The following is a 52,278-nucleotide window of genomic DNA, read 5'->3' as shown; positions in this document are numbered from 1 at the left end:
CGGTTGCTCCCGTTATTCCAGTTGGGCCTGTTGCTCCGGTTGCTCCCGTTATTCCAGTTGGGCCTGTTGCTCCGGTTGCTCCCGTTATTCCAGTTGGGCCTGTTGCTCCGGTTGGAATATAAATTGGTGGAAGAATCGGAAATGTAGGTCCAATATTTTCTGGTCCTATCATCCCCTTATTCAATGATAATTTGTCATTGCGTTTCAAGTTAATACCTCATTCCACATGTTTTTTAACCCATACATATCATTTAGAACTTATCATTAAAGAATAACTTTATAACTATTCTCTTTTCTTCTCATAATAATTATTACATGTATTAAACATTTTACCGTTGCTATAGCCACTATTATTAATATAATAAATTGATCATTCTATTTAAAAAGTAGTAAATCTATAACATTCTTATTTAAAAAGATGAGGTGATTTATATTCAAGATAATAATGAAATTAGAAAAAAGGAACTAATGTCAATGGCTCTTGACATTATTTTCCCTTACAGGCTTACGGGGCCTACCGGAAGTACTGGACCTACCGGAAGTACTGGGCCTACCGGAAGTACTGGACCTACCGGGAGTACTGGACCTACCGGGAGTACTGGACCTACCGGGAGTACTGGGCCTACCGGAAGTACTGGACCTACCGGGAGTACTGGACCTACCGGGAGTACTGGTTCAATCGTTACAACAAACTCTATGTTCGCTAATAATACATCAGGTGGTTCTGTTTCAGTCGTATTAGGAGGAACAAACATTCCACTTGCAAATAACCAAAGTCTCGGTAATTTTACAGTTAACGCTTCAAATGACGTATTTACAATTCCTGTAACTGGAAGATATCATTTAACCTATCAAGTTAATACGACAACCGCTCTACTTGCTGGAACTAGACTACTATTAAACGCTTCTACGCCAATTCCTGGCTCTATTTTTTCTCCCACTTTATCCACTTCAAATTATAGTAATAACTTAATTACTAATTTAAATGCTGGTAATACAATCTCACTACAATTATTTGGTATATTATCCGTCGTGAATTTAGTTGGAGGCGGATCAACAGGTGCCTCTCTTACAATTATACGAATTGATTAAAAAAATGATTCATTCTTTTTATAATAAACAATCTAAATACTCAATTGATAAATATTACGATAGTGATTAAGTAATAAAAATAAATTTTACTATATCCATAGTAGAAAACATCTATACTAAATTTTCCGTATATATATTATCAATTTACACTTCACCCATGTCGATGTTACATTAAAGATGAAGATTGTTTCTTCTTTACAGACCATCTCAATATGTATTTGAGGAACATCTCCAATCCTATACGCGAGAGCAATACTATATTGACACTCAATTGAGTGTCTTTTTTTATATTCAAAAAATAAAACCATCTCTTATAGATGGTTTTAACAATACATATTTACTTTTACTCTTTATATTATTGCCAGCTTATAAAGCTGGATAATAAATAGTCATACTTAACCGAGTTAATGTTCTTCCTGAATTAGTATAAGTATGCGGTCTATCCGCCTTAAAGCGAATTGAGTCTCCATTATTTAACGTATATTGACAATCATTTATGTCAATTGTCAATTTCCCTTCAAATACCGTTATAAACTCTTCTGTTCCTTCTTTATGCGCTTCTGAACTTAATTTCCCTTCTGTATCAATTTCAACCATATAGATTTCAAAATTCCTATCATCTTGGAAAGGAAATGAGGGATACACCTTATATCTCCCATTGTCTTCAGACAATACTTGAACATCATTTCGTAAAACTACTTTCGTATCAGGCTGTGGATTATTAATTAAAGAGGTAAATGATACTTTCAAACCATTAGCAATTTTCCATATTGTTGTTAGTGTCGGGCTTGAATCTCCTCTTTCTATCTGTCCAATCATTGTTTTACTTACACCTGTTAATTGAGAGACCTTTTCTAAACTTAATTTTTCTTTTTCACGTATTGATTTTAAATTTTTTGCCAGAATAAGTTGAATTTCTTCCATAAAAAACACTCCTACACTGTATACAATATAACGACCGTTATGTATAATAAAAAGCACACGTTATATTGTTCTTTTTGGTCATTATAACACACAAAAAATAGGGGGTTTTGAAATGCCTATATTTTCTTTTTTGTTATTTGTATTTATAAGTAGCTTCACACCTGGTCCCAACAATTTCTTAGCTATGACATACGCAAATCAACATGGATTAAAGAGAAGCATAAACTTTTGCTTCGGAGTAGCTTTTGGTTTTTTCATCCTCACTTCTTTATGTAGTTTTTTTAATATTGTATTAATTAATATTATCCCTTTAATTGAATTTCCTTTAAAAATTTTAGGTGTCGCGTATATGCTATATTTAGCCTTTAAAATAATTACTAGTAAAGGCGGTGCAGATCACAATGAAAAAAATAATAAAAACTTATTTACAGTGGGTATTTTCATTCAATTTGTTAATCCAAAAGGAATATTATTCGGACTCACAGTAGTCTCTACTTTTATACTCCCCTACTACAATTCATATTCAAGTTTTCTGCTTTTCTCATTATTTCTAGGTATAGTCGGTTTACTGAGTACATTTAGTTGGAGTTTATTTGGTTCAATATTCCAAAAATTATTAGTAAAACATAACCAATTATTCAACATGATTATGGCTGTTTTATTAGTTTTCAGTGCCGTTTCAATCGTTATACACTAATTCGATGCTCATTTTAGATTTTGTACTTTTTAATACCACTCTTTATCAATCAGACTACTTTATATACTAATCCATCCACATACCCTATGTGGTTTAAAACTTTTAAGAGGAAACCTTCTAACAATAGGTTTCCTTCCATATCATATTAAATAAGAAGCAGGTTAAATACGGAGGTGATTTTGATTAAGACTACTTTAATTTCTCATTTTTACAATGAAGAATATTTACTTCCATGGTGGTTAATGCACCATACAAAGCTATTTGATCATGGCATTCTTATTAATCGTGGATCCACTGATCGTTCAGTTGAAATCTGTAAAACATTCGCTCCTAATTGGGAAATACGAAACTCAAAATCACTCGAATTTGATGCTTATTTAGTTGATCAAGAAGTTATGGAAATTGAAAGAGAAATTCCAGGATGGAAAATGGTATTGAATACGACAGAATTCCTGTGCTGTTATAATAAAGAACAATTTTTTAAATCACTTAGCACTATGGGCGGCAATATGTTTTCAATAAGAATGATTATGATGATTGATGAACCGACTTATGGCTACACTAATCCAAGATATAGTTCTCCGCTTGTTAAACAACGTTATCACGGCATAATAATTCAACCTAATCCAAATCAACTATATCTTAACGGTAGATTAATTCACAATAATTCGCACGGGAACTATAGAGTCGGGAGACATGGTTCGCATTATCCTTATAGCATTTACATGGAACCTGCTTTTATTTTTAAATTTTTTTACAGTCCATGGAACGATCCAATGAAAAAACGAAAATTACAAATTGGGCCGACTCTTTCTCAACATAGTGTACGACGTGGATTAGGTTCTCATCACTTAACAACAATTGAAAAATTAGAAAAAAAATACAAATACTATGCAACCTTAACTACGGATCTCCGGTTATTCCCAGAATACCAAATTATATTTCCTGATCTTTGTCCTTAATGTCATGAATATTTAGTTTCGACATCTATCCGTTTTTTATTAACATACCAACTCCAACTAAATACTTTTCTCTAGTAGAAATCTGAGCTAGAACTCTTGCAGCACGCAAATTCCTCTTATTTAATCTCGTATCACTAGCCTATAATCTTTCATACCATTTCATTAAGCACTTGATGTTGGATCAGAAATAAAAAATGGTAATTCATTTGGAAAATTTTCAAATTCAGATTATATACCTTCTAAAACAAAGAATTCAAACAATAGAACCTAAACTAATGTTTTAAGTTATGGCTTTATTTTTTTATTATTCACTTTAAAATCTTTTTATAATAATATTGAAAAATACGGTATAATATAAATTACTGTGCTTTAGGAGGATTACAATGGCTGATAAGTATAAATTTTTCATTCTCATTGTTACCGCATTTTTTTCATTCTTTTCTTTAATAAAAGATTTTCGCAACACTTCAAAAAGTTTCTTTTGGGGTAGTTTTATCATTCTTACAAGCTTCATGATACTATTAATACATGCTCTAGATTTAACTCAAATACTTTTTTATCCAAAGCAAATTGCGCTTGAATTTATTACAATACCACGGAAATTATTTTTACCATCTGTCACTGAGGCCGCCAGTCTCCCTCCAACACTAAGATAATAATTTGATTAAGAGCTCTTTCTAAAAGCGCTCTCTTTTTTTTACATAAACATACCATATACAAAATCCAACCTTAACCACTTAATTACTTATAAGAACCTAACTTATAAAACGCATAATAATTATACTTATTTACTAGTATACAAGCCGTATCTCTTAGTAGAAGCACAGCATATTATACGATACAGGACAAAACTTTCAAAACACTTGTCCGAGTTAATTTTCAAAAAGGGGTGAACATAAATGCCTATCGTTAAACCTTTTATAGCTGGAAGACGATTTGTAAGTACAGCCGCAACAGGAACTGCTGCTGGTGCAGATTTAACTTTTGCTAACACAGACTTCACTGATGACACTGGTGCTGTAACAACATTCCCTGCTTCTTATGCCTTTTTAACACTTTATATTAATGGTGTTATTCAAACAGGTGATACTATTACTGGTGTAACTACTACAGCTGCTACTATTGTAGGAGGAGCAGTCCTAGATGGAGGCACTCCTATCGCAATTGAATTTACTATAACGTAAATTTAGTTTTCTTTTTAGAGGTTTCATTGAAAGAAACCTCTAATTTTAAAAATTCACATCAATTTTAGTAGCAACTACATAATACAGTGCACATACTAGATAGAATGATAGAATTTTATACTCACTCTCAAAAAGAGCACTTATCTATAGCGATCTTTTATATAGCGCAATAATTTTTCGCCTATTTGCTCTTGGAGAACCGACTAAGCAGTTAGTTAAATTAGCTAACTGCTTTTTCCATATAGTATTTATTATTATTCATAGCTTTATCCGTAATAGTAATGCTTGTGCACTATCTACTATAAATTTTCATATATTGTATTATGCTTGTCCAAAATGTGAAGTTAATACTCACGAAATCTAAATACAAGAAAGGAGTGAAAATATGCGCTCATCCATTTGTAAATTCGCTAATTTTAATTGTGAAGCACAAGCACCTAGTTCACTACCTGCCCTAGGTTTTGCCTTCAATGCTACTTCACCTCAATTTGCAACATTATTTACACCACTACTATTACCTAGTACAGGCCCAAATCCTAACATTACTGTCCCTGTAATTAATGATACAATTAGTACTGGAACTGGTATTAAAATTCAGGTAGCTGGTATTTATCAAATTAGCTATACATTAACGATTAGCCTTGATAACGTTCCATTAGCCCCGGAAGCAGCTCGCTTTTTCTTGACATTAAATTCATCGACTAATATTATTGCAGGATCCGGATCCGCAGTCCGTTCTAATATTATTGGAACTGGTGAAGTCGATGTATCAAGTGGGGTCATTCTAATTAACTTAAACCCTGGTGATTTAATTCAAATTGTCCCCGTTGAAGTAATAGGTACAGTAGATATTCGTTCTGCAGCGTTAACAGTTGTGCAAATTCGTTAATAAAGTGAAACTTTAATCAGCCCTCACCTAACTTCTTTGCTTCCGCTGAATTTTAAGGTGGGGGTCTTACTGTCCGGCAAATAGCAGGATAAAAACAAAAGACTTAGCTAATTAACATTTATTGTTCCTTATACACAATATCTTTTTATAGATTTGACACACATTTATATTAAACAAGCATATTTTATTGTATGACTATATAGTCATACAAATCTAAAGCGTTCATAAAAGCACACTTATATGTGTGCTTTATTTTTAATTAAAACCTACAACATTCTCACACAATATCCATATATTATCTTGATTCCTCTCTAAATGTATGGTTTGTCTCAGAGCGCTTTTAACAGCGCTCTTTTTATTTAAACTCCGATTTTTAAAGTTCGATTTTATGATTTACGTTATTATACACATGCCACGCTACTTTTGAAACAAGGTATACATCCAAAGACTGTAAGTGAACACTTCAGTTATAAAGATATGTTCATAACATTAAATCGCTATTCACATGTTTTGCCTGGAATGCAGGTGGATGCTGTTAAAATATGTAGTGAAAGACCATTTGGATAGTAATATTTGTAAATATAAAAAATGCGGTTTCTCCTCTCAAGAGAAACCGCAACATATCAATGCTTTTACTATATTTTAAACTGACTCGTATACAAATCAAAATAAAACCCTCTATCTTCCATGAGAGATTCATGATTCCCTCTTTCTAAAATATTTCCATCTTTTATAACAAGAATTTGATCTGCTTTTTCAATTGTTTTAAGTCGATGAGCGATCACAAAACTTGTGCGACCTCTCATTAAATTATTTAGTCCTGCTTGTATTTGTAATTCTGTTCTTGTATCAATATTTGATGTCGCTTCATCGAGAATTAATATATCTGCATCTGCTAAAATTGCTCGTGCAATCGCTAGAAGTTGTTTTTGCCCTTGACTTAAATTCGATCCTTCTGAAGCAATTTCTGTTTCATATTGATTTGGCAAATGCTTAATAAAAGAATGTGCAGATGCTGCCTTAGCTGCAGTGATAACTTCTTCATCAGTAGCATCTAAGCGTCCATAACGGATATTATCCATAATCGAACCAGCAAATAAATACGTATCCTGTAAAACTACTCCTATTTTACTTCGTAAAGAATTAATATCATAATCTTTTATATCTTTTCCATCAATATGAATTTGTCCTTGCTGTATATCGTAAAAGCGAGTTAACAAATTAATGATTGTTGTTTTCCCTGATCCAGTCGGACCAACTAAAGCAATTGTCTCTCCTGGCTGCGCTTTAAGACTCACTTCTTTTAAAATCGTTTTATTTTCTGCGTAGCCAAATGAAACATTCTCAAGTGCAACATGCCCTTGTAAATTTTGTACAACGAATGCGTCTTTTTTATTTTGAATTTCTGGTACCTCATCCATAATTTCAAAAACACGTTCTCCACCAGCAACTGCCGCTTGAATTGTATTCATTAAAGTCGCAAATTGACTTAGCGGTCTTGAGAATTGACGAGAATAATTAATAAAAGCCGCAATAACTCCTACTGTTGTCATTCCGTTTAAGACCATAACTGATCCAGTCCCAATGACAAGGCCCATACCTAAATTATTAATAAAGTTCATACTTGGAAAAATAAAAGCTGAAAATGTATCAGCCTTCGTAGCTGAAACTCTTAGCTGTTCATTAATTTTATTGAAATTTTGTACAGTTTCTTTTTCTTTTCCGTACAACGTTGTAACATCCGCACCTGTAATTGCTTCCTCAATAAATCCATTTAATTCACCTAAATCTTTTTGACGCTTCGCAAAGTTTTTACCACTATATGCAACTAGTTTTTTTGTAACGTAAAACATAATAGGTACTGTAATTAAAGTTACAATTGCTAAAATCCAATTTAAGGCGAACATTGCAATCGTTACACCTATAAAAGTTAATGCTGATGAAATAATTTGTACAACGCTTTGTGTCAAAGCTTGATTCAAATTATCTATATCATTTGTCACACGGCTCATTAAATCACCTTGAGAACGCACATCAAAGAACCGTAAAGAAAGCGTTTGGATTTTCTCAAAAATATCTTGTCGTATTTTTTGAATTGTTTTTAATGCAACGTTAATCATGACAAACGTTTGTAACCATGTTAAAAGTACAGTTACACCATAAATCGCGATAAGTAACATACACATTCTTGCTGTACCACTTAAATCTTTCGGTACAATATATTGATCTATAATGACTCCCATAAAATAGGGACCTAATAATCCAAGTAATGTAGTAACAACGACTAGAAATATAACAAACATAAGAGCAGCTTTTTGATAGCCCATATAGTTCCATACCCGCATTACAGTTCCTTGAGCATTTTTAGCTTTTCCCATCTTTGGGGTGTTTCGTCCACCTTTATTAGCAAATTGTCCTTGAAAATTACGCATGTTCTTCCCCACCTTCTTTATCTAAATTACCACCTTGGGAAAGATAAATTTCCTGATAAACCTCACTTTGTTCTAACAATTGTTCATGTGTACCATTGCCAACTAATTCACCATTATCTAATACAAGTATTTTATCCGCATCCATTATGGAAGAAATTTTAGACGCAATTAATAAAGTTGTTGTGCCTGTATATTTTGTTTTTAAAGCTATTTGAATAGTAGCCTCTGATTTTGCATCAACTGCTGATGTAGAATCATCTAATATGAGAATCGGTGGCTTTCTCACAAGTGCCCTTGCAATTGATACACGTTGTTTTTGTCCACCTGATAGATTTGTCGCGCCTTGTGTTAAATTATATTGATAAGATTCTTCCAGCTTATTGATAAACTCAGTCGCACAAGCTGATGCAGCTGCTACTTCCAGCTCGTCATGTGTTGCATCTTCTTTACCATAACGTAAATTTTCTTCTATACTGCCTGAGAACAACAACGCCTTCTGAGGTACAAACCCTATTGAAGCACGGAGTTTTTGCAAATCATATTTTTTAACATCTATTCCATCTATACATATTTCACCATGATCCACATCATATAGACGTGGTAACAGTTTCGCTAAGGTAGATTTACCACTTCCAGTTGATCCAATAATCCCTACTTTTTCACCTTTTTGTATGCTAAACGAAATATCTTTTAAAACGTATTCATTATTTTTCGTATAGCTATAACTAACATTTTTAAATTCGATATTTCCTTCAATTTTCTCAGGTTCGATCGCATACGCTTCGCTTATAATATCAACCTCGGTATTTAACACTTGCTGTACACGATCCGCAGATGGAAAAGCTCGCGCAATTTGAATAAATACCATGCTAATCGACATAAGTGACATTAAAATGATATTCAAGTAATTAATAAATGCCAAAATCGCTCCTACTTGAAGCGTTCCATCGAATACTTTTTCTCCACCAATCCATAATGTTGCGACAATCCCGCCACTTACAACTAGCATAATGATTGGCATCATTAAAGAAATAAGTTGCACAGCTCGAATATTTATCTTCGTTAAATTTGTATTTACATTTCCAAATTGAGCGATTTCGTATTTTTGTCTTACATACGCTTTTATAACACGCACACCAGATAAATTTTCTTGTAGCTTTGTATTCACTTTGTCTAATGCCTCTTGCACCTTTTTAAATGTACCACTTGCTTTACTTGCAATTAAAATAATCGCAAGTAATAAAATCGGAACAACTACAAGTAATATTGGAAATAACTCTCGCGCTGTTACAAAAACAATAATTATACTTCCGATAAATAACAGTGGACCACGAACGAGAACACGTAATGTCATCGTCATTGCCGATTGAATGGAAGTGATATCATTTGTCACGATCGTTAATAATTTACCTGTTCCAAATGAGTCCCGATTATTACTAGAAAATGTTTCTATTTTCGCAAACACATCTTTTCGTATGTCTGTAGCGAAATTAACAGCTGCTTTTGTAGAATACATCATACACCCAAGCCCTCCAACTAAACCGAGTGCTGCTGCTCCTATCATAAGAAGCCCCATTTTTATTACATAATTTAAATCCCGATTTGCAATCCCAACATCAATGATATGTTGCATAATAGTCGGTTGAATTAAGTCCATCGCAACCTCAAGTACCATAAATAGCGGCCCAATAATAGCGAAGAACATGTATGGTTTTAAATACTGTAATAACTTACGAAATGATTTCATACATAATCTCCTTTTCCCATGAAATTACCACTGAATAATTCATATCCCTCCTTATTTAAGCTATATATTTTGTAATTTCTTTATTACTTCTATTATATTATGTAAATTAATATTTAACATTATTAAATGATAAGTATTAATGACTTTGTAGTCAATAAATGTGCTTTATATTATATAAATACAAAAACCGTATTCTTAATGAAAAGAATACGGTTTTTCATCTATATTTCTTCAATTGTAAAATGTAAAAACTCAGTCTCAAATCCCTTATTTTTAGAAGGACTACACGTGTAAAAACCTATTTTAACAGGCTCCTTCCCTATATCCTCCATTAAATGAGCGATTCTTATTTGTTCCCATTGATGGCCCTTTTTCACATATATTGTGTAATCACCGCTTTTTCGAATAATTCGAAAACGAAGTTGTTGCTTAGCTGCTTCAGTTGGATAATTTTGCGTTGACCAGTCAGAATATCCATTATTCGTTACGACAGCACCTAAGTGAGATGGCCCTTCAGGGATATATTCTAAAGATGTTTTTAGCCAACAGTTCTCCGAAATCATAACAAAAAGACCTGCTTGATCGAATTTTGAATTTGGATTCATACGTAACTGAACTTCAGCTTGAAAGTCTGTCATCATCTCATTATAAAATACATGACCATTCATTACTTCAAAACCATAATGTGTTTTAAGCCAAAAATCAGTTTCTGCTTTCGAACGGACAATAAACGCATGATTATCATTAATTTTATAGTATTCAGGTACATTCATTATAGTGAGTTGCTCAATATGTTCTGGTATATACGATATATTCATAGCTCCTCCATAATAAAGCATTTATATAGACATTTAAAACTCCGCTAATACTGGGAATTTATAACCTTTAAAATCTAACTCTTTATCACTTCGAACCATTAAATACTTGCTAGACTGTACTTCTGTAAACTGTACATCCTCAACCCCTAATTGATCCGGAGAAAAATAAAATTCGATTTCCGTAAACCTTTCATTGATTTCTCCACATAATTCATCTAAAACCGGAAGTACTGGCGCAAATACTCCAAATAATTTCAACTTTTCATTTTCTACTTCATAAACGATTAGAGCATCTAGTTTCTCTGAATAATACAATTTCTCATTCCATTCCGAATCATACATATTCAAATAAAATGAAGGATGGAAGTTTAAAGTTGAAAAACTATTTGAAAGTCTTTGGCTACTATCAATAGTTTCATGTATTAACTGTCTATTCTCTATATTATAGTAATCTAACTTTTTAAGTAGTGAATCGTTATTATTAATATTTTTATCATATGGTATAGTCATCAAATATTCCTGCACAACTTTAAATCCAAATGCTGTATATAGTTCAGGGTTTTCCGTAAACAATAATGCACATTCACATTTCTTATCGATTTCTTCTATCATTTTATCCATTAATTGTGTCATTAACCCTTGTCTACGGAAATTAGGGTGTGTCATTACTGATTGAATACCCGCCGCATTTATTTTTTCACCATTAATTAATAATGGGAGTGAAAATGCCGCAACATTTGCAATCACTTTATCTTCTTGTAAAAACGATAAAGCTTTATATGTATCATCCCAATATCCTTTATCCGAAAAATCATTCAATGTTTGAGTTTTAATTCCAAACACTTCTTCAAATAAAGGAAATAACTGCTCTCTTTTCGGTTCTTCTATTAGAATACTTGCCAATTTTTCAACATTCCCCATGTTGTACCTCCAAATGTTAAATTCCATTAAATTAGATATACTTATATGACCTACTCTTAAAAATAGAGGTCTTACCAATCAATATACTATCATAAAACATAAAAAAAAAGTCTAATTAATTTTATGTTTTGACTATTTGAAAATAAGTCGAATAAAACAATATTAAGATTTCTGGATATTAATTAGTTTATTATATAAAAATAGCGCCTTCTAATTAGCTTTTACTAATAGAAATACACTATTTATAATAAAATATTTTTATTCTTTTATCCCTTCAAGTCTTTCCTTCGTATTAATTTCTTCTCCACTTATACGCTTTTCAAAAGACTTTCTCCAACTACTTGAAAGTGCATTTACTTCTAATATTCTTTTTACCCCTTCAATATTTTGTTTTTCCTTATGCATGATACGATTAGCAAACGCTATTGAAACACCTTTCGGATCAGACTGTAGACTTTTTAATGTATCGACTGATGATACCCATCCTTCTTTTAATACACGAAAATAAAATCCTGTATATCCTGTTTCTTGAAAATATAGTGGTAACTTTGGAATATTATATTTTTTTGCTAATTTAAAACAAGGTTGCCTTGGTTGTGTTACCTGTACGATTGCCTCTCCGAGCTCAAACGTATCACCAATACAAACATCCTCTTCGCGCATACCACTAACTGTTATATTTTCTCCGAAAGCCCCATATACAAGATCTTGATTCAATTCTTTTTCCCAGTATGGATAGTGATCACCAGTATAAACACAAACTGCTTTATCTACTCCTCCATGATGAACTAAGTCCGCCTGTCCATCTCCATTAAATTTTACAAAGGATAAATATACCGGTTCCTTTACTTGTTTCTTATTTATGCCTGTATGAATTACTTTTCCGCCGTATATAACCTCTTTTGGTAATCCTATATTTAAAGATAATAATTGATATTCATTAGCCATTCTATTTCCTCCTTTAAAGGTGTTACATGTATTTTCTCTCGATTAATTTTTACAACCCTCTCTGTTACATAAAGATGATTATAAAACCTCTAAAATCATTGTTCAATTCAATTATTTATATAATAATGATAGGTATAACCTATCATTATACTTGAGGTGATTCCAATCGAATTACGACAACTTGAATACTTTTTAGCTGTTTCAAAAGAATTACATTTCACAAAAGCAGCTGAAAAATTAAATATTTCACAGCCTTCACTAAGTCAACAAATACGTGCATTAGAGCATGAAGTAGGAATGCCACTTTTCGATCGAATTGGTAAAAAAATATCATTAACTGAAGCAGGGAAGATTTTATTATCACATAGTAAAACCATTTTTCATGAAGTCGAACAAGCTCGTTCAGCTATTCAAGACCTAAACGGATTACAGCAAGGTTCCTTAACAATAGGGGCTTTGTTAACCGTCGTAAATTATTTACTACCAACAGCTATTTTAAATTTTAATAATTTATATCCTAATATAGAGCTTTCTGTATTAGGGCTTCGTACAGGAGATATTCGTGAAAAATTATTACAAAACGAACTAGATATTGGAATTACATTTCTCCCGGTGCAAGATAAAGAGATTATCTCCATCCCTCTATACAAAAGCAATCTTACATTGGTCGTGCCCACTGGTCATCGATTAGCTGAACGTAATCATGTATCTATTGCTGAATTACAGAACTACCCTTTAATTCTTTTACCTAAAAATTTCTTTTTAACCGAACTAATTACATCTCATTGTCAAAAGTTAAACTTTAAACCAAGGCCAATTTTAGAAATTAGTACGATGGAATCTTTAATCCAAATGGTTTCCAAAGGAATGGGAATTACAGTGTTACCCAAACCATATATAGACTTTTTACAAAATAAAAACATTCAAGCTATTAAAATAGAAAACCCTACTCCAATAATTGAAATAGGGCTAATTTATAGAAAAGATAAATATATGTGTGCTGCAACTCGAGAATTTATTGAGCAACTAAAAATCACAGTACGTTCTTTCCAAAACTAAACAAAAGAGATTATCCTATGAAACCGTTTCACAACAATTTAGTAGAATAATCTCTTTTCAAAACAAAGTAAACATTATATTTAACTCTTATAAACTTTAATGTACCTTTTTAGATATTGGAATATATTTAGTAAAATATGCACCAACTAGCAATAATACAATTGAAAATAACCAAGTAAAAGCACCGCCAAAATGAAACCAATATGCAAACATATTTAAGATTGCAAGTGAAAAGAAGCAAATAGAAGTTACCGCACTTTTCAATCCTTTTATCCCAGACTTTTTTCTCTTTTGATAAGCAATATACATCGCAATGACAAGAAAAAAGATAAGAACAAATGGTAACATAACTTTTAGTATTGATAATCCCTCCAGTATAAATGCACTCTTTACATCACCATCTTATCCCATTTATCTTTTAGGTATCAATTCATTCTTATCTTCCTTCCAAAAGTCAGTATAAGTTTTATTTTTAAAGTTCACGTTCACCTCAGAAAACGGCATACTTCCTCCAACTTTCAATGAATACCAGTCGTTTAAAAGTGGTGATCCGAAACAAATCTTCATTGTACGATCATGTAAATCGAATAATACAGAATGTAAAGTTCCAAACCATTCTTCATAGTTATGCACAGTAAGTCCAGCAGGATATTCTTCTTCTACTAACTTTTTTAAAGACTCTATGCTTACTTGTTCACATCTATTTAAATGCTCATGTAAAAGGTGATATCTCTTTGTTGATTGTTCTAATTTCCTATTATTTAATTTCTGAATTGATGAACTAACTGCATGGTTTGTTGATACAATAAAAGCTTGTTTTTCACCATCAATCGTTATTGTGGATTTATGACCGTCAAATATTTCAATATATGCTGCATTTAAAGGATCAGCTATTATTAAATTAATATTACTAGCAATTGGGATTTCTTCTATTAGTAACTTAGCTTCCTGCACATTTTTACATTTCTCCAACAACAATCGAATTACCGCAAAACATTGTAAACCACTCACCATTGGCTTTCTTAAACCTGCAATATTTCCTACTGGTTGACCACATGATGAAAATGTAACAGCTAATCCATGCTCGTTTATCCCTTCCGTTCGGCCAAAATATTGAGTAGAAAAGCCACTATGTGCATACGCACCTTCAACATGAGTTGAACAAAAACGCATATCATCTATTACTGGTGACAAATCATAATTCCTTAATACATATGTGTGCTCTAAATCGGTCTTTTTAGGTAATACTGCACAATGACTACAACCTGCTTTCAATAGTGTTTGATAGTAATACATCATATTTTTTGAAGGGATTTTTAACACTTCACAAAACCCCTCAATTTCTTCATTTATGCCTGGACAATGTTTGTTTAGTATATTTCTCGATTCTGTCCAATGGTTATTAGATATTACATTTTCTTCGTGTATAAATTGCGGGATGAGATACGGATTTTGTTTCACGAATTCCCCTTGTTGCTTTCCAATCTCATAATAACTTCCTTTTAATGATGAAAAATACCCCTTTACTTGATACATCAAACTCCCCCTCACATTGGATATATCCATATCGTACCAAATGAATTTCATTCATCCTTGATGTTTTTTACTATCTTTCTTTAACACCATCCCATTTTAATATCTCCACTAATAATTATTTACTAGACAATTAAAGTTTTGTTAATATTGCTGTAATAGCTTTATTTCAAAATAAAGTAGTTTGGATATCAAATGAGCAAAATACTTTGTTAAACCCACTTATAAGCAATCATCTAATTCATGAAATCAAAAAACTTATTTATCAAAATAAAAGGAGAATTTATGTATGAGTAGTTGCAAACCAATTGATAAATTAACTATTGAGGACCTAAAACAAAACCCCATTTGGGAATGGGCAATAGATGAAGAGGAAAACGAAGAACATGACGAAACATGGGTAAAACCAGCGGCAACTACTAATTTTACAGAAGAATTAAACGGTTCAATCGTACTAGGCGAATTATTCTTACATAATGGTAAAAAATTCCCTATGATGTGTGAAATTGATATTGAAGGTGACGAGGCCGTAATTCGTTCTGTTGTTTATTATAAGGAAGCAAAAAATGAGTATATTGCTATAGAAGATATTGTGAAAACGGTCGAAATGCCGTTATCGATTATTATTAATCTTACAATTCATGCAGAATCCAAAACCTTACGCTTCACTGCACATAAAGTAGATATTTATAAAAATTCAATAACGACTAATTTTAATTAAAGTCGGCCGAAATAAAGAAAACAATTATGAAATACAAACTGGGGAGTCATTAACGATTCCCCAGTTTTTTAAACTATATTAAAGTATCCCCTTTTCCACTAAAGTCTCTGCGATTTGAACTGAATTCCAAGCCGCACCTTTTAATAGGTTATCGGAAACAATCCAGAGGTGGAATCCGTTTGGCGTATCAGGATCTTTACGTATTCTTCCGACAAATGTATCTATTTTCCCTTCTGCATATAATGGCATTGGATACAGCTGTTCACTAGGGTTATCCTGCAAAATAACACCTGGTGCATCCATTAGTATTCCCTTGATTTCCGCAACGCTTGCTTCTTTTTCCAGTTCTATATAAACCGATTCTGAATGCCCCGATACAACTGGAACACGTACACAAGTAGCTGCCATTTTCAAGTTTTCATCTTCTAATATTTTCTTCGTTTCTTGAATCATTTTGACTTCTTCAAAAGTAAAATCATTGTCTGTAAATATATCTACTTGAGGCAGTACATTAAATGCTATTGGATAATGTTTTTTATCTTTTTTCACCGGTAATATATCACTCTTCACTTCTTCACCTGCAAGTATAGACTTAGCCTGCTCTTGTAATTCATGAATCGCATGAATGCCAGAACCCGATACAGCTTGATATGTTGAAACGATAATTCTTTCTAAACCAAATGATTTTCGAATCGGCTGAAGTGCTGTTACCATCTGTAATGCTGAACAATTTGGAACTGCAATGATACCTTTATGCTGTTTTAAAGTGTGCGCATTCACTTCCGGAACAACGAGCGGTACACCTTGTGCCATTCGGTACTCACTTGTGTTATCAATTACAATCGCACCACTAGAAACTGCATGAGTTACAAATTGTCTAGATACTTCTCCCCCAGCGCTAAAAAAGGCAATATCTACACCTTCAAAGCTAGTTGTTTTTGCCTCTTGTATAATTATCTCTCGTCCTTTGAATCTTACTTTCTTACCAGCGGATCGTTTTGACGAAAGCAATGTAACTTCAACTATATTAAACTTCATTTCATTCTCTAACAGTTCAATAATTTTTTGCCCTACCGCACCTGTAGCCCCAACAACAGCTACATGATAGCCCTTTTTGATCATCTTTTCTCCTCCAATATCACCTGAATGAATATTTCTACAATTTCATTTTATACAGAATTTAATCATTTGGAAAATTAAAATACATGATATAATCATTCACAAATCATGATAATAAAAGAGGGATCGCTTATGGAAATGAGACATGTTAAAACATTTTGCGCCATTGTGAAGTATGGTAATTTTTCTAAAGCTGCGCACGCGCTAGGTTATGCGCAATCTACTGTTACAGCACATATGAAAGCTTTAGAGAACGATTTACATATTCCTCTTTTCGATCGGTTAGGGAAAAAAGTGCCACTTACAAAAGCAGGTCATCAATTTCATCCTTATGCATTAGAATTACTTTCAATATATGAAAAAGCGCAAGAAATCCCCCAAAATACAGATTATTTAGAAGGTACATTAAGTATTACATCTAATGAATCATTAGCGGTATACCGATTACCACAATTATTACGTACTTACAAACAGAAAAATCCGAAAGTAAATATCGTACTTGAAACAAACACAAATGAACAAGCATTACAAAAATTACGTGAAGGAGAAACAGACGTTGTCTTCATAATTGGAGAAAGTATAGAACATAATGATTTTATTACGCGTACTTTTAGTAATGAAACATTTGGATGGATTTTACCACCTTATTCCGCTGCACATACAAATCCATTCCAGTTATTACAGGAAACTCAGTTCATTTTTACAGAACAAAGTTGCGGCTATAGGACAATGGTAGATCGTTTTTTACGTCAAAGCGGAAATATTCCAGCTAAAACATTTGAAACTTCCAATGTTGAAGTCATTAAACAATCCGTCATGTGTGAGTTAGGCATTTCAATTCTTCCTTATATCGTTGTACAGGAAAGTTGTCAAAAAGAACAACTATGTTTTCAGCCTATCGAAACTCCATCCGTTATTCAAAGTCATGTAATCTATCATAAATCCAGATGGATTTCCCCGGTGTTACAGTCGTTTCTTTCCTTACTTGAACGAGATTAAGATATTAAGAAGTACATATAAAAAGAGTAATTGCCTAATAAGCAATTACTCTCTTACATTAATTAGTATATTATTTATTAGTCTGTCCGCCACCTGCAATTAATTTACTCCCTGAATATGTACCTTTGTTCATAAACACTTGATTAATTAATTCTTTTTGCTCAGCTTCCGACATTACTCCTTTTCCTTCTCCTAAATTCCCACTTTGTAATTTCCAAATCTTATTGTGATCCCCATCAACCTTTTCATATTTCCCTTGTTTCCATCGTTCTAAAATTTCTACATATGTACTTCCCTGTACAAGATCATTACTCTTTACAATATCAATTAAGCTTTCAATCCGCTCTTGTGTAATAAAAATATAACCCCACTTTTGATCAGCTTTCGCTTTTTGATGTGCCATTTCATGTAATGCTGTCTGTATGTTCTCATCTGTCCATTTAAAATTTTTATTAAAACCACTATTCGGCAATGAATAATTGCCATTTTCTAAAAGCTTTGCATCTTCTGCTTTTACGTTACTATCAGCTAGTACTTCTACTGCTGGAGCAGCTGGTGATGCCTTTTTCGCAGCTGGTTTACTATTATTTAAATAATGCAGCATACCATATGTTAAACCTACTCCGATTACCGCCATACCAGCTAGAATACCGATTATTTTAAATAGTATTTTCATCGCGCTTGTTTCCTCCCAAATATCTCTGTTCTGACTACCTAATTATTTTTTATATAAAAACTGTTACTTCATTTAAAATATCGCATCCCATCCCCTATCATATTATTTATATATACTTTCTCATATTGTATTTCTTTTTCTTTAAAATTGAAAGATTATTCTGTTAAATATTGAAAGTATTCTACAAATTTTTCCTTTATATTTATAAAAAAGCAAAAAAAACAACGAGCGCGTTCTACAACACTCGTTGTTTTTACTTTATGCACGATTTTCTTTTAACCACTTCGTAATAGCATCTAACCTCGAAACATCAAAACGTCTTTCTTCACACACGTTCAAATTTTTTGAGTTTCTCACTATTTCTAATTCATTATTTCTTACACTTTTCGCCTCAATTAATTTACAATACCCATCTGTAACAGTATTTAAATTTTCATAATAACGCTGAAACGATTTTGATATATGTAAATGTTTTTCAAAGTTTCTCCTTCTTTTCGTTTCATCATATACTTTCCGCTTTCTAAGTTCTTCATCGTTCGTATATAAATAAAAATATTGATCCGGAAAACCAATTTCCCTATTTAACATCTTTTCTTTATAAAAATTTTCTATTAAAGATAATGGCTGATTAAATATATCAAAATGAAAACACCAATTATAACTAAGTGGCTGAAATATATCACCATCGAGTATTACTAATTCATATTGCTCTGACTTCTGAACAGCTATATTCCAGCGCTCAACTTGTTTTTCAAAATACCATGTTCTATGTTCATTTTTTGGCCTTTCAAATAAAGAATTCACTTCAGGTATTATATAAGCACCATAATTCTTTTCTAATTCACGGCACGTGGTACTTTTACCAACAGCGCTTGCTCCCTCAAATGCTATTATCCCCATAGTTTCTCCCTCTTTCATTAACTAAAATTTCGTTGTTTCACTTTTCTTCCCCATAACTTTCTCCATAAAACAATTGAAGCAATAGCGAGCATGATTGTTGTAATGATACTACCTTCAATTCCAAACGTGCCTCCATGAAGGAATACGGGGCCATTTGTTGCAGGTTTAAATAACGGCGTTGAATATATGGTCATCCCGCTAACTGCAAAACCGTAGACGTTATATTGTGCCCAATTCCAAATGGAATGCCATGCGCAAATCCCCCACAGACTACTGTCTTTTAAAACGTAAAAAGCTGCAAATACACCAACTAATATTATATTCGATATTGAAAGAATTATAATACCTGGATTAAGTAAATGAAGAAAACCAAATAAGAAAGACGTCACAACAATCCCAACCCATATACGACTTCTAACAGAAAGAACCGGGAATAACCAACCTCGTACAATAATTTCTTCTGTTGCCCCTTGTATTAAAAATGCGACTAAAGAACCTACAATACCCAATATAGCGGTTACTGTAATTTTTTGTATTTGTAATGTTACAACTCCTGCTAATAGGAGTAAAATTACTGGTATTGAAATGAAAACAAATCCTATTAATGCACCTCTCAAATATTTTCTTATCCATTGATTCCCCCAAAAACCAATGGATGAAAATGATCTTTTCTCTACAAATCTAATCCATAAAAACACAAAAAATATTGCGCCGCCAAACGTTAATATCATCTCAATGTCGCTATAAATCGCCTTCATAAAAGTTGTTTCTGCTTTCGGTAAAATCAGCATAAACAACATAAATAATTCACCTAAAGTTAAAAATATAATCGCGAGTATGACAGCAAAAACAGGATGAAATTTTCTTCTTCCTTCTTTTGCTGCTTCAATTATTTTAAATTGTTTATTTTGCAATATTCTATCCTCCTAATTATGGTACTCATCAGCAATATTAAAATAATATTTAGCCTTTTATTTAAACTTATTTTTTCATATAAATGATTTTTGTTTGGAATAAATTCAAATTAGGAATAATATATAAATAAAAGAGATGCCTTTGTGCCTTTACTATTATCACCCAGATTAGTCAGTGGTATTACCAGCACTTGCTATTTCCCACCATTTGTTGTAAGATAGTAATTAAGGTCAATTTAACACTATATTTTCTTTGCATATTATCAAGTATCAATCAGGGACATTTTGTACTCCTTATGGGTTTTTGATAATATGTGAACTTTTATTTTCATTCAAATAAGGCCGATCATATTGTAATTTTTCTACTTTTAGGAGGCATTACCATGACATTAACAGGTAAAGTAAAATGGTTTAACAGCGAAAAAGGTTTCGGTTTCATCGAAGTTGCAGACGGTAACGACGTATTCGTTCACTTCTCAGCTATCACTGGCGACGGCTTCAAGTCTCTTGACGAAGGTCAAGAAGTTAGCTTCGAAGTTGAAGAAGGTAACCGCGGACCTCAAGCTAAAAACGTTGTAAAGCTATAATTCAAACAATAAAAAGGTTGTTACCAGCAAGGTTAACAACCTTTTTAATATATAACTAAAATTTTTTACATAAAAGGAGTGGTTACATGTATCGCAATCGAAAGAACGATGTAGCAGAAGTACCACCAGAACAAACCCCTGTTTGGGAATGTGAATCAGAGGATTGTTTAGGATGGATGAGAAAGAACTTTTCATTTGAAGAAGAGCCTAAATGCCCTTTATGTAAAAGTAGCATGAAAAGCGGAGAACGTTTATTACCTAAATTAGGTTAATTTATAATAAAAAAAACCTCTTTTAATTAAGAGGTTTTTTTTATTATAAATTTATGTCCTCAATATCAGTTCGCACTATAGAATACAATAATGCATCGTGTTGCTTATTTCCTTGATGAATATATCCGCGCAATAGACCTTCTTTTTGAAAGCCGATTTTAGATAACATTCTACAAGAAGTAACATTTTCAGGATATGTAATAGCTCCAATTCTAAACAAACCCAAATCTTTAAACCCATAATCAATAATTTCTCGAGCCGCTTCTGACGCATAACCATTTCCCCAATAACGAGGATGCAGGTCATATCCAATCTCAGATCGTTTACTCCATAATTGTAAATTGTTTAGTCCAATTGTTCCTATTAAAACGTTCGTTTCTTTTAACACAATTCCCCATCGTATTGCCTTTTTCTCAAAGTAATTTTTCGAAAAAGATTCGATCATACGTGAAGCTTGTCCAAACTCCGTAAAAGAATTCATACCGTAATAACACGTTACTTCATCCAATGAAAAGATTTCATATATTTTTTGACAATAAGATTGTTCTATTTCAACTAAACGTAAGCGTTCTGTTTCTAATATAGGAAATGCCATAGGATCACTCCTTTCTCTCTACTCATTCATTATATCAGAAAAAATATTTATAATTACTAAAGTCCTTATTGTTCCATAAATCAAACATTTCTAATGACGCATTCCCTCTTTATTCTATATACACGAATTGGATACCTTCTGATTACTACTCAAACATTACGCTATAATTTCCATAAATCGAATTTCAAATTATCAAGAACTGTAAAAAAATTGTTTCTTCATTTTCTCCTTCCAAACAACCACCCTACCCCATACATTTATGGTAAAATATAGTTAATATATTATTTTATTGTGGAGGTGTAAATTTCCTATGTATATATTCATCGGCTTATCCCTCTTACTCATATTACTTATTTTTTTATTCGCAAAAAAATTCACACCAAACTCTTTCATGATGACTAACTTTAAAGGCAATAGCTTTAAGACATTTTCAATCGGTATTTTAATCGCTGCCATACTCTCACTTTCATATGGAACTTATCATGCAGTAACATATCAACCTAGTTATTTAGATATTAAATTAAAAAATCAAAACTACACTGTTTTCGGTAATGTAGGCGAATTCGGTTATTTCTCCGAAGAATTATTAAAAAAAGATACAGAAGTTCAACTATATTTCGTCTCTTGGAAAAAAATGCAGTTAAAAAATCCGGTAATACTTATAGAATATCCTTCAGGAAAACAAGAAACATGGAAGCCAAATATCGTATTAATACCGATAAGTAAATTACAAGAAAAACATGATATAAAAGATATTTATCAACTATCACCGTATTCATTTAAAGAATCTGGAGAAATAACATTAACAATAAAAGAAAACAATGTAAAAAACAATAAAATTTCCATTCAAATAAAATAAATAAAAACTGTTCCTTCATTTTGCTGAAGGAACAGTTTTTATTTATTCTACAGTATTATTTATTTAATGTAGCCATTATTTCATTGGCAATATTCTTTCCATTTCCAATACACGCACCAATTCCAACACCGTAATATGAGGCACCAGCTAAATATACATTTGGATAAAGATTTGTCATTTTTTCTTGCAATGCTTGAACCGCTTGATTATGTTCTAAATGATATTTCGGCATTAAATCTTTCCAATTTGTAACTTCAACTACTTCTGGTTCACCTTTAATTCCGAGACTCTTTTCAATATCATATAAAGCTACTCGTACTAATTCTTCTTCACTGTAATCCTTGATTGTTTCATATACCGGATTGGTACTCTTATAAAACATTCTAACTAATAATTTTTGTTTACCCGATGTATGTTTCCACTTTCGACTTGTCCATGTACAAGCATCACAATGTAAATCACTGTTTTCCGTTACAATAAACCCCGTACCGTCAGCTGGTAGTTGTTCATCTAGTATGTCAAATCCTAAATAAATACTAATAAGAGATGAGTTTTTAAATGTATTAAACTGCTCATTTAACTCATTAGACTGTAATAAAGTTTGCGCTATATCATGTGGAGCTGCTAAAACAACATAATCTGCTTGTATTGTTTCATGATTTGCAAAAGAAATCTCATATCGATCTTCTTGTTTACTTACAGCCGTCGTTATAGCACCTTTTTTTACGACAGTTTCAGTCAGCACTTCTTCTAAGCGATTAATTATCGTAGATAGTCCACCTTTAAATGATACGAATTTTTTATTTCCTGCTGATTGAAATTGTTTTTTATTCTCTTCAAAACCTTTAATAATACTTCCATACTTATTTTTATAATCCAGTAAATACGGTAATGTAGATGCCATTGTAAGCTCATTCAATTTACCAGAATATACGCCTGAAAGCACAGGAGCAATTTGTCTTTCCACTAACTCTTTCCCTAAAAAGCTTTCTAAAAATAGAGCAAGTGATGTATCTTTCGTAAACTCTTTATTTTTCGTTATGAAATCTTTTAAAGCTACGATTTTCCCCTTCGTTGAGACTAGCGTACTGCTAAACAACGACCGGGCACTCATCGGTATCCCAAATATAGTATCAGAAGGAATTGGATGTAACATGTTTTCAGAATATATGTAAGAAATACCCGTTTCATTATATACCATTTCATTTTCTAAATTTAAATCTTTTACAAGTGGCATAACGTGTTCATTACGAGCAACGATTGAATCCGCCCCTGACTCCATAATGAAATCCTTTTCTTCCACACTATGGATTTTACCACCTAAATACTCTTCTTTCTCAATAAGAATTAAATTTAAATCGATATTATAATCCTTTTTTAATTTTTCTAAATAAAACATAGTAGAAAGTCCCGTTATACCTCCACCGATAACAACAACTGTTTTCATATGTGCTGCGCTCCTAACCGATACAATTAATAATTCCTTTTTATTATAACCAAAAGTCCTTATATTCGACTAGCAAGTTGCGCATTCTGTAAGAAATTAGACAATATATTTTAATATATTTTCAAATTACCTAATAAAAAAGAACTATAACATTTACAAACCCCGTCATAGTTCTCTTTATTTTAAAAACATAAAGTAATTGATTAATTTGTCTAGTTCTTGACTCAATGCCAATACTTTTTCATGTTGAATTCCATAATCCGATACTAAATATAAAAGTTCTTCTTTTTTTATTTCAATTACTTTTTCCAATTTCGCTAGTTCCATGTCGTTTTACATCTCTCCAAAAATAAAATGTATGTATTTCAGTATAGCCTACTTACATAATTAGTAAAAGTAAAATACGCATGTAAAATCTTACATATTTGAAAAAATAATATACTACTAACAAAAAAGAAACTAGATTAAACTTCCTTTTACAGATCATTAACGTTCATTAAGAATTAATAACATAACGGAATTTTTCTAATGTGATATCTTTATAATTTGGAGCTCTCTGTATATGATTAAAATAACTATATGAGAATTTAAATACATGACCAAAATCCCAATCGAATTCACTATAGTCTTTTATCCAAAATATATTTTCAGTTGGTAAAATATTTGCACGTTTAGATTGAATTAAAGGTAATCGATCTATAGGTGAGTGTAAAGTTATTTCCGTATTCAGCTTGAGCTTTTGGCTAGCTCTTAGTACGTATACTAGTTTTAACAGCGGACGTATCCCTCGTTGAAATATATCTATATGTCCTAAATCGTACATTATATTAATTGCGTGGGAGTATGTAAGCAAATGCCCAATTAAATCATGATGTGATTCCGCTCGATAAATACTATTAAATTTCGATAACTCATTTAAAATGAACTGAGATACTTGTGTTGGATTACTCAATTCACTTTGTATCTCATCTTCAAAACTTAATTGTTTTACTTCTTTCGTCGTATAACCAATCCACGATCTACCTGGAATTGTTTTTCGAAATGATAAAATAAGAGTAGTAATCCCTTCAATTGCTTGATTATCACCCCATTTTTGTAGCTCTTTCATAGCTAATAAACTCAATGACGCATAAATGACGTTATGCCCCACCCAATGAAGCTCATCAATCGTTTGTTCTAAAGATTTTATAATCATATTCTCCGCAATTTGAAAATTCATTTCTTTTTTATCATCAATCATCTCACCAATTTTTTTCTTGTTCAGCATCATCCTTGTTTGCGAATACATATTACGAGCTGTTTCTTCATCAATATTATTATCTTTCATAAAAAAATAACTAGCAATTGCAGCTGCTCCAAAATGCGCATGCCAAATATCATTTGTTTCTTTTTTACATTGAGAAATAATTGAAAGGCCGCCTTTTAAAATACTTTTGTTTTCCATTTTCTATCTCCCCTAATAAAGTGAAACTTTAATCAGTGGGGGTTTTGTTCATCCCCCCACTGATTATTAGTTGAACCAATCAGGCATTTACGGGCAGTTAATCCCCCACCTAACTTCTTTGCTTTCACTGAATTTCGAGGGAGGTCTTACTGCCTGTTAATGCGGGATAAAAATCACTATATTTTCATCCTAAAGATGGTGTCAGGACAAATAAAATGTGATTCGATTCATCACTTTTATTCAAAAATCGATGCTTCACATTCGGTGGAATACGTACAACATCGCCTTCTTCTAAAAAATATTCTTTTCCCTCCAATTCCACATACACTTCCCCTTTCATAATAACAGCAATCTCTTCCTTATCTTCATGGGAATAATGGCTTTCTGTTGTGTTTGCTTGTTTATTTAAATCCATCATTAGCATTTCAATACGTGCTTTCATAAAATCAGGTGTTAATACATCATATACAATGTGATCATTGTTTTCCCGATATACTTTTTTTCGATCTTTTTTCTTAGAAATGAGTGAATCTGTATCAATATCGTTAATAAAAAGTGTAAACAGCGGTACATTTAATGCTTTTGCAATTAATTCCAAAACATTTAAAGAAGGATTAGCATGTCCTCTTTCAATTTGGCTAATTAACGACGTACTAATCCCTGCATAATCAGCGAATTCACGAATTGTCATATTATTTTTCTTACGATAACTTAATACCGTTTGTCCAAGCCTATCATGTATCACAGTAAAACTTCCTTTCGTCCATCATAATGCATGTTTCGTTGTCTTTGTGCTGACATACTAAACAAAGGCAAATAACCCTTCCCTATTATCTCCGGGACTTATATACTTACTTTTGTACATTATATCGTATTAAGTTTATTATAATAAACATTCTATCGGAGGGACAAACTTTGAAATCACCTATTCTTTCATATTGCATCTTATTTTTTGGTGTATTCGCCTTATCAACTTCAGCTATTTTTGTAAAATTGGCAGATGCTCCTGCGACAATCATTGCTTTTTACCGATTATTCTTTGCCACACTAATTCTGTTACCGTTATTACTATTTAATAAAAATAGTCGAAATGAGCTAAAAACTTTAACGAAAAAACAATGGGCACTTGGATTCGTATCTGGGCTATTTTTAGCTGCACATTATGTACTATGGTTTGAATCATTACAATATACTTCTGTAGCAAGCTCTACAGTTATCGTAACGTTACAACCTTTGTTCTCAATGATTGGTGGTTATTTTTTATTTAAGGAGAGATTTACGAAAGGAGCAGTTATTGGTTGCCTCATCGCTATTTCAGGTAGTATCATCATTGGCTGGCAAGATTTCCAAATTAGTGGAGAAGCTTTATATGGAGATATTTTAGCACTTATCGCTGCCGGTATCATTACTGCTTATTTTTTCATTAGCCAACACGTTCGTAAAGATTTGTCACTTATACCATATTCGGTAATTAGTTATGGAAGTAGTGCTGGCTTTCTTGGCATATTTGCTTTCACTCAACAAGAATCTTTCATCCATTACTCTACACAAACTTGGTTGTGCTTTATTGGATTAGCTTTCATCGCTACAATTTTAGGACAAACCATTTTTAATTGGTTATTAAAATGGATAAGTGCTACTGTAATTTCAATGAGTATTTTAGGTGAAACAATTGGCACTTGTATACTAGCGTACTTTATATTACATGAGACCATTTCTTTACAACAAGGACTAGGAATTACCGTTATTTTTATTGGTTTAGTATTATTTTTAATACAGCCAAATTCTAATAAAAAAGCATGACAGTATACTGTCATGCTTTTAACTACTAATTATGTACAATTAAACCATCCGGTCTAAAACGACTCATCATAATTTCATTAATAAACTTTCCGTGAGCTTTCAAATTCCCTATCTTTACTCCCTCTTCTACAAATCCAAATTTTTCATATAAAGCTTTTCCTTTTGGATTCGTTTCTAACACACCTAGTTCTACTCTCTCTAACATTAACCAATTATCAGCCAAATCAAGCATCTTCGTAAGAAGTGCTTTCCCAATTCCTTTATTATGATATTCACTATCAACCCCAATGAATAAATCGCCTGAATGAGATCTTCGGCCCGGACTTTGTGTTAAACCTACAAATCCAACAATTTCTCCATCATATTCTGCAACAAATTCAAATTGATTTGGTGCTAAATTTCGAATTCTATTTTCCATAGCTTCTACACGCATGCTAGGTAAGAAAACCATATACGGTAAAACGTCATCCTGCATACATATACGATGAATTGCTCTAGCATCTTGTATTTCTACTGCTCTAACATTGATCTCCATCTTTCTCTCCTCCATATAAATAACAATATATTTGTGTGTATTCTAGAAACGTTCATGAATGACCTTCTCGTCCGTATTTCTTTATGTCATTTTTACATAATTATTTCGATATAATACTTAATTTCCAAAAAGATTATAATAACTATATCTATATGGTTAACTTTTCACTTTATTATATAAATTAAGCAAATTTTCGATCAGAATACCATTTAGTTTCATGCCGACTATATCACAATTTTCTATTTCAATATTTTTCAGATTACTATTACTTATGGTGCTACCTTCCAAATCACATTTATCGAATAAAATAGGTTCCTTCTCATCTCCGAGACTTGTATTTTTAAATTGCACTCCACCTAAAGTCACCAAATTAAATTTACTACCAGAAAGATTTAAATCTGCATATGATGACCATCTAAAATTTATATTTCTAAACTTTGATTGACTTACATTACAATTACTCATATTCGTATTCATTATATTGCTACCAACAAATGAACTGTTTTTTAAATTCACTTGATAATACTCTGTATTTGCTAAATTACAGTTTTCGTATTGACTATTTTTCATATCTTTATTTGTAACTACACTCTCTTTATTTGAGCTTGTTTTTATTCTTTTCACGTAACAATACTCATCTTCCGATTCAAAAATCATTTGGTAGCCCATCTTTTTATAAAAGTGATGATTATTAATTTGTCTACTAGATGTTTCGAGATCCCAAATCTTTATGTTTGGATATTCCTTTTCTATTAATTTCATAACATGTGATCCAATGCCTTTTCCTTGATAAACAGGATTTACAAAAATACGATCAATTCGACCGTACGACTTACCAGAAATCGTAACTATTATCCCTCCGATTATTTCTTTATCCATTACAACTTTGAAAGAATCCAATTCTTCAATGGAATATTCCATCATTTCAACTGAAGAATATCCTGGCGGTTGAATGTTATAATCAATGACATCATCTTGGCCGTATAGCCATTGTTTTGCTTCTGCATCAAATGTTCTTTTCATTATTTCTGTTAATTTCTCAGCATCTAAAATTGTAGCTTTTTCTATAGATATCATTGTTGTTTTCCCCTTCATTATTACAAACCAATAATTTTTGTGAATGCCATAATTATCAATTCACTTTTGTTTTTAATGCTTTTCCCATTATTACATATGGAACATCATTTTTACTTGGATGAAATGGCTCCAATACATTTATCCAATCTAATCTTTCATATAACGAACGTGCTTTTTCATTGTTTATTTGTGTTGTTAAAACACTCGTTCTATTTGAAACTCCTTCTAGTAATTTATTATGTAATTTCGTTCCAAGACCTTTATTTTGATATTGTGGGTGAACTGCTAACTCTACAAATTCAAAACAATCTTGCAACCATTCGTCTACTTGCTCTAGATGTAACGCTTCTCTCATTAATTGATTATAGTACTGTCCCTCCATTGAGCGATAACCATAAGTAAAACCAACTACTTCATTTTCATCATTTATTGCTACTATACCTTTAAAACCTGTATATTCTATATGCCTATTCATTCGCTTGATCATTTCATTGAAATTTGTTTTCTCAAATACTTTACAATACAAATTTGCCATATTCCCAATTAGGATCTCCTCTTTTACAATGCTTACAAATTTCACTTTACTCCCCCCTATTAAAACATTTATATCCTTTTTAAAAACTAAGAAAATTAACACTAATCACTCTCTTTACTATTAAACTACAAATCACCCTATATTTTCCACAGTTACTTAGTATTAATGAATAATAAAAAGAGACCATGTAATATAAACATGTTCTCTTCTTTTATTCATTTTTAATTTTATCCCGCTATTTGCCTGGCAGTAAGACCCCCACCTCAAAATTCAGCGAAAGCAAAGAAGTTAGGTGGGGGATCAATTGCCCGTAAAATCCCGATTGGTGAGGGCTGAACCCCCCCACTGATTAAAGTTTCACTTTATATAATTAAAAATTAGATATTACTTAAGCCACTCGTTGCAAGTATTACTTAACTGCTGTAAATCTTCTATAAATTTACTCGCATCATATCCATCACAAACCGAATGATGTACTTGCAATGAAACTGGTAGCATAACCTTGTTTCCTTCGTTAAAATATTTCCCACAAGTTATAATTGGCAATAGAAAATTTTCATCATTATTAATATTAAGATTAAATCCAGTAAAACTAGTCCAAGGTATGCTAGAAATCGGAAATACATTAGGCGGAATATTTTCTTTCGTGAAAAGACCATGAACACTAGCATAGTATCTCATATCATCTTCATACTTTTTATAGAAAGTGCGGAAATCACTTGAATAATCCGTCCATATACTTGAAAAAGACTTATCATCTTTATGAAAGATTGTATAACTCGGTATCATTTCCTCCCAATAGCCTAAAACTCCTTCATCGTTAAAACATGTTCGAAATTTTTTATGATTATTTACTACTCTAGAAATTAAATATATAAAAACGGGATAAAATTTTATTCCCTTTTGATATACTTCCTCTAATAACATCGTGATATCAACATTCACAGTCATACTAAATGTACATTTCAACTTTAAATAATGCTCAAAATACCGCTCTCTATTCCAATCTTCTCTATCAATTACATGAAACTTCATTCTAATAGCCTCCTAAAATTTTCTTTTTATTTTAGAAGGCTAATTCCCTTGCTCTCACCATACTTGTTCACTCCTAACAGTTTACAATTCACCCTAATTATTCATTTAATTATATAACATATGTAAGAATCAATTCACATATTTCTGGAAATCCATCCACATACTATAGATAAATCAAATGAAATTTGGAGGATACATACATGAATAACAAAAATATGAATAAAAAAGAACATGTTACTGAAAACACTACATCTATTCAAAATAATAATACTGCAAATCTTACTATCGAAGAACAAGCAATGAACGGCTTATATGGAATGCCCGAAACAACAATTGAAGATGCTGATCACGCTGCAGCTGATGATTTGACTTCAAAAAATTAATTAACTACATTGAAAAAAGCCAAGGAAAATATCCTTGGCTTTTTTAACTATGCATCCACCTTTTGTATTTCTTCACTCTTTCTTGAAAGTTTACCTGGCCAAAAAGCAAATCGGCCTAAAACTACTGTAATCGCGGGTACAAGTAACGGTCTTACGATAAACGTATCTAGTAATACGCCAATTGCAGTTACAATACCAAATTGAACTAATACTTGAATTGGAAGTGTACCTAACACTGCAAAAGTTCCTGCTAAAATTAAACCAGCCGATGTAATAACACTACCTGTTTGTATTACACCATTTTTTACTGCATCCAAGTGATTTTGTGTCTTTCTGTTTTTCCATATTTCTGAAACCATAAAGATATTATAATCTTCACCTAAAGCAACTAAAAATACGAATGCGTACAACGGTATCGCACCTTGAATGGCCGGCGCACCCATACCGTAATGAAGTAATATCCATCCTGCTCCTAACGCTGAGAAGAATGATAAAACGACAGTTACAATTAAATAAATCATCGCAACAACCGATCGTAAGTAGACAAGTAATAGTAAAGCGATAATGCTAATCATTACTGGAATAATTACTGATTCATCACGTTCCGTAATTTGCTTTGTATCATATAATGAAGCTGTTTCCCCACCAATCCATAATTGATCTTTAGCATTACTAATCCCAGCATCTTTTAATACTTTTTCTATACTACTTTTCAATTTAGGAATTTGATCTAACGCTTCAATTGAGTATGGATTTTCCGCTAAAGAAACTTCATACATTTGTATTTGCTTATTTTCTTTTCCCTCTTTTGGCTCTTTCACTGTATTTACGAAAGAAAATTTCTCTAGTTCTTGTTTAATAGGAAGCTCTTTGCCTTTCGTATCAACAACAACTTTTATTGGTGCTAGTTCACCAGCTGAGAAATGATCACTAATTAACGTAAACCCTTCACGAGAAGGCATATCCTTTGGAAACGACTCTAATAAGTCATATGTGTATTGAATACGTGGTACGAATGAAGCCAATCCGCCTAATACAAATACAGTTAGCATAATTATTGTCCACGGTCTTCGTACTACAATATCTCCAAGTTTTTTACTAAAGGAGCCTTTTGATTTTTCAACTTTTACAGCCCTCTTTTTCTTTCTTGCAAACTCCTCATTCATTGAAGTTGTTCTCGGTATAAACGGGAAAAATGCAATCCTACCGAATATTAATAATAGTGCTGGTAAAATCGTTAAAGCAGCGATTCCCATTATAAATACAGCAACACTAAATGGTACTGCAAATCGATGAAAGGCTCCATAATGAGCAAGTAGTAATGTTCCTAATCCAAGTACAACAGTTAATGCACTCATTATAATTGCACCGCCAGAAGCTTTAATCGCAAGTTGTAATGCTTTATATTTACTTTCTTCTTCTAACAAGTACTCTCTATATCTCGAAATTAAAAATAGACAATAGTCCGTTCCAGCGCCAAACAATAATACTGTCATAATTGATATCGCTTGGGCATCTACTTTAATCCATCCGTGATCAGCTAAAAAACCGAGTGTAGGACTAATAATACCGTATGCAAAGCCAACAACAAGTATAGGTAAAATCGCTAAAATTGGTGAACGATACAGTAAAATTAACAAAACTAACACTAGTAGTACAGTAGCCACTAACAATTTCACATCTGCTTGACTAAATAAACTAACTGCATCCGTTTGAATACCTACAGGTCCTGATAATCGAACATGTAAACCAGATTCACTTATTTTTTGTTTAAATGGATCTTCATCCACCTTACTATTCACTATTTTTCTAAACTCTTCAAGATTTCCTTTTAATATATCTGTACCAGCAGATTTATTAAAAAATACCGGTGTAACAAATGATGTACCATCTTTTGATGCACTTTTTGATAATACTTGCTCTGGGATTGTATCAAATGGTGGTAACGTTGATTGTTCTTTTAAAGGACTAGCTTTTAACTCCTTATAAACATCTTGTATGAGTTTATAATCCTGTGACTGTAATCCACCATCTCTATACCATACTACTAACAACGGATTCCCTGCATTATTCGGAAACTCTTTTTTCATAAGCGCTTCCGCTTGCTGTGACATAGCTGTTTCAGGTAAATTTTTCGGATTCGGTTCTTTCGTACTGTTTACTTGTGGTAACGTAAATGAAAGTAATAATGTAATAAGAATCCACACCGATAAAGTGATCCACTGCGTATTTCTCCCTGCTACAAGCCTCCCTAACATATGTAACGGGTGCTTTTTCATAAAAACCCACCTTCCTTTTTTTCTCCATTATTAATTATATATACTGGTCGGTTAATTAATCAAGAATGATTGAAAATTATGTTATAATTATCTCAATCATAAATGTCAGGAGCGAATGTATTTGGAACAAAAACAACGTCCTCTCGGAAGGCCGCGTCAAAATAAAAATACAAAATCTACAAAAGAAACCATTTTAGAAGTAGCAACCCGCTTATTTCTTACACAAAATTATCAAGTCGTTTCTATGGATGAGGTCGCAAAAGTTTGTGGTGTTACGAAAGCAACTGTCTACTATTACTATTCAACAAAAGCCGATTTATTTACCGCTACTATGATCGAAATGATGGTACGTATACGTGAGAATATGTCTCAAATACTCTCTACAAACAAAACGTTAGAAGAAAGATTATTAGACTTCGCTAAAGTTTACTTACACGCAACGATGGATATTGATATGAAAAATTTTATGAAAGATGCAAAACTGTCGTTATCTGAAGAACAATTGAAAGAATTAAAAAATGCTGAAGATAATATGTATGAAGTACTAGAAAAAGCACTCGATAATGCGATGCACATCGGAGAAATCCCGAAAGGAAACGCTAAATTTGCGGCTCATGCTTTCGTATCTTTATTATCAATTGGGAATTTTAAAGATGAAAATCACAATCCTATTCTTGCAAATATAGATGAATTATCACAAGAAATCGTTTCTTTTTATTGGAGCGGATTAGGTCATACATATTAAACTGATTTGCTTTAATAAAAGAGCATGTTTGAATTTTTTCAAACATGCTCTTTTATCATTTAAGTGTCTTATTTATATACCTTTAGCATCCATTATTAAAAAATTATTATCTTTACCTTTTACAAATTTTGAAGTTGAATCTTTATATTCCGCTTACTAAATCCCCCATGGTAACAAACTACAGATTCAATATGTAAATTTAAATACTTCTTCAAAGACTGCCGTGCTTCCATAATATTTAAAGTTGTTGGGGCATGAATTCCTCCTAACACTCCATTCACACTATACATCGAGTCTCCAGCGACAAGAATTTTACTTTGTTTCAAATATAAACTAATATGACCCGGAGTATGCCCTGGAGTATGAAGAATTAGTATTCCACCGCAATATGGAAGTTCTTGCCCGTCAATCACAGTATCACTCACTTTTCCTTTTGGTCGGTTCTCTATATTTCCGTCCTTCAATAAAGGTAAATCCCCCTCGATATATGGCTTATCTAGTTCGTGCGCATAAACTTTAATATTACTTCGACAGCGCTGCAACAATTCCGGAAGACTACCTATATGATCAATATCCTGATGCGTCAAAATCACGACTTTTAACTTATCAAATGATACCCCAACCTTTTCCATCTCTACTTGTATATCTTCAATTTGTCCTGGGAAACCCGTATCTATTAATACTGCCATTTCATCATCCCATAAAAGAATTGGATGAATAACAAATTCTTGAAATTCAAGTTGTAACATTTCTATCCCTTTAGCGATCTCCATACAGCCATTCTCCTTTATATTAAAGTTTAAAAATATGTACGAGTAAACTGAAAATATAAAGTGAAACTTTACTCAGTGGGGGTTTTACTGCCCGGCAAATAGCGTGATAAAGCTCCTCTATCTTATAATATGTTTTGTCATACCAATAGAGAATGCCTCAAACCCTATAGATTCATAGTAAGATTGCAATTTTTCTACACACATAAGTTGTGGAATAACCTTGTTTTGTTCACAGTGCTGGATTAATCGTTCCACTATTTCTTTTCCGATGCCACTAGACTGATATTTTGGCAATACACCAACTCCACAAATAATGCCTGTTATGACTCCATCTGATATGACACGCCCCATCCCTACTAACCTCTTATCATCAAAAACATAAATTGCATACCAACTTTGCTTACACATTCGTTCTAACTCGTTAACCGTTAATTTAAGAGAATTCCATCCTAAAGATTCGTATAAGGATAATAATCCATTAAAATCTGTAGGATGTTCACTTGTGTAGCGTATACTATTTTCCATGTAAATACTCCCTATTCTCTGGCTTGTTTATATTTCATAAAATTCCCTTTACACAAATCTGATTGATGTAAAAATAACTAGAACAAACTTCAATAAGAAAGATAGAATTCCTTCTCAATATAAAGTAAAAAGAAGTTATCTCACTTAAGATAACTTCTTTTATATAAGACTCTCATTATATTATCAACCAAAAAATATACAACTGCATACGATTAGCACAAACAAAACTAATAAACCATTTGAGAAATAACCCATAGAATACTACCCCTTTATTTCATTATGTAAAAGATTTTATCATAAAATTATTTACAACATAATAACCGAAAAAGACATTGTATTCATTAGTTATATATGTTAAGTAATATTTTATTTTCGGGTATATTCTGCTTAACTTAAACCACTTCCCATTCCCTTATACTTAAGTTCTGGTAACTTCAGAACAATACATAAAGAAGACCTCAACTTATTGACGTCTTCTTTTCAACTACACTAATAGCTAATTCACGTTTTTTTTCGAATATATATAGACCCTTCACTAACAGAGACATATATGAAATGTATTCCCACTACATAAACATCTATAATCTGATTATCAACATCCTTATAACCTTTAAATCTCATCCTCGGTTATTCTAATAGCTCTCTTGTTCGAAAAGATATTTTTAAAAATTCCTACTCCCACAATTAATAAACCTATACCAACTAATTTATTTATTTGTAATGGAATGCTCTCCATTCCAAATAATCCAAATGTATCAATACATAACGCAACGACCAATTGAGTAATAAGACTAATTAGCACCGTATATGCTGGACCTAAACTCTTTATTGCACCCATTATACAAATAATTAACCCGATGCCAAACAGTCCACTTACATAAAACAAATAATTTGCAGTATACACTTTAATGCTAATACTGTTTTCTGTAATGATATAAAATAGAATAGAACTAATGAGACCTATTCCAAGGACACATGTAGTCGTTAACCACTGTCCTACATTTTCATTTACTTTTGCATTAAAAACAGATTGTAAGCTAATTAATATTCCTGCTAATATAGCTAAACTAAATCCAATCAAAATCTTCCTCTCCCTTTCATTGCTCATATATATTATCTTTAGCGACTTCCTTCATTCTAGAAAAATCTTTAATGACAATAACTCCATTACTTTTTTCAATTAATTTTTCATTATAAAATCTTTGTAATACCCGAATTACGTGCCTATAACTTACCCCTATAAAGCCTGCAATACTCGTTACCGATGTCGTATCCAAATCCCCTTTGTACATATTTCCGTTACTATCTGTTGAAATTGAAAGTAAATAACTAGCTACACGTACTTCTACAGGATAAAGTAAATTAAGAGCAGTAAAACGAGTCGATATTTTTAACGTGTTCGCAATGTTTTCAAGTAAGAATTTCATAAATATAGGATCATGTAATAACTTGTTTCTAATAACCGTATTAGAAATGGAAATCGCTACAACATCTGAACAAGCTTCAACGACATTATGTGCTTTGCTATTTTGAATTAATTCAATATCACCAACAATTGCGAATGGATTAATAAAGCGAAGGATTAGTTTCTTCCCTTCAGGTGTAATCGTATCAACTTTTACTTTACCTTTAACAACAAAATATAAACGATTCATTTCGTCATCTATATTGCAAATAAGCTCGCCTTTTTCAAAATGATTTAATTGAAAATATGCTGTATCTATTTCGGAAAAAAACTCGAGCATTTTATTGATTTTCAAATAATGCGTAATTAAACTTGATCTATTCTCCATATTCATTTCCTCCTTTCATTTACATATTAAATACAACAATACCTATAATCATTACTATTGTTCCCACAATATGATATCTCTCCATCTGTATCTTTTTTATATGAAACAGTCCTTTCATTTCAATAACTGTTGCCGTTAACAATTGAGCAACCATTAGTGTGCCAGCTGTCAATGTAACTCCTAGTGAATATATCGCCATAGTTTCTGCACAAATAATGAATCCACCAAATGCACCCGCTACTAAATATATTTTTTTTACACTCTTTAAATCCGTTACTTTCTCTTCTTTCTTTAACAAAAATACAGTTGTTGCAATAATGAATCCAATTAAATGGGTTATAATACTCGTCGACCATATACCGATATGTGAACTAAGTTTCGCATTAAAGGTTCCTTGAAGTGTTATAAATATCCCCGCAAAAACAGCAAATAGAATACCTTTCAAAAAATCATCTCCTCATCCTTTATTTCTGACTTAATTAAAAACCATCATCCTATAATGGCAAAAGGACAAATGTCACATCACTATGAAAATAACTTGGAATGAAAAAAAACACACCTCAAAAATACGAGATGTGTTTTATAATTATTTATATATAATGTTTTATAAATAAAAATTACGCTACATTAAAAGATTTCTTTTTCATAACAAATTTTGCAAATAAGAAACGTACAAGCGGTCCTATAATAATTAATTGTAATGGATATGCCATTATGAAATTTTTAATAAAAATCGAAAAATAAATTGAAACAAATGAATCTCCTTGTAGTCCACCATGTAAATGCATCATAGCCATACCGAAAAATGACATAAAGAACACCATTCCGATTACCATAGTTGTCGCCATTGCAACGATAATATTTATTTTCTTAGATTTATCAAATGGCAACATGAATACAATTTTTTTCGCACAAGGTCCAACTATACTTATTTCAATTAATAGCGCAATAATAAAGCCAATTAATAGTTCTAATGCAATCTCTTTAATATAAATTGGTCCTCCTGTTTCATTCATTAGTAAATTGGAAAACGTCATTACGATAACCATTCCAAAGCACATCATCATGCCAAATTGGAAGTTTTCCTTTCTTGTTGTTGGCAAATTTCATCATCCTCTCTCTTTGAGTCTTTGTCATTATATCGACATTGGAAACCCCTTCGTAAGTGAACATTTTGTGAACAAATTTAAAACGTTTTCATATATTTTCTTTACTTTCAACTCAAATTCTCACTTTTACTTATAAAGGTTTTATATATTTCAAAGTTGAATTACTAAATTTAACATTGCATTACACTATTACTAGGAGGATAACCATGAATGAAGCAGAATTTTACGCATATCACATCGTAACAAGGAAAAGAATGCATATCAGACAAATGATTCCTTTTAACAAAAATCAACACAATACTCTATATCACTTCTTTTTTGAAAGAGAACAATTAAATGCTAATGGTGAAGATGGCATACAAATTTTAAATAATCACTATAAAAATGACGAATTACATATAAATAATGAAAGTGCTAAAGTAGTTATGAGTTATATGGATCAAACAATTAGAGCAGTTAGAGAAACAATTGTAGAAATGGTTAGACTACAAGAATTCCCTGAATACCCTTCCAGGTTATCTTGTTTATACGCTTCAAAAAGCTATGAAGATGCTTTAAAATGGAAAGCATTATTTGATTCTTACAATCGAGAAGTTTTACAGATTGTTAAACTACGAGTAATCGGAAGTTCTTTTGAAGGTGACGGTAATCTTTTACCGAAAGAAGATGGTATTCCTTTTTCTCAAAAAATCGAACAAGCTAGAGAGTATTGGAAAGGAAATATTAGAAATGAGCTTCCTGAGCTACTGATTAATGGAGAAATTGAAGTGGTGGAAATTATTGATGACTTTTCCTCAATTCATATTTAATTTCTAACTAAATCATATAGGATGGAGATTACAATGAAGAAAAAAGTGTACTTCAATCATGATGGCGGCGTAGATGATTTAATTTCATTATTTTTATTACTTCAAATGGAAAACGTTGAACTTACCGGTGTATCTGTTATCCCAGCAGACTGTTATTTAGAACCCGCAATGTCTGCAAGTCGTAAAATTATTGATCGCTTCAGCAAAGATAATATTGCAGTAGCCGCTTCAAACTCTCGTGGGCAAAACCCGTTTCCGAAAGACTGGCGGATGCATGCATTTTATGTAGATGCTTTACCAATTTTAAATGAGTCTGGAAAAGTTGTAACACCCATGGCAGCAAAGCCTGCACATCACCATTTAATAGAAACACTTCTACAAACGGAAGGAAAAACAACTTTATTATTTACCGGGCCCCTAACTGACCTTGCTCGTGCATTATATGAAACTCCCATCATCGAAGATAAAATTGAACGTCTCGTTTGGATGGGTGGTACATTTCTTACAGCAGGCAATGTACATGAACCAGAGCATGATGGAACAGCTGAGTGGAATTCGTTTTGGGACCCTGAAGCAGTAGCTCGTGTATGGGATGCAAAAATTAAAATCGACTTAGTGACACTAGAAAGTACAAACCAAGTTCCGTTAACTATAGACATACGTGAACAGTGGGCAAAAGAGAGAAAGTATATTGGTGTTGATTTCCTTGGTCAATGTTATGCAATGGTCCCCCCTCTCGTTCACTTCTCAACGAACTCTACTTATTATTTATGGGATGTACTAACTACCGCGCTTGTCGGAAACACTAGCCTTGCAAAAACTGAAACGATTAATAGTATCGTTCATACATATGGACCTAGCCAGGGGCGTACAGAGGAAACTGCTGATGGACGACCTGTAAATGTCGTTTATGATGTAAAACGTGATGTATTCTTTGAATATATTACTGAATTAGCAAAGAAAGCTTCTACTTGAACCACTATCTATACGAAAAATAAATAGAATAAAATCACTTCAGACGATGAACCCCTATATTTAGAATTTAGTTGAAACTACATATTTAACTATTGAAAAGAGTATTGAATTAAATTTCAATACTCTTTTTGTGCAATTTAATTATATTGGATTAATGTAGTGTCTTATTGATTATTCATTTCATAACCATTGACAAAATACGTTATTGTTTCTAACTCATCTTCATTTAATTCTCTATCTAGTTCTTGTTTATACGCTGCCTTTATCTTCTCTTCATCACCTTTATGAGCTTCTGTATAAGTTCCTACTGTTTTTAACATACGAATCTCTTGTAAAAACTCCTCTCGATTTATCGCTTCCCCATGAGAGAGAATATATGTCTTAGCATCAAATTTCTCTAATTCATCTATCAATTTAAACGTTCTTTTCGTCGTATAGTTCCACTTCGAAGAAAAAATATCTGCATATATACAGTCTCCTAAAAATAATATCTTTTCTTCTTTCACGTAAATAACAACTGAATCATGTGCATGATCTCCGCCCACATGTTTTAACACGCATGTCACCTCACCAAGATCTAATTCCATTTGATCCTGGAACGTTAAGGCCGGAGGAATAATGTTAATATTTCTCGCTTTTTCTTCAAACTCTTTCTTGATGCAATCCGCACAAAATTTAATTTCAGTACCCTCTTTTACGCGTGCATCCAAAGCTTCATCTGTCCATTCATAAGAAACAAGTGTACGCATCTCTTTTTTCGTTTCAGAATGTGCAATAGACAATGCATCTTGTAGTACAGGCAATCCAAAAATATGATCCCAATGCCAATGGGTTAGTGCTACGAAATCTGGATTCGATACATTTTGTTCTTTTAACATTTCTAAAAATAATTGTGCATGTTCTTCTGAATTCCCTGCATCGATCATTAACGTTTTTTCTTTTCCAACAACCATTCCTAATATAGGTCTATCTGTTTCAGAAACAGGTGTCATATACCAAAATGAGTTTCCTATTTTTTTAATTTGTTGCATAACCAATTCCCCTTTTCATTTCCTCACTTAAGTTTAATATATAGATTATAACGAATCACTACTTTTTTCTCTATACTCAAACACAATTACTTGGACTAATCTAACTTTTCTTTTCGTAAGCTAAAAATAAGGGAATATAATCGGAGTGTGATACTATGGAACGTTTATGGATCCCAATGATTGTAACATTTTTTTCGTTCGGTGGATTACTATTAGGCGGTGCTGTTGGAGTAGCAACACGCCAACTCATTGAAGAAAAGATGCATCGTTTATACGCATTATGTGGCGGTATTTTGTTTGGGTTATTGTCACTTGAAATTATTCCTGAAACATTTTCAAGCTATGAAATGATTGGACCTATACTTGGTATAGCTATCGGTATTTTAGTTATGGGCTTATTAGATAACTATTGTCACCATCCAATGATACATAAAAAAGATCAACAAGCATGGCAAACCTTTCTTTTTCTCTCTTTCGCTATATTTATTCATAATATACCGAGTGGATTTGCGTTAGGTACAGCTTTTATAAATCATAATGACTCTGCCATTCCCTTTTTAATAGCAATCGTCGTTCACCATATTCCAGAAGGATTAGCTTTAATTATTCCATTTCTTTTTACAAAACATAAATATATTTCCTTTTTATTAACGACTTTATTACTTTCTCTTATTCTCGGTACTGGCACAGTTTTTGGCATTTTGATGGAAGGAAAAGCTCTTCACCTGCAAGGCCTCATTATGGGAAGTGCTATTGGTTCACTTGGATATGTCACAATTCATGAAATGCTTTGGAAAGCTAAGAAACAGCTCTCTTTCCTTACATTTCTAATGTGGGCAACTAGTGGTTTTTTACTAATAACAGTGTTCACTTTATTCGCTGGTCATCATTAAAGTTGCTAAAGTGAAACTTTTGTTCCTCCCACACTGATTCTTGGATTACAAATAACCAGATAAATTTTCTTATTTGTATATTTTCCCTTTTTATCCAAAACATAATGTTATCTACCTATTATAAGGAGGAACAATTATGTTTGGGAAAACAGCCGGTGAAGCATTAGTTGATTTATTAATTGACTGGGGAGTAGAACACATATACGGTATGCCTGGAGATTCCATCAATTCTATCATTGAAGCTTTAAGAAAAAAACAAGATCAAATTAAATTCATTCAAGTTCGCCATGAAGAAGCTGGTGCATTAGCAGCGGCTGCCTATGCAAAATTAACAGGAAAACTTGGCGTTTGTATGGCAATTGCAGGGCCTGGTGCTATTCATTTATTAAATGGTTTATATGATGCGAAACTCGATAAAGCCCCTGTTCTAGCAATTTCAGGTCAAGTAGAAACCGATTTACTTGGAACGGACTTTTTCCAAGAAGTAAATTTAGAAAGAATGTTTGATGATGTTGCGGTTTATAACCAGCGTATTATGTCAGCAGAGCAACTACCTGCCGTAGTGAATCAAGCAATTCGAATGGCTTATACGAAAAAAGGTGTATCCGTTCTTACTATTCCAGATGATGTCCCAAAATTCGAAGTGAAAAATGGTGCCCGTGTTACAAATACTTCTTTTACTTTGCCTGAGTTGTTTCCACAAAAAGAAGATTTAGATGCAGCGAAACTCGCAATAAATGAAGCGAAAAAGCCTGTGATTTTAGCTGGAAAAGGAACAAAACATGCGCGAGAATCTTTACTTGCATTGGCAGAACATATTGGTGCTCCAATCGTACTTACATTACCAGCTAAAGGAATTATTCCTGATGAACACCCTCTTTGTATTGGTGGATTAGGATTAATTGGAACGAAACCTTCTTATGAAGCAATGAAGCATGCAGATACTTTAATTATGGTCGGTACTTCTTATCCGTTCACCGGCTTCTTACCTGAAAAAGCAAAAACAATTCATATCGATACAGATCCTGCCCAAATCGGGAAACGTTATGCGACAGATATTGGTTTAGCTGGTGATGCTGATAAAACATTACGATGGTTAATTGAAAATGTTGAAGAACACACAGACCATTCCTTCTTAGAACATCACCAAGAAATGATGAAAAAGTGGGAAGAAAAATTACACGATCAAGAAGAAGACTCTTCCATTCCAATTAAACCACAACGCGTTATGCATGCTCTGCAGCAAGTAGCACATGATGACGCAATTCTATCAGTCGATGTCGGAAATGTAACAGTATGGACCGCAAGACACTTCCGTATGACAAACCAGCAATTTGTCATTTCTAGCTGGCTCGCAACACTTGGCTGCGGTTTACCTGGTGCACTTGCTGGAAAAATTGCTTTCCCGGATAAACAAGTATTTGCAGTTTGTGGTGATGGTGGATTTGGAATGACGATGAATGACTTCGTAACAGCTGTAAAATATAAATTACCAATCGTTGTCGTCGTATTAAACAATAATAAAATTGCGATGATTAAATTTGAACAAGAAGTTATGGGTAATATCGAATTCGAAACAGACTTAACGAACCCAGATTTCGCAAAATATGCAGAGGCGTGTGGAGGTATTGGATACCGTGTTGAGAATTTAGATGAGCTACTTCCCGCTTTCGAAAATGCAGTAAAACAAAATAAACCGTGTATTATTGATGTAGTTGTAGATGCTAACGAAGCACCAATGCCAGCAAAAATCACATTTGGTCAAGCCGCTGGTTATACGAAGCATATGATAAAAGAATTATTTGAAGAAGGTAAGATTGATTTACCTCCACTTTAAACGAAAAAAGATAGCTGAAAACAATTTGTCTTCAGCTATCTTTTTTTATTTTTGTATCTCTTTATAAAAAGAAAAGTCATTCATAGTTGGTTGTACTTGTTTCTCTACTTGCAATTCTTTACTCTCCTTCTCTGTCCTTCTCACATTTCCTAGCTTAATCGCATCTTGCATGCTATTACTAATTAGGTTTCCAGCTAAGATTGTCATACTATAAAAAGCAATCGGTATAAGTACAATCCATGTATGAGTAGTTAAGTGCCGGAAGTTTTGACCAATTAATCCTGTCCATTCTTTTGTTACACTATCTGGATCCATTCCACTGAAGGTTATTGTTCCACCAAAAAATAATTGCAACAAACCAAGGTGTAAAAGAAGTAATAAAGTACTCACAAATTGTTGTGCTACTAATAAAAGAAATGATGGTAACATATGAGGCCATATATGGCGCTTCAACCTCTGCCATTTACTCCCGCCAAGCACAGTGGCTGCCAACATAAATTCTTCTTTCTTAATACGTTTAACTTCTTGCGCTACATACAACATAACTGTTGGTACAGCAAGACATGTAAGAACTATAATTTGAAATGTCACCCGCAAATACAACGGCACAACTTCCGCTCCACTATCAAACGTTAAAACTTCATTTAACATAAAATAAGAAATCATAACCATTGGTACAATACTAAAAGGATCAAAAAAGGATGAGATAACCGGAAAAGATCGCTTACCATACATACCAAGAAGTAAACCAATCCCTCCTCCAACTATAACTCGTAAAGTTGCTATAATTATACTCGCTCCAACTGTCCATTTCGCGCCTTCTATTATTAATTGGACAAGGTCACGGCCTTTCGTATCACTTCCGAACCAAAATTTACTTGATGGCGAAAATGGAGCAGCCTCTAGTTCTCCTTTTTCATTATACATCATCGTAAGTTCACGAATATTCCCATCGAAAAATAACGTATATCCAATACTAATAATCATTAGTACACTCAGAAAAGTAACACCTATCCAAAATCTCACATCTCTTTTTACAACTTGCCACATGTTACACACGCTCCCTTATAACATTTTGTAAAAGCGTATGTAATATACGAAATAGTATAAAAAGCGGAACGTATAATATAACTAGACTCACTGTAAATATTTCTAATTTAGAATTTTCTTTTACAAATACAAACATTCCATATGTATTAAAAATCCATTCGATAATATATAAATTGGATAGCATAAATAAAATATTTGTTTTCGCATAGTAAATTGTCGTCAATAAAACATTCCTTGAAACATGATGTGTTAAAATATGCTGCAAACTTAGTCCTTTACTCTTCGCAAATATACTATAATCTTTCTCCATTTCTTCTTTAAAACGTAATAACAATAGTTTAATAAATAATAACGTTGTTGGTATTGTAAGACATATAATCGGTAACAATCGTACTCTCTCTTCTCCTAATCCAGCAAGTTTTATTGGCATAAAACCTGTTTTTTGAAAAACAATTACGACAAGAAGTTGTGATAATAAAATAAGTAATATATCCGGTATACTCTCTAGCGTAAGAAAAACTCCATTCCACATTTTTTGCTTCATATGAGAACGCTGCAATACCCAAACAACAAGTACATACGCTATAAGCAAAGATAGTAAAAAAGCTGATAGAAATACAATCATAGTTTCACTATAATGAATCCATATTTGTGGAAATAATTTCCTCGAGTCTCGAAATCCAAATGTAATTTCCCATGGTCGGAGTAACTTTCCTCCAATAAACACAATCGTGTTCCAAAAACCGATTAAATCAATTTGCAATCCCTTAAATAATCGAGGGAGCGCACCTAAACAGATTATACATAGAATTGCAGCTAATAATTGTAAACAAGTAATCCAACACCACTTAGCAGTTCGCATGAACATAACTATTACCCCTTACCATTCGATAGAATATCTAGAAACAAAAAGAGCTAAATATGTCACATCTCTTTAGCTACAACATGTACTCGCTTTTGCCCACTAGGTAAAATAGCTTGGTATAAACACGTAACAAAAAATAATAAACCAAATAAAATAATATACAAAGTATCCGCCTCAATCCATTTTGGGAATAACATAGCTATCGCTCCAAGAGATAACAATTGAAACCCTGTCGTTAATGGACTTAGCAAACTTTGAACACGCCCCATAAACGATTCTTCTACGATCTCATACATCCATCCTGATATTGCAACATTAATAAACGGTAAAAAGAATGTCGCTAAAGCGATACATACATAAAAAGTCCATACGTAATTTACAAAGTAACACATACCAAAGAAGACTCCTGAGCCTGCCATACCAAAAACTATAATAGATTTTGGCGCATATTTCTTACCTATACTCGTTGCTACTATGCTTCCAATTAGTAATGAAATCCCTCCAACTACACCGCCCACCATTGCTAAACTTTCATACGTTTCTGGAGCTAGTTTGTATTTTAATATGTAAGTAGTGGATACACTTAAAACACCATTTAATAATCCAAATACGATAAATCCTAAAAGTAATTTTTTTAAAGTTTCATTTTGGTATATATACCTAATCCCTTCTTTAAACTCTGTTATTAACATCTTCAAATTAACTTCTTTCCATTTTGTTCTACCATTTGGTAAACGAACTTTTTCTGGAATGGAGATTGTTTGAATCAAAATACCACTCATAATAAAAGTGAGCGTATTTACTAAAATGCTCCCGTAAATTCCAAAAGTCCAGTACACCATCGTTGCAATTCCTACACCAAACAAAGCATACAAACTATTTACCATTTGATTAATACCCGCTGCTGCACCGTATTGGTCTGATTCAACTACTCCCTGTATCATCGATTGTTCTGCTGGAGAGAAAAATTGTATACACGCATTTTCCAAAAATAAAAATATAAAGACAAGTATAATCATCCCGTAATAAAGAGAAATTAGGATTCCAATATTACAGAGCGAGCAACATATGTTACTTACTGTACATATACGTTGTCTATCAAATCGATCCACTACTGTCCCTACCAATAGAAAAAAGATTAATGCAGGTAATGCAATCATAATTTGTGTCATCGTTGCGTAAACTGGTTGTTTTCCGTATTGATCTAGCAAATAAAACATTAAAGAAATTCCAGCAATCATAGAACCGAGTCGCTCTAAAATATTTGCTAGAAAAAAACGTGCATACACTTTGTTGCGAAATAACTGTAGCATTTCTTTCATACTTCGTATCCTTTCTCTCGACAAAATAGTATTGTTTTAGTCATTTCTTGGAAGTTACATTATATTTTTCGACCATTATCCAATTTTTTCCTTCTTTATAAAAAACATAAAAAAAGAGCCCTTATTCTCAACACAAGGACTCTTTTCATAAACTATTTAGCTACCTCTTCTTTCGGCATTACCATACCTTTATAAAGTTGAACAGTTATCCAGTAATAAATGAAATAAATGACTAAGAAAATCCCTATTGGCACCCACACTTTCACAAACGGGTCAACTAATATAAAGCTAAATAAGTTAAGCCCTACTAAAACGTGAGAAATGCCAATGATCGCTGGGAAGATAAATAAATATGAAATTTCTTTATATATACTTTTCGTTAACATACTGCGTCTCACACCAATTTTTCGTAACATTTCATAACGGCGTACGTCGCGAGAAGCACCTGTTAATATTTTGAACATAAGGGAACTTGCCATCATTGCTAAAAAGGCAATTCCGAGGAAAAATCCCATAAACATTGTTCCGCTCATGAAGCTGTTCATAAACTGATAAATTGTCATTTTCGTAAATAAGTCTACCTTTTCACCTGTTGCTTTTTCAATTTGTGCTTTTTGTCTCTTGTCTATTTCGATCAATAACGGTTTATATTTTTTCATATCATCTACTTTTGCTAATATTACAGTGTGTTCTGTTCCTTGAATTCCTTTATAATGCTCTTCGTCTGCAATTCTTACTGGTTTTCCGCTAAATTGATTATGCGTAATTTGTATCTCTCTTACAACTGCGTCTTCCCAATCCTTTGGCATTTGAGGGAATTTTGCTAATTCAGGAGCCTCTAAAGCTGAATATACAGGTTCAGTTAAAGGCTCAGTCACACGTTTACGAACAGGCTCTTTTAACGTTTTTGTATCAAAATGGTCTGAAACAAGTGGTGGTTTCGCAGTTAAGTCGTTACGTAAATAATAAACCGCTTCTCCATCTACTTTATAGTTGTACTTGCTTTCTTCAACAATTTCCATTTCTTTTAAGGCAGCTTTGTCTTGATCATTCGGATCATGAATTACAACATCATATACACGAGAAAAGTCTGTCATAATACCTACATTTTTTTGGAAAGCCATACCTGCCGTCATCGCACCTGCGCCTAATGCAATTAACATTGCTACAGTACCTAATACTCTCGATAAACTATTTACTCGAAAGCGTAGCTGTGCATATGTAAAACTATTTAGACCAGTTTCATTTCGTTTTTTATTCCCCTTAATTTTCATCACAAAAAACGGGAGTAATGAACTAAAGATAAAATATGTTCCAAGTGTTGTAACGATGGTTGCTATAATAAAACCTAATTCAGCATATATTTTTACATTGATCATAAAATAGTACCCTGTACTTACTAGTAATACACCAAGTACTGTCATTATAATAATGCGAGTTTTACTTTTCTTTACTTCATCTAGTGTTTCATCTTCACGAATTAACTCTAGTTCAGTTTTACGTAACAATCGGACACTGTTCATTAAGCCAGTAATGAAAAATAGTATTAAGAAGAAAATAGCTGTAACTAAAATTGCTGGTGTGTATACAGATGCATAACTACCTTTTGCTGAAATTTCCATTCCATTCATTAAAAAGTTTCCTGCTACACTTGCAAGTAACATCCCTACTAAAATACCGATAATAATACTGACAATACCCATACCGAATGTTTCAATAAATAATAACTGTGCTACTTTTTTCTTTTTTGCACCAAGCATCATGTACATACCGAGTTCCTTTCTTCTTAACGTAAGTAAGAAAGAGTTGGCATATATAATATAAAATACAGTAATGAAAGATAATAGTATTGCACCTACCCAAAAGACGAGTCTAATACTACTAATTAGGCTATTATCTTTCGTAAATTCACTATTCATCGCCATTGTTTGGAACATGTAGAAAATACTAATACTAATAACGAGGCCAATAAGTAAAACCATATAATCTTTTAACATCTTTTTCATACTATGACGTGATAATTTAAATAACATAGTTTCGCCCCCCTACTTAGACTCAGCAGCTGAGCCCATATGAGCGAGCACACCTAAAATGTCTTGATAGAAATTCTCTCGAGTGCCTTGACGATTTAATTCTTTATAAAGAAGACCATCTTGAATAAATAAAATACGCTCACAATAACTTGCACTAAATGCATCGTGTGTAACCATCAAAATACTTACATTATGATTTTCATGTAAATCTTGCATCGCTTCTAATAAACTTTTTGCATTTTTACTATCAAGCGCTCCTGTCGGTTCATCTGCTAATACAATTGCTGGATTATGTACTAAAGCTCTTGCCGCCGCTGTTCTTTGCTTTTGTCCCCCAGAAACAGCCGTCGGATATTTTGTTAAAATTTCAGTGATGCCTAATTTCTTCGCAACGTCATTTACCTTTCCAGTAATCTCACTTGATGGTACGCCTTGCAAAGAAAGTGGTAAAGCGATATTTTCATAAATTGATAAATTTTCTAGTAAGTTAAAATCTTGAAAGATAAAACCTAATTTTTGAGATCGAAAATCTGATAATGCATTACCTTTCATAGAAGTAATATTTGTACCAGCTATCGTCACACTACCACCTGTCGCCTGGTCAAGTGTACTTATCACATTAAGTAATGTCGTTTTTCCAGATCCAGAAGGCCCCATGATCCCGACAAATTCTCCTTCTTTAATACTTAACGATACGCCTCTTAATGCTTTTGACTGATTCTCATTTCTTTTCCCATACGTTTTTTCTACACTTTCTACAGTAACTACATTTGTTGACATCTCTTTCACTCCATCCCTTTTGTATAAAATCAATTTCTCACATATTTCTTATTATTTTGTCATGTAAATTCTTAAGAATTTTTTAATTATTCATCCAATAAGAGTTACACCCTTAACATGAACCTATTTCCTACTTCATATTCTCATTTTTCTACAACTCGTTCCCTCGATTTCGCTTACATTTACCTTACATTTTTGTAAGATAAAAAAGAAAACACACTAATTTCTAATAGTGTGTTTTCTTTACAATCAATATTTTCTATTCTTTATTTCTTCTTCAATACTTGCCACAAATACATCTAGCGCAACAACTTCTGACTTCTCTTCTCCATATTTACGTACATTTACAGCTCCGTTTTCCATTTCCTTATCCCCAATAACAAGAATATACGGTACTTTTTGCATTTGTGCTTCTCTTATTTTATATCCTAATTTTTCATCTCGTGCATCCTCTTCAACACGAACTCCAGCTTGTGCTAATTTATGTGCAATCTCATTGGCATATTGTTCATGTACTGCATTTGAAACTGGAATTACTTTCACTTGAACTGGTGCCACCCATGCCGGGAACGCCCCTCCAAAGTGCTCAATTAATATTGCTAAGAAGCGATCTAATGACCCTAAAACTGCCCTGTGAATAACAACTGGTCTTTTCTTTTCATTATTTTCATCTATATAATTTAAATCAAATTTCTCTGGCATTTGGAAATCAAGCTGGATTGTTCCGCACTGGTGACTTCTATTTAAAGCATCTTTAATATGAAAATCAATTTTCGGCCCGTAAAATGCACCGTCACCTTCATTTAGTCTATATTTATAATTTAGCGATTGTAATACATTTTCTAATGCTGCTTCTGCTTGCTCCCATAATTTATCGTCACCCATTGAATCTTCTGGACGAGTAGAAAGCTCTACTTCATATTCGAATCCAAAAGTTTTATATACGTAATCAATTTGCGCCATTACGGATTTGATTTCATTTTCAATTTGTTTTGGAGTTACAAATAAATGTGCATCATCTTGGCAGAAAGTACGTACTCTTAATAATCCGTTTAACGCACCACTAAATTCATGGCGATGTACTTGACCGAATTCACACATACGAATCGGTAATTCACGATAAGAATGCAATTTATTTTTAAACATAAGCATGTGCCCTGGGCAGTTCATCGGTTTTAATGCAAAACTTTTATTATCTACTTCAGAGAAATACATATTATCTTTATAATGTCCCCAGTGCCCTGATCTCTCCCATACTTCTTGGTTCATCATGAACGGAGTGCGTACTTCTTGATAATTGTACTCTTTTTGAATTCCTCTTAAAAATGCTTCCAATTCGTTACGAATCATTTGTCCTTTCGGTAAATAAAACGGCATTCCCGGAGCCTCTTCAGAAAACATAAATAACTCAAGCTCATTGCCTAACTTACGATGATTTCTTTTTGCTGCTTCTTCAACGAAATGTAAATACTCTTCTAATTCTTTTTGAGAAGAGAATGCAACACCATATATGCGCTGAAGCACTTGGTTATTACTATCACCTCGCCAATATGCACCGGAAACGTGAGTTAATTGAAATGCTTTCAAATAACCTGTTGATGGTAAATGTGGCCCTCTACATAAATCTACAAATTCGCCTTGTTTATATAGTGTTACACTTTCCCCACTAGGAATTGCTTCTAAAAGTTCTAATTTCAAGCGATCGTTCATTTCTTGAAACAGTTTTGCTGCTTCTTCTCGAGAAACCTCAACTCGTTCTATCTTTATATTTTCATTTATAATCTTTTTCATTTCTTTTTCGATTTTTCGTAAATCTTCTATGTTTACACTACTTGGAAGATCCATATCATAATAAAATCCATTTTCAATAACAGGCCCTACCCCAAGATTTATATCACCATACATTCTTTTTACAGCTTGCGCTAAAATATGTGCCGCAGAGTGTCTTGCAATTTCTACACCTTCATTTGAATCTATAGTAATGATTTCTACTTCCGCATTTTCTTCAATATTTCGGCGTAAATCATATAATCCATCATTTACTTTCCCCGCGACTGCTTTCTTTTTCAAACTACTACTAATAGATCCCGCAATTTCTTCTAAAGTAATTCCTTTTCCAAATTCTTTCACGCTACCATCTGGAAATTTAATTTCAATCATTTGTTCTTTCATTTTTCATCTCTCCATTTCATAATAAAAAGCACACTCATCCCTAAAATAGGGACGAGCGTGCTTATACCCGTGGTTCCACCCAGATTCCCATCACAAAATGCAATGGCTTCTTTTACGGTAACGTCGTTTATACGGCACTAGATACTTAATTTCCCCAGTGCAGCTCTAAGGTGGTAAGTT

55 protein-coding genes are annotated in these 52,278 nt (G+C 32.7%); 19 read left to right on the top strand and 36 right to left on the bottom strand.

Annotated elements, in window-relative coordinates; all coding sequences use genetic code 11:
- A partial coding sequence (locus AC1Q51_RS03165; RefSeq protein ID WP_492331363.1) for an exosporium leader peptide-containing protein occupies positions 1–208 on the bottom strand: 208 nt, incomplete at its 3' end.
- A gap of 215 nt (positions 209–423) precedes the next feature.
- On the opposite strand from AC1Q51_RS03165, the gene AC1Q51_RS03160 reads away from it, so the two are divergent.
- Complete coding sequence (locus AC1Q51_RS03160; protein ID WP_141526274.1) at positions 424–1,092, top strand: BclA C-terminal domain-containing protein; 669 nt, start codon at positions 424–426, stop codon at positions 1,090–1,092.
- A 366-nt stretch (positions 1,093–1,458) separates the two neighbouring features.
- On the opposite strand, the gene AC1Q51_RS03155 is transcribed toward AC1Q51_RS03160, so the two are convergent.
- Positions 1,459–2,073 (bottom strand): helix-turn-helix domain-containing protein, encoded by a 615-nt coding sequence (locus tag AC1Q51_RS03155; RefSeq protein WP_130813712.1) that lies wholly within the window; start codon positions 2,071–2,073, stop codon positions 1,459–1,461.
- 55 nt (positions 2,074–2,128) lie between these two features.
- Here AC1Q51_RS03155 and AC1Q51_RS03150 point away from each other — a divergent pair, with 55 nt between their 5' ends.
- The 5 genes from AC1Q51_RS03150 to exsF all read left to right on the top strand — a co-directional run bounded on the left by AC1Q51_RS03150 (position 2,129) and on the right by exsF (position 5,748).
- Complete coding sequence (locus AC1Q51_RS03150; protein WP_048558440.1) at positions 2,129–2,713, top strand: LysE family translocator; 585 nt, start codon at positions 2,129–2,131, stop codon at positions 2,711–2,713.
- Positions 2,714–2,892: 179 nt separating this feature from the next.
- A complete protein-coding gene (locus AC1Q51_RS03145; RefSeq protein ID WP_000598282.1) occupies positions 2,893–3,675 on the top strand; it encodes a glycosyltransferase family 2 protein in 783 nt (260 codons plus the stop codon).
- Positions 3,676–4,058: 383 nt separating this feature from the next.
- A complete protein-coding gene (locus AC1Q51_RS03140; protein ID WP_000774116.1) occupies positions 4,059–4,331 on the top strand; it encodes a hypothetical protein in 273 nt (90 codons plus the stop codon).
- A 243-nt stretch (positions 4,332–4,574) separates the two neighbouring features.
- Entirely contained in the window at positions 4,575–4,859 is a 285-nt protein-coding gene (locus tag AC1Q51_RS03135; protein WP_001123247.1) for a DUF4183 domain-containing protein, read from the top strand.
- A gap of 385 nt (positions 4,860–5,244) precedes the next feature.
- Positions 5,245–5,748 carry an exosporium protein ExsF gene (exsF, locus tag AC1Q51_RS03130; protein WP_090976548.1) on the top strand — a complete coding sequence of 168 codons (504 nt, stop codon included), beginning with the start codon at positions 5,245–5,247 and terminating at the stop codon, positions 5,746–5,748.
- Positions 5,749–6,383: 635 nt separating this feature from the next.
- Here the strand turns inward: exsF and AC1Q51_RS03125 are convergent.
- From AC1Q51_RS03125 to AC1Q51_RS03105, 5 genes are all read right to left on the bottom strand, one after another.
- Positions 6,384–8,180 (bottom strand): ABC transporter ATP-binding protein, encoded by a 1,797-nt coding sequence (locus tag AC1Q51_RS03125; RefSeq protein WP_016081661.1) that lies wholly within the window; start codon positions 8,178–8,180, stop codon positions 6,384–6,386.
- Positions 8,173–9,927 carry an ABC transporter ATP-binding protein gene (locus AC1Q51_RS03120; RefSeq protein ID WP_097925449.1) on the bottom strand — a complete coding sequence of 585 codons (1,755 nt, stop codon included), beginning with the start codon at positions 9,925–9,927 and terminating at the stop codon, positions 8,173–8,175. The genes AC1Q51_RS03125 and AC1Q51_RS03120 overlap by 8 nt, the downstream gene beginning before the upstream one ends.
- Before the next feature lie 221 nt (positions 9,928–10,148).
- Positions 10,149–10,745, bottom strand: a complete 597-nt coding sequence (locus tag AC1Q51_RS03115) for a DUF1349 domain-containing protein (protein WP_090976545.1) — start codon at positions 10,743–10,745, stop codon at positions 10,149–10,151.
- A gap of 33 nt (positions 10,746–10,778) precedes the next feature.
- Positions 10,779–11,666, bottom strand: coding sequence for a GNAT family N-acetyltransferase (locus AC1Q51_RS03110; protein WP_090976543.1), 888 nt, complete (start codon positions 11,664–11,666; stop codon positions 10,779–10,781).
- 258 nt (positions 11,667–11,924) lie between these two features.
- A complete protein-coding gene (locus tag AC1Q51_RS03105) occupies positions 11,925–12,614 on the bottom strand; it encodes an MOSC domain-containing protein (RefSeq protein WP_001262982.1) in 690 nt (229 codons plus the stop codon).
- A 156-nt stretch (positions 12,615–12,770) separates the two neighbouring features.
- On the opposite strand from AC1Q51_RS03105, the gene AC1Q51_RS03100 reads away from it, so the two are divergent.
- Entirely contained in the window at positions 12,771–13,673 is a 903-nt protein-coding gene (locus AC1Q51_RS03100; protein WP_053564520.1) for a LysR family transcriptional regulator, read from the top strand.
- Positions 13,674–13,769: 96 nt separating this feature from the next.
- Here AC1Q51_RS03100 and AC1Q51_RS03095 read toward each other — a convergent pair whose 3' ends face one another.
- Both AC1Q51_RS03095 and AC1Q51_RS03090 read right to left on the bottom strand, forming a co-directional pair.
- Complete coding sequence (locus AC1Q51_RS03095; RefSeq protein ID WP_000936604.1) at positions 13,770–14,021, bottom strand: hypothetical protein; 252 nt, start codon at positions 14,019–14,021, stop codon at positions 13,770–13,772.
- 63 nt (positions 14,022–14,084) lie between these two features.
- Complete coding sequence (locus AC1Q51_RS03090; RefSeq protein ID WP_090976539.1) at positions 14,085–15,209, bottom strand: C45 family autoproteolytic acyltransferase/hydrolase; 1,125 nt, start codon at positions 15,207–15,209, stop codon at positions 14,085–14,087.
- A gap of 286 nt (positions 15,210–15,495) precedes the next feature.
- On the opposite strand from AC1Q51_RS03090, the gene AC1Q51_RS03085 reads away from it, so the two are divergent.
- The gene (locus AC1Q51_RS03085) at positions 15,496–15,927 is read left to right on the top strand and encodes a hypothetical protein (RefSeq protein WP_090976537.1); all 432 of its coding nucleotides are present in this window, start codon (positions 15,496–15,498) and stop codon (positions 15,925–15,927) included.
- A gap of 78 nt (positions 15,928–16,005) precedes the next feature.
- Here AC1Q51_RS03085 and AC1Q51_RS03080 read toward each other — a convergent pair whose 3' ends face one another.
- A complete protein-coding gene (locus AC1Q51_RS03080) occupies positions 16,006–17,049 on the bottom strand; it encodes an aspartate-semialdehyde dehydrogenase (RefSeq protein ID WP_000591708.1) in 1,044 nt (347 codons plus the stop codon).
- Positions 17,050–17,178: 129 nt separating this feature from the next.
- On the opposite strand from AC1Q51_RS03080, the gene AC1Q51_RS03075 reads away from it, so the two are divergent.
- On the top strand, positions 17,179–18,045 hold the full coding sequence (locus AC1Q51_RS03075) for a LysR family transcriptional regulator (protein ID WP_492331362.1): 867 nt from the start codon (positions 17,179–17,181) through the stop codon (positions 18,043–18,045).
- Between the two features lie 70 nt (positions 18,046–18,115).
- Here AC1Q51_RS03075 and AC1Q51_RS03070 read toward each other — a convergent pair whose 3' ends face one another.
- From AC1Q51_RS03070 to AC1Q51_RS03060, 3 genes are all read right to left on the bottom strand, one after another.
- Positions 18,116–18,721 carry a PRK06770 family protein gene (locus AC1Q51_RS03070; RefSeq protein WP_492331361.1) on the bottom strand — a complete coding sequence of 202 codons (606 nt, stop codon included), beginning with the start codon at positions 18,719–18,721 and terminating at the stop codon, positions 18,116–18,118.
- 258 nt (positions 18,722–18,979) lie between these two features.
- On the bottom strand, positions 18,980–19,639 hold the full coding sequence (locus AC1Q51_RS03065) for a DEAD/DEAH box helicase family protein (RefSeq protein WP_139213228.1): 660 nt from the start codon (positions 19,637–19,639) through the stop codon (positions 18,980–18,982).
- Complete coding sequence (locus AC1Q51_RS03060; RefSeq protein ID WP_492331360.1) at positions 19,639–20,535, bottom strand: CPBP family intramembrane glutamic endopeptidase; 897 nt, start codon at positions 20,533–20,535, stop codon at positions 19,639–19,641. The genes AC1Q51_RS03065 and AC1Q51_RS03060 overlap by 1 nt, the downstream gene beginning before the upstream one ends.
- 383 nt (positions 20,536–20,918) lie before the next feature.
- Here AC1Q51_RS03060 and cspD point away from each other — a divergent pair, with 383 nt between their 5' ends.
- Both cspD and AC1Q51_RS03050 read left to right on the top strand, forming a co-directional pair.
- Positions 20,919–21,122 (top strand): cold-shock protein CspD, encoded by a 204-nt coding sequence (gene cspD / locus AC1Q51_RS03055; RefSeq protein WP_000176366.1) that lies wholly within the window; start codon positions 20,919–20,921, stop codon positions 21,120–21,122.
- A gap of 86 nt (positions 21,123–21,208) precedes the next feature.
- Complete coding sequence (locus tag AC1Q51_RS03050) at positions 21,209–21,394, top strand: cold-shock protein (protein ID WP_000286203.1); 186 nt, start codon at positions 21,209–21,211, stop codon at positions 21,392–21,394.
- Positions 21,395–21,437: 43 nt separating this feature from the next.
- On the opposite strand, the gene AC1Q51_RS03045 is transcribed toward AC1Q51_RS03050, so the two are convergent.
- Positions 21,438–21,989, bottom strand: coding sequence for a GNAT family N-acetyltransferase (locus AC1Q51_RS03045; protein WP_000885398.1), 552 nt, complete (start codon positions 21,987–21,989; stop codon positions 21,438–21,440).
- Positions 21,990–22,299: 310 nt separating this feature from the next.
- Between AC1Q51_RS03045 and AC1Q51_RS03040 the strand changes: the two genes are divergently transcribed.
- The gene (locus AC1Q51_RS03040) at positions 22,300–22,848 is read left to right on the top strand and encodes a hypothetical protein (protein ID WP_000275232.1); all 549 of its coding nucleotides are present in this window, start codon (positions 22,300–22,302) and stop codon (positions 22,846–22,848) included.
- Between the two features lie 55 nt (positions 22,849–22,903).
- On the opposite strand, the gene AC1Q51_RS03035 is transcribed toward AC1Q51_RS03040, so the two are convergent.
- From AC1Q51_RS03035 to AC1Q51_RS03020, 4 genes are all read right to left on the bottom strand, one after another.
- Complete coding sequence (locus AC1Q51_RS03035) at positions 22,904–24,295, bottom strand: protoporphyrinogen oxidase (protein WP_061661081.1); 1,392 nt, start codon at positions 24,293–24,295, stop codon at positions 22,904–22,906.
- A gap of 177 nt (positions 24,296–24,472) precedes the next feature.
- Positions 24,473–24,622 (bottom strand): aspartyl-phosphate phosphatase Spo0E family protein, encoded by a 150-nt coding sequence (locus tag AC1Q51_RS03030; RefSeq protein ID WP_000417698.1) that lies wholly within the window; start codon positions 24,620–24,622, stop codon positions 24,473–24,475.
- 169 nt (positions 24,623–24,791) lie between these two features.
- Positions 24,792–25,739: a hypothetical protein gene (locus tag AC1Q51_RS03025; RefSeq protein ID WP_098284431.1), complete on the bottom strand. Its 948-nt coding sequence runs from the start codon at positions 25,737–25,739 to the stop codon at positions 24,792–24,794.
- 184 nt (positions 25,740–25,923) lie between these two features.
- On the bottom strand, positions 25,924–26,484 hold the full coding sequence (locus AC1Q51_RS03020) for a helix-turn-helix domain-containing protein (RefSeq protein ID WP_000581029.1): 561 nt from the start codon (positions 26,482–26,484) through the stop codon (positions 25,924–25,926).
- A gap of 170 nt (positions 26,485–26,654) precedes the next feature.
- Here AC1Q51_RS03020 and AC1Q51_RS03015 point away from each other — a divergent pair, with 170 nt between their 5' ends.
- Positions 26,655–27,542 carry a DMT family transporter gene (locus AC1Q51_RS03015; protein WP_000841797.1) on the top strand — a complete coding sequence of 296 codons (888 nt, stop codon included), beginning with the start codon at positions 26,655–26,657 and terminating at the stop codon, positions 27,540–27,542.
- 25 nt (positions 27,543–27,567) lie between these two features.
- On the opposite strand, the gene AC1Q51_RS03010 is transcribed toward AC1Q51_RS03015, so the two are convergent.
- The 4 genes from AC1Q51_RS03010 to catA form a co-directional block, all read right to left on the bottom strand.
- Positions 27,568–28,077, bottom strand: a complete 510-nt coding sequence (locus AC1Q51_RS03010) for a GNAT family N-acetyltransferase (RefSeq protein ID WP_090976523.1) — start codon at positions 28,075–28,077, stop codon at positions 27,568–27,570.
- 156 nt (positions 28,078–28,233) lie between these two features.
- A complete protein-coding gene (locus AC1Q51_RS03005) occupies positions 28,234–29,172 on the bottom strand; it encodes a GNAT family N-acetyltransferase (protein WP_025118050.1) in 939 nt (312 codons plus the stop codon).
- Between the two features lie 37 nt (positions 29,173–29,209).
- The gene (locus AC1Q51_RS03000) at positions 29,210–29,734 is read right to left on the bottom strand and encodes a GNAT family N-acetyltransferase (protein ID WP_090976521.1); all 525 of its coding nucleotides are present in this window, start codon (positions 29,732–29,734) and stop codon (positions 29,210–29,212) included.
- A gap of 339 nt (positions 29,735–30,073) precedes the next feature.
- A complete protein-coding gene (gene catA, locus AC1Q51_RS02995; RefSeq protein WP_000668543.1) occupies positions 30,074–30,724 on the bottom strand; it encodes a type A chloramphenicol O-acetyltransferase in 651 nt (216 codons plus the stop codon).
- A gap of 200 nt (positions 30,725–30,924) precedes the next feature.
- Here catA and AC1Q51_RS02990 point away from each other — a divergent pair, with 200 nt between their 5' ends.
- The gene (locus AC1Q51_RS02990) at positions 30,925–31,107 is read left to right on the top strand and encodes a DUF4021 domain-containing protein (RefSeq protein ID WP_053564536.1); all 183 of its coding nucleotides are present in this window, start codon (positions 30,925–30,927) and stop codon (positions 31,105–31,107) included.
- A 47-nt stretch (positions 31,108–31,154) separates the two neighbouring features.
- On the opposite strand, the gene AC1Q51_RS02985 is transcribed toward AC1Q51_RS02990, so the two are convergent.
- The gene (locus AC1Q51_RS02985; protein WP_071730178.1) at positions 31,155–33,386 is read right to left on the bottom strand and encodes an MMPL family transporter; all 2,232 of its coding nucleotides are present in this window, start codon (positions 33,384–33,386) and stop codon (positions 31,155–31,157) included.
- 121 nt (positions 33,387–33,507) lie between these two features.
- On the opposite strand from AC1Q51_RS02985, the gene AC1Q51_RS02980 reads away from it, so the two are divergent.
- Positions 33,508–34,131, top strand: a complete 624-nt coding sequence (locus tag AC1Q51_RS02980) for a TetR/AcrR family transcriptional regulator (protein ID WP_000436024.1) — start codon at positions 33,508–33,510, stop codon at positions 34,129–34,131.
- 119 nt (positions 34,132–34,250) lie between these two features.
- Here the strand turns inward: AC1Q51_RS02980 and AC1Q51_RS02975 are convergent, their stop codons facing one another.
- From AC1Q51_RS02975 to AC1Q51_RS02950, 6 genes are all read right to left on the bottom strand, one after another.
- Positions 34,251–34,904 (bottom strand): MBL fold metallo-hydrolase, encoded by a 654-nt coding sequence (locus AC1Q51_RS02975; RefSeq protein ID WP_492331359.1) that lies wholly within the window; start codon positions 34,902–34,904, stop codon positions 34,251–34,253.
- A 117-nt stretch (positions 34,905–35,021) separates the two neighbouring features.
- Positions 35,022–35,429 carry a GNAT family N-acetyltransferase gene (locus AC1Q51_RS02970; RefSeq protein WP_044584445.1) on the bottom strand — a complete coding sequence of 136 codons (408 nt, stop codon included), beginning with the start codon at positions 35,427–35,429 and terminating at the stop codon, positions 35,022–35,024.
- A gap of 610 nt (positions 35,430–36,039) precedes the next feature.
- Positions 36,040–36,510: a DMT family transporter gene (locus AC1Q51_RS02965; protein WP_061667012.1), complete on the bottom strand. Its 471-nt coding sequence runs from the start codon at positions 36,508–36,510 to the stop codon at positions 36,040–36,042.
- Between the two features lie 16 nt (positions 36,511–36,526).
- Positions 36,527–37,222 (bottom strand): Crp/Fnr family transcriptional regulator, encoded by a 696-nt coding sequence (locus AC1Q51_RS02960; protein ID WP_492331358.1) that lies wholly within the window; start codon positions 37,220–37,222, stop codon positions 36,527–36,529.
- Positions 37,223–37,241: 19 nt separating this feature from the next.
- Entirely contained in the window at positions 37,242–37,667 is a 426-nt protein-coding gene (locus AC1Q51_RS02955; RefSeq protein ID WP_000676258.1) for a DMT family transporter, read from the bottom strand.
- 172 nt (positions 37,668–37,839) lie between these two features.
- Positions 37,840–38,325: a DUF2798 domain-containing protein gene (locus tag AC1Q51_RS02950; RefSeq protein ID WP_492331357.1), complete on the bottom strand. Its 486-nt coding sequence runs from the start codon at positions 38,323–38,325 to the stop codon at positions 37,840–37,842.
- 212 nt (positions 38,326–38,537) lie between these two features.
- Between AC1Q51_RS02950 and AC1Q51_RS02945 the strand changes: the two genes are divergently transcribed.
- Positions 38,538–39,140: a DUF2441 domain-containing protein gene (locus AC1Q51_RS02945; RefSeq protein WP_098284428.1), complete on the top strand. Its 603-nt coding sequence runs from the start codon at positions 38,538–38,540 to the stop codon at positions 39,138–39,140.
- Between the two features lie 21 nt (positions 39,141–39,161).
- Positions 39,162–40,115: a nucleoside hydrolase gene (locus AC1Q51_RS02940; RefSeq protein ID WP_072938365.1), complete on the top strand. Its 954-nt coding sequence runs from the start codon at positions 39,162–39,164 to the stop codon at positions 40,113–40,115.
- 164 nt (positions 40,116–40,279) lie between these two features.
- Here AC1Q51_RS02940 and AC1Q51_RS02935 read toward each other — a convergent pair whose 3' ends face one another.
- A complete protein-coding gene (locus tag AC1Q51_RS02935) occupies positions 40,280–41,146 on the bottom strand; it encodes an MBL fold metallo-hydrolase (RefSeq protein ID WP_090976511.1) in 867 nt (288 codons plus the stop codon).
- 155 nt (positions 41,147–41,301) lie between these two features.
- Between AC1Q51_RS02935 and AC1Q51_RS02930 the strand changes: the two genes are divergently transcribed.
- Both AC1Q51_RS02930 and AC1Q51_RS02925 read left to right on the top strand, forming a co-directional pair.
- Complete coding sequence (locus AC1Q51_RS02930) at positions 41,302–42,039, top strand: ZIP family metal transporter (RefSeq protein WP_000440615.1); 738 nt, start codon at positions 41,302–41,304, stop codon at positions 42,037–42,039.
- Positions 42,040–42,175: 136 nt separating this feature from the next.
- Complete coding sequence (locus AC1Q51_RS02925; protein WP_000467249.1) at positions 42,176–43,876, top strand: pyruvate oxidase; 1,701 nt, start codon at positions 42,176–42,178, stop codon at positions 43,874–43,876.
- 45 nt (positions 43,877–43,921) lie between these two features.
- On the opposite strand, the gene AC1Q51_RS02920 is transcribed toward AC1Q51_RS02925, so the two are convergent.
- The 6 genes from AC1Q51_RS02920 to thrS all read right to left on the bottom strand — a co-directional run bounded on the left by AC1Q51_RS02920 (position 43,922) and on the right by thrS (position 52,098).
- The gene (locus AC1Q51_RS02920; RefSeq protein ID WP_016512866.1) at positions 43,922–44,926 is read right to left on the bottom strand and encodes an ABC transporter permease subunit; all 1,005 of its coding nucleotides are present in this window, start codon (positions 44,924–44,926) and stop codon (positions 43,922–43,924) included.
- A gap of 1 nt (position 44,927) precedes the next feature.
- A complete protein-coding gene (locus tag AC1Q51_RS02915; protein ID WP_000481000.1) occupies positions 44,928–45,794 on the bottom strand; it encodes an ABC transporter permease subunit in 867 nt (288 codons plus the stop codon).
- A 56-nt stretch (positions 45,795–45,850) separates the two neighbouring features.
- Positions 45,851–47,122 carry an MFS transporter gene (locus AC1Q51_RS02910; protein ID WP_254904529.1) on the bottom strand — a complete coding sequence of 424 codons (1,272 nt, stop codon included), beginning with the start codon at positions 47,120–47,122 and terminating at the stop codon, positions 45,851–45,853.
- 143 nt (positions 47,123–47,265) lie between these two features.
- On the bottom strand, positions 47,266–49,146 hold the full coding sequence (locus AC1Q51_RS02905; RefSeq protein ID WP_000897860.1) for an FtsX-like permease family protein: 1,881 nt from the start codon (positions 49,144–49,146) through the stop codon (positions 47,266–47,268).
- Between the two features lie 12 nt (positions 49,147–49,158).
- Positions 49,159–49,926, bottom strand: coding sequence for an ABC transporter ATP-binding protein (locus tag AC1Q51_RS02900; RefSeq protein WP_000106426.1), 768 nt, complete (start codon positions 49,924–49,926; stop codon positions 49,159–49,161).
- A gap of 249 nt (positions 49,927–50,175) precedes the next feature.
- A complete protein-coding gene (gene thrS, locus AC1Q51_RS02895; protein WP_000663044.1) occupies positions 50,176–52,098 on the bottom strand; it encodes a threonine--tRNA ligase in 1,923 nt (640 codons plus the stop codon).
- Between the last annotated feature and the right edge of the window lie 180 nt (positions 52,099–52,278).

The organism is Bacillus sp. MT94, assembly GCF_058792475.1.
This window is presented reverse-complemented; position numbering and strand designations above follow the sequence as displayed.

What these genes read in the sequence shown, in the direction of transcription:
- AC1Q51_RS03150 (WP_048558440.1), top strand. Translation starts at nt 2,129, where the DNA reads ATGCCTATATTTTCTTTTTTGTTATTTGTATTTATAAGTAGCTTCACA.
- AC1Q51_RS03140 (WP_000774116.1), top strand. Translation starts at nt 4,059, where the DNA reads ATGGCTGATAAGTATAAATTTTTCATTCTCATTGTTACCGCATTTTTT.
- AC1Q51_RS03135 (WP_001123247.1), top strand. Translation starts at nt 4,575, where the DNA reads ATGCCTATCGTTAAACCTTTTATAGCTGGAAGACGATTTGTAAGTACA.
- exsF (WP_090976548.1), top strand. Translation starts at nt 5,245, where the DNA reads ATGCGCTCATCCATTTGTAAATTCGCTAATTTTAATTGTGAAGCACAA.
- AC1Q51_RS03125 (WP_016081661.1), bottom strand. Translation starts at nt 8,180, where the DNA reads ATGCGTAATTTTCAAGGACAATTTGCTAATAAAGGTGGACGAAACACC.
- AC1Q51_RS03120 (WP_097925449.1), bottom strand. Translation starts at nt 9,927, where the DNA reads ATGAAATCATTTCGTAAGTTATTACAGTATTTAAAACCATACATGTTC.
- AC1Q51_RS03115 (WP_090976545.1), bottom strand. Translation starts at nt 10,745, where the DNA reads ATGAATATATCGTATATACCAGAACATATTGAGCAACTCACTATAATG.
- AC1Q51_RS03110 (WP_090976543.1), bottom strand. Translation starts at nt 11,666, where the DNA reads ATGGGGAATGTTGAAAAATTGGCAAGTATTCTAATAGAAGAACCGAAA.
- AC1Q51_RS03105 (WP_001262982.1), bottom strand. Translation starts at nt 12,614, where the DNA reads ATGGCTAATGAATATCAATTATTATCTTTAAATATAGGATTACCAAAA.
- AC1Q51_RS03095 (WP_000936604.1), bottom strand. Translation starts at nt 14,021, where the DNA reads ATGTTACCATTTGTTCTTATCTTTTTTCTTGTCATTGCGATGTATATT.
- AC1Q51_RS03090 (WP_090976539.1), bottom strand. Translation starts at nt 15,209, where the DNA reads ATGTATCAAGTAAAGGGGTATTTTTCATCATTAAAAGGAAGTTATTAT.
- AC1Q51_RS03085 (WP_090976537.1), top strand. Translation starts at nt 15,496, where the DNA reads ATGAGTAGTTGCAAACCAATTGATAAATTAACTATTGAGGACCTAAAA.
- AC1Q51_RS03080 (WP_000591708.1), bottom strand. Translation starts at nt 17,049, where the DNA reads ATGATCAAAAAGGGCTATCATGTAGCTGTTGTTGGGGCTACAGGTGCG.
- AC1Q51_RS03075 (WP_492331362.1), top strand. Translation starts at nt 17,179, where the DNA reads ATGGAAATGAGACATGTTAAAACATTTTGCGCCATTGTGAAGTATGGT.
- AC1Q51_RS03070 (WP_492331361.1), bottom strand. Translation starts at nt 18,721, where the DNA reads ATGAAAATACTATTTAAAATAATCGGTATTCTAGCTGGTATGGCGGTA.
- AC1Q51_RS03065 (WP_139213228.1), bottom strand. Translation starts at nt 19,639, where the DNA reads ATGAAAGAGGGAGAAACTATGGGGATAATAGCATTTGAGGGAGCAAGC.
- cspD (WP_000176366.1), top strand. Translation starts at nt 20,919, where the DNA reads ATGACATTAACAGGTAAAGTAAAATGGTTTAACAGCGAAAAAGGTTTC.
- AC1Q51_RS03050 (WP_000286203.1), top strand. Translation starts at nt 21,209, where the DNA reads ATGTATCGCAATCGAAAGAACGATGTAGCAGAAGTACCACCAGAACAA.
- AC1Q51_RS03045 (WP_000885398.1), bottom strand. Translation starts at nt 21,989, where the DNA reads ATGGCATTTCCTATATTAGAAACAGAACGCTTACGTTTAGTTGAAATA.
- AC1Q51_RS03040 (WP_000275232.1), top strand. Translation starts at nt 22,300, where the DNA reads ATGTATATATTCATCGGCTTATCCCTCTTACTCATATTACTTATTTTT.
- AC1Q51_RS03035 (WP_061661081.1), bottom strand. Translation starts at nt 24,295, where the DNA reads ATGAAAACAGTTGTTGTTATCGGTGGAGGTATAACGGGACTTTCTACT.
- AC1Q51_RS03030 (WP_000417698.1), bottom strand. Translation starts at nt 24,622, where the DNA reads ATGGAACTAGCGAAATTGGAAAAAGTAATTGAAATAAAAAAAGAAGAA.
- AC1Q51_RS03025 (WP_098284431.1), bottom strand. Translation starts at nt 25,739, where the DNA reads ATGGAAAACAAAAGTATTTTAAAAGGCGGCCTTTCAATTATTTCTCAA.
- AC1Q51_RS03010 (WP_090976523.1), bottom strand. Translation starts at nt 28,077, where the DNA reads ATGGAGATCAATGTTAGAGCAGTAGAAATACAAGATGCTAGAGCAATT.
- AC1Q51_RS03005 (WP_025118050.1), bottom strand. Translation starts at nt 29,172, where the DNA reads ATGAAGGGGAAAACAACAATGATATCTATAGAAAAAGCTACAATTTTA.
- catA (WP_000668543.1), bottom strand. Translation starts at nt 30,724, where the DNA reads ATGAAGTTTCATGTAATTGATAGAGAAGATTGGAATAGAGAGCGGTAT.
- AC1Q51_RS02990 (WP_053564536.1), top strand. Translation starts at nt 30,925, where the DNA reads ATGAATAACAAAAATATGAATAAAAAAGAACATGTTACTGAAAACACT.
- AC1Q51_RS02985 (WP_071730178.1), bottom strand. Translation starts at nt 33,386, where the DNA reads ATGAAAAAGCACCCGTTACATATGTTAGGGAGGCTTGTAGCAGGGAGA.
- AC1Q51_RS02975 (WP_492331359.1), bottom strand. Translation starts at nt 34,904, where the DNA reads ATGGAGATCGCTAAAGGGATAGAAATGTTACAACTTGAATTTCAAGAA.
- AC1Q51_RS02970 (WP_044584445.1), bottom strand. Translation starts at nt 35,429, where the DNA reads ATGGAAAATAGTATACGCTACACAAGTGAACATCCTACAGATTTTAAT.
- AC1Q51_RS02960 (WP_492331358.1), bottom strand. Translation starts at nt 37,222, where the DNA reads ATGGAGAATAGATCAAGTTTAATTACGCATTATTTGAAAATCAATAAA.
- AC1Q51_RS02945 (WP_098284428.1), top strand. Translation starts at nt 38,538, where the DNA reads ATGAATGAAGCAGAATTTTACGCATATCACATCGTAACAAGGAAAAGA.
- AC1Q51_RS02940 (WP_072938365.1), top strand. Translation starts at nt 39,162, where the DNA reads ATGGAGATTACAATGAAGAAAAAAGTGTACTTCAATCATGATGGCGGC.
- AC1Q51_RS02935 (WP_090976511.1), bottom strand. Translation starts at nt 41,146, where the DNA reads ATGCAACAAATTAAAAAAATAGGAAACTCATTTTGGTATATGACACCT.
- AC1Q51_RS02930 (WP_000440615.1), top strand. Translation starts at nt 41,302, where the DNA reads ATGGAACGTTTATGGATCCCAATGATTGTAACATTTTTTTCGTTCGGT.
- AC1Q51_RS02925 (WP_000467249.1), top strand. Translation starts at nt 42,176, where the DNA reads ATGTTTGGGAAAACAGCCGGTGAAGCATTAGTTGATTTATTAATTGAC.
- AC1Q51_RS02920 (WP_016512866.1), bottom strand. Translation starts at nt 44,926, where the DNA reads ATGTGGCAAGTTGTAAAAAGAGATGTGAGATTTTGGATAGGTGTTACT.
- AC1Q51_RS02915 (WP_000481000.1), bottom strand. Translation starts at nt 45,794, where the DNA reads ATGTTCATGCGAACTGCTAAGTGGTGTTGGATTACTTGTTTACAATTA.
- AC1Q51_RS02905 (WP_000897860.1), bottom strand. Translation starts at nt 49,146, where the DNA reads ATGTTATTTAAATTATCACGTCATAGTATGAAAAAGATGTTAAAAGAT.
- AC1Q51_RS02900 (WP_000106426.1), bottom strand. Translation starts at nt 49,926, where the DNA reads ATGTCAACAAATGTAGTTACTGTAGAAAGTGTAGAAAAAACGTATGGG.
- thrS (WP_000663044.1), bottom strand. Translation starts at nt 52,098, where the DNA reads ATGAAAGAACAAATGATTGAAATTAAATTTCCAGATGGTAGCGTGAAA.